The organism is Gilvirhabdus luticola, assembly GCF_040117515.1.
Classification (GTDB): Bacteria; Bacteroidota; Bacteroidia; order Flavobacteriales; family Flavobacteriaceae; genus Gilvirhabdus; species Gilvirhabdus luticola.
On record NZ_JBEEEN010000010.1, the window covers coordinates 57,672 to 105,329 of the forward strand.

Below are 47,658 nucleotides of genomic sequence, written 5' to 3' on the forward strand. Positions count from 1 at the left end.
TTGAATTAGCTAAAAAAAATAAAATAAAAATAACGCAAGAAAAACGTTTCATCGCTTGTTAGTTGATTGGTGCTGTTGTAAAGAGGCATTTTTCAAATAACCATTACACTTTACAAAACAAATCTAACTTTACCTTAACAGCTATCATGCTAACAAAAAGTTAAAAAAGAATATTTTAGTAAGTTTTTAACATTTACTTTAACTAAATATTTTCTTACATTAACAATTCTAAAATTTAAATAATATGTCAAACAGACCTTTTGAAGAATATAACATTAAAGTTAGTGATAATGCGAAAGAGCAATATAAAAGTCTTATTTCTGAATTGGGAGAAGATTCATCGCGTGAAGGACTTAAGAAAACTCCAGAACGCGCTGCCAAAGCCATGCAATTTTTAACCCAAGGCTATAAACAAGATCCAGCAGAAATACTAAAAAGTGCCATGTTTGAAGAGTCTTATGACGAGATGGTTATTGTTAAAGACATTGAATTATATTCACTTTGTGAACACCATATTTTGCCATTTTTTGGCAAAGCACATATTGCATATATACCGAATGGGCATATTGTAGGCTTGAGCAAAATTCCCAGAATTGTTGATATTTTTGCTCGTAGGCTTCAAGTGCAGGAACGATTAACGGAACAAATTTTAGATTGTATAAACGATACATTAAGACCTCAAGGTGTTGCTGTAGTGATTGAAGCTTCCCACATGTGTATGATGATGAGAGGTGTGCAAAAGCAAAATTCTGTAACTACCACTTCTGGATTTAGAGGCCAATTTGAAAAGATAGAAACGCGAAACGAGTTTCTAAAATTAATTAGCAACAAATTTTCATAATATTTTGGTACATTTCTTGTTATTATATTATAAAACAATTTATTATGAAATTTGACAATATGTCTAAAAACAAAAAACTAGCATTAAGCTTATTGTTTGATGCTATTGGTTTTGTTCCGTTTATTGATCTGGTCTGGGCACCAACATCTGCCTATATTATGACAAAAATGTACAAAGGCAACAAAGGTAAAATTGCTGGAATTATTACATTTATTGAAGAATTTTTACCAGGACTAGACTTTATTCCAACCTTTACACTTATGTGGTTGATTACCTATGTTTTTAATACTAATAATAGTGCTGTAGTCGAAGTTAACTAATTATAGCTCTTTCACAAAACACAGGCTGTTATCTACATCAATGTATGGTCCGAAATTAGGAATTAAACTATATTTATTTTTTTTGTAGAAAGAAACAGCTTCAACTTGTCTTTTACCTGTTTCAAGTACACATTTTTTGGTATTTAATTCTTTTGCCCAAAGTTCTAATTCTGTTAATATTTTTTTGGCGACTCCTTTTTCTCTAAAATCCGGAACTACATACATACGCTTAATTTCAACAGTCTCTTTATTAAACTGTTTAAAAGAACCACAACCTACGGGTAAGTCATTTGAATAGGCAACCACAACATGATTCAAAAGATCTATTTTATTATATTGCGAATAGAACGCATGATCTTCACCATCAACAATACAAAGATAAGCATCAAGCAATTTTACAAGATTTATAAAATCTGGATGTTCTGAATTTGTTCGTTTTAGTACTAACATTAATTAAACAAAGGCTTATATTTTTCTCTCTCTGAAAATAATAAAATGATATTTAAAACAGCTACAATAAGAGCAGGCCACATATCACCTAAATCGTAATTAAAAAATGTAAAAATAAGAAATGAAATAGTTAAAGGAAACAAAACAATATAAAGAAATGCTACCCATTTATTTAGTAAAAGGAAAACACCCAAGAGTATTTCAAAAATATAAAGATATGGCAATAAAAAAGCAGTTGAATCAAGAAAATCTTGTGCTCTTTCTGTCATTTGACCATAGGTAGATGGAATAAAATGAAAAAATTTGTTCAATGCGTAAACAATTAGAAATAGCCCTAAAATATATCTAACCCAGTGTAAATTTTTAGTATATGTTTTCATTGTATAAAGCGTTTGTGTTTTCACAATTTATATTGCAATGAAATTAAGGATATTGAATTTAATGGAATATGATAAAAATCATAAGAACAGCATAATTCATAAGTTTCTAGAAATATTCCAGAAACTCATTTTACGTCTAGTTATAAAACCTAAAGTTTTATACAAATTTATAGGCCCAACATTTGACTCTGCAACATGAAGTATAGGTATTTTATTCCGATTAAAAATGTGATCTACAGTATGTTTTATTAACTGTTTTGCATAACCTTTTCCTGTATGTTCTGGATGAGTAATAACAGCACTCACCTCAATATAATCATCCATTTGCATACGTTCTCCAGTAATTGCAACAAGCTTTTGGTTAATAAAAATGCCGTAATAATTGCCCATAAAAAAGGTTTTCTTTTTAAAATATTCTGGATAAACCAATTTTACTAATTGAATAACTTCATGTAAATGAGATTCATTCAACTTGCGAATAGATTCCTTGATGTTTAGTTCAATGTTTTGCTCAAGAATCATTTGTAAACCAATTAATTCACTTTTCAAAACAACGTTAGATGGTAGTTTCGGTTTATGACCAACAATTAAAAAATTCCCTAAAAGTTTTGAATATTCTGTTATGGCTTCAACATCATTTGTGTCATGCTGGAGAGCACCAAAAGGAGAATAATCTGGATGATAAAACTTTATGTTTCCAAAATCTAAAGCATACTGCTTATGAGTTTCAGAAAGGGAATTCCAAATAGGATTTTCTAGTTTTTTATGGCTTTTCATTGCCAAAACAAGATACTAAATGGATTAGAAAATTCCATGAGAAAAATTTGACTTTACAAAACCACAATTCACTTTGGATTATCGTTATTTTGATTTTTTTTATTTAAAGAAAATCCGATTCCAGCACCTATTGCAATTCCTAAAGGAAGCCACAAATCTAGTTTGTTTGTCACTACTCCAATTGCACTCCCAATGGCAACTCCAATAGCTATTCCAAAAACTAATTTGTTCTCTTTTTTCATATATTTTTTGTTTTTATTTCAATTATAAGTTCTTTATAATATGAATTCGTTACATGAATGGCTGTAACATTTTTTGAATTTGTCATCAAGATATTAAAAGAAATGAAGTTTGCAGTTATCAATTATTAAATAATGTAGTACTTTAATTTCTAAAACTTCATTGTTGCCCTAACATTGAATACACGAGGTGTTAAGTAATTGGGTATGGCATATTGGCGTTTACTATACACATCTCTTACCCAAGTATTGGTAATGGAGTTTTGTACATCAAAAACATTAAAGATCTCGAAACCCAAAGACAGATATTTAAACGGTTTTTTCCAACCACTGTTAAAATTATCTTTATCGTCTACAATAACGTATTGTAAACCTAAATCTGCCCGTTTGTAATCAGGCAATCTGTTTTGATATTCGTAAGGATCTGCATAGCTTGGAGAGCCACCAGGTAAACCTGTGTTATAAACCAAATTAAGATACATTTTCATTTTAGGAATGTTTGGTACATAATCCTGAAACAAGGCAGCAAATTTTAAGCGTTGGTCTGTTGGTCTTGGTATGTCTCCTCTGTTATCTATGTTTTCTTCGGTCTTTAAATAACCGAAACTAAACCAAGATTCTGTTCCAGGAACAAACTCACCATTTAACCGCATATCCAAACCATAAGCATAGGCTGTGGCACTATTATCGGCACGATACCGAATCCTAACATTCTCCAATGTGTATGGGTTGACATCTGTCATCTTTTTATAATAGGCTTCAGTAGTGAGCTTAAATGGTCTGTCCCACATTTTAAAACTATAGTCATTGCCTAATACAACATGAAATGATTTTTGAGCTTTGACATCAGGATTTACAGTTCCTGATGAATCTCGAAGTTCTTTGTAAAATGGAGGTTGGTAATACAAACCACCACTTATTCTAAACAACATATCTGTTAACCAAACTGGCTTGATTGCAAATTGCGCTCTAGGGCTAAAAACAGTTTGTGAAGTACTTTCTATGCCATCTCCTTGTACCTTCCAATTGTGAGCTCTTAAACCAACATTATACCAAACATCACTTGTGCCAAGTATTGAGCGTTTACTCCATTGCAAATAACCTTGAATCCTATCGATTTGAGTTTTGTTTGTAGCTCTAACATTTTGATAGGCGACCAATGGACCTTCGTAGGGTTGATAAGGTTGCTCATTGAAAAAATCCAGATTTGGTGGATTGATTGAGAATCCAGCAGAATCTATAACTTCCCATTCTACAATTCTGTCTCGAATATCTTCATGAGTATATTTTACAGACCATTCAAAATTATGGTCATCAACTATATAATTTCCTTTATGTTGTATATTGGTAATCAAAGCATCTAGGTCATTTCTTCCATGATTTAGCTGACCACCAATACCTTCGCTAAATTCTACTTCACCCAAATCTTCATCACCAATACTGGAATTGACTTCTCCAAGTCTGTATTGTGCGAGAATATCAAAATATTCTTCTTCTGTGGTATGATAAGTGGAAGCTATCAATTTTAAAGTCAGATTATCATTAGCAAAATAAGTACCATTTAAAGCGCCAAAAACAGTTTGATATTTGTCTTTCTCTTCACCTTCGTAAAACACCAATAGTGCTAAAGGATTCTCTAAAGTTCCGAAATTGGTTTGACGAGTTTGCGGTGCATAGTTGTATTTATTTACTGAAGCATTACCTAAAAAGCTTAAATGAAACTTATCTGTAAACTTATAGGTCAAGTAAGTTTGTACATCTGCAAATATTGGGTCGTAGTTGGTTTCGGTTTCTTTGGCATTTACCAATAAACTATTATCCCTATATCTTAAACCAACAATACCGGTTAGTTTAGAATCTTTGCTAATAGCATCAACAGCTACACTTGCACCAAGTAAACTCAAATCTGCATCAATACTAAATTCATAAGGAACTCTATAAGTAATATCCAAAACAGAAGATAACTTATCTCCATATTTGGCTTGAAATCCGCCTGCCGAAAACTCAACATTCTGTACTAAATCCGTATTTACAAAACTTAATCCTTCTTGCTGACCAGAACGCACCAAAAAAGGCCTATAAACTTCTATGTCGTTTACATAAACAAGGTTTTCGTCGTAATTACCACCTCGTACGGAATATTGTGTGCTTAATTCGTTGTTATTGCTCACGCCAGGAAGCGTCAACAACAAATTTTCTACACCTGCATTAGCTCCTGGGATTTTTCTTATGGTTGCAGGCTCAAGAGTTACTATGCCTTCAACATCCTTACGTTTATTGCCTGAAATAACAACTGTTGATATCTGCTCAACAGATGTATTCATAACAGGATTGAATTCTAGTTCTTCACCATTTTTAAGATTGAATGTTGCTGTAAGTTTTTTATGTGATAGATGTGTAAACTCTACAGTAACATCCTGATTTGAAGGAATTTTTAATAAATAAAAACCGTTACTATTCGTTTGTGTTCCCGAATTGTCAGCTTTGATATTAATTCCTTCAATTGGATTGTTGTTTTCATCAAGAATAACACCTTTTAAGGTTGCTGTTTGAGAATTACCTACAAATGGTAAAATGAAAAGCAATAAGGCAAGAGACAAAAATGTATTCTTCAACGTAAAAATCTATTTTCTGTAAAACACTGCTTCAAATGTAGAATTATTTCCAACATTATCAGTAACAATTATCTTTAAATTATTCTCTGTATCTGTGATGATGCCATCATTAAAGTCGTGAGTTAATGTTTTTGTTTTGTAATCGTACTCCATCAAAATCCATTTTCCGTTAACGGTTGCTCTATAATTTGAAATGCCTGAAAGCTTGTCATCAATTTTAACTTTTAAAAACCTATACTTACTTAACCATTTTTTAGTCTGAAAATTAATTGGTCTGATGGTTGGAGCAATTGTATCTAAAGTCAATGCATAAGTGCCTAAATATTTGGTCAATGTTGAAAGTTTGTCACCTTCTCTTTTCGTCTTTGAGTAAGAAGGATACTTATAATAACCCACAAGTTCTGCAATATATAGTTTGTTTTTGTCTTCTTCAGCATAATTACTAATGTCATAATTAATAGCGAAAGATTTTTTTAAAGGAATAACATCTTCACCCAATGTTAATGTGTCATTATGAACATTAAAATCTAAATAGAAGTTATCATAAAAAGTGTCTTTAAATAATTCAACTGTCACATTTTCTTCCTGTAAAGTAATAGCCTGATCATGATATATATAGTAAGGTGTTGTCAATTTTTTATATGGTTTTACATCTTGATCTTTAAGTCCTGTAATTGTCACAGTCAACCATGCATCATTATTTTTATAATCCTTTACTCTTACTTTATAAACCGTATTGGTACTATCTTCTACAGTAATAAAACCATTGTTTTCAACATTTTTGTACATCGAAAGTGGGTTATTTGCTTCTATAAACAATTTTTGTATACGTTTTTTATTCGTTTTATATTCTGCATAGTCAATTAAACGATTTAAATGTTTTGTCTCTGAAAATGAAAATACAGAAAAATCTATTTCAAAATTCTGATTACCATTATAAAACGATTGTATTTTAGAAACACCATTTTTATTAGAAGCTAAATCTTGCCGGTCATTAGTAACTATTCCAAAACCAATTTTGCCATAAGCTTCAATATTTTCTATAGAATAATCACCATTAGCTAAAGGTATTAGTCGGAGTTTTTGTTTTTGACTGGAATTATTAACATAAGAGCTATCGTTTGCAGGATAAACATAAGCAGAAGAAATAACAGGTCTAGTTGTGTCTTGAATGTCAATCCCAAACAACATAGGGTTTATTGGTCTTTCGGCCTTATCTCTTATTTCAAAATGTAGATGAGGAGCCGTAGAACCACCGGAATTCCCACTATATGCTATAACTTCTCCTTTTTCTAATAATAAATCTTGAATATTAGGAAACAATTCAATCTCGTAAGACTCTTTTTCATACTGTTGCTTTTTTACATAAGCTTCAATTTCTGGAGCAAACTTTTGTAAATGGCAATATACTGTTGTGTATCCATTTGGGTGTGTAACATAAAGTGCTTTACCATACCCAAAATGCGAAACCTTTATTCTGCTTACATAACCATCTGCACAAACATAAACATTGAGCCCAACGCGCTGTTGGGTTTTTATATCCAAACCAGAATGAAAATGATTAGGTCTTAATTCTGCAAAAGTACCAGCAAGCACTAAAGTACCATCCAAAGGGTTTTGAAAATAGTCTTGAGGGTAAACATTTTGTGCGCCTATCAAAAAAGGGGCTAAAAAAAACAGGAATAGGATTAATCGCATAAAATAGTTGTTGTTGCTAATTTATTAATTTGCTGGTAATATCCAAAAGCGTAAAAAACATAAGATTATTGTTTAACATAGTCCATGTAAATAATAAATTTATGTAAAAACAATTGTTATTTATAACAAGGTATGTTAACTTTGTAAGGAAAGTATTGAATTTCGTAAATGAGTAATATTGAAGATATTGTTGATTCTCTTGAGAATAAAATTAGTAAAGTATTACACAAACTAGAAAGCTTAAAGCAAGCTAACACTAAACTAAAAGAGGCATTACAAGAATCTGAAATGAAACTTCAAGAACAAGATAAGCAAATGGAATCTTGGGAAGAAAAATATGAAGCACTCAAAATGGCGAAGGCAATATTGGGCAGTGACGATAATAAAAGAGAAACAAAGCTTAAAATAAACACATTAATCAGAGATATAGATCATTGCATATCGCAACTTTCTGAATAATGTTACAGAGTATTCAATGTCAGAAAAGCTTAAAATAAAGCTATCAATAGCTAATAGAGTTTATCCTTTAACTATTGAAGCAAGTCAAGAAGAAGGATTAAGAAAAGCAGCTAAAAACATTGAAGCTATGATTAAACAATTTGAGCAAAGTTATTCTGTTAGAGATAAGCAAGATGTACTGGCCATGTGTGCATTACAATTTGCATCTCAAGTAGAACAAAAAACAATAGATAAGCAAAATGTTAATGAGCATGTAGAAACAAAGCTCAATGATATTAACGAATTATTACAATCTTATCTTAACTCTTAACGTTCTTTAAAATACATAAGGTACTGCCTACATTGGTTATTTTTTTTGATAAACTCAACGTTAATTCTTTAAAAAGGGTGAGTTTAAACTGTAAAAGCGAGCTGTCTAGAACAGATACTTGATCAGTTTGTTAGCCCTAAACTTGTTTTTAAGGAGTTTATACAAAATTTTATACTGGTGTAGGCTTTTTTTTATATATAAACTAACTATTAAACATGAATGACCCAATTATATTAAGCGTAGGAGGAATAATTATAGGAGTAATTATAGGATATATAATTGCCAAAGTAATTGAAAAAAATAATGCTTCTAAACTTATTAAAGCTGCAAAGAAAAATGCAGTATCAATAATAAAAGAAGCCAATATTGAAGGAGAATCTATAAAAAAAGATAAAATACTTCAAGCCAAAGAAAAGTTTATTGAGTTAAAGGCAGAACATGAAAAAGTTATCTTGGCCCGCGATAGAAAAATGGCTGAAGCCGAAAAAAGAATACGTGATAAAGAATCGCAAGTTTCTAGCGAGTTAGCTAAACATAAAAAGAATAATGACATTGCTGAAAGTAAAATCAAAGACTACAATCACAGATTAGATGTGCTTAATAAAAAGCAAGATGAACTTGATAAATTACATAAAAGTCAAGTGCAGCAGCTTGAAGTCATATCGAGTCTTTCGGCAGAGGAAGCCAAAGCACAATTGGTAGAATCTTTAAAAGGAGAAGCTAAAAATGAAGCTATGGCTTACATTCAAAGCTCACTAGAAGAGGCGAAGCTTACTGTTGAGCAAGAAGCTAAAAAAATAATCATTAACACCATTCAGCGCGTTGGTACTGAAGAAGCCATTGATAATTGTGTGTCTGTTTTCAACATAGAATCTGATGATGTTAAAGGTAGAATTATTGGTAGAGAAGGAAGAAATATCAGAGCTATAGAAGCTGCCACTGGAGTAGAAATTATTGTTGACGACACTCCTGAAGCCATTATTCTTTCCTGCTTTGATTCTGTTCGTCGCGAAATAGCAAGGCTTTCTTTACATAAATTAGTAACTGATGGTAGAATTCACCCAGCGCGTATTGAGGAAATTGTAAAGAAAACGAAAAAACAAATTGATCAAGAAATCATTGAAGTTGGTAAGCGTACCATTATTGATTTAGGTATTCATAATTTACATCCAGAACTCATAAAAATGGTTGGAAGAATGAAGTATCGTTCTTCTTATGGCCAAAATCTTTTACAACATTCGAGAGAAGTAGCTAAACTATGTGGTGTTATGGCTGCAGAATTAGGCTTGAACCCTAAATTGGCAAAGCGTGCAGGCTTACTTCATGATATAGGGAAAGTACCAGATGCCGAAACAGATATGGAAACACCGCATGCTATTTTAGGAATGCAATGGGCTGAAAAGTTTAACGAAAAAGAAGAGGTTTGTAATGCAATTGGAGCACATCATGACGAAATAGAAATGAAATTTTTATTATCTCCAATTATTCAAGTTTGTGATGCTATTTCAGGGGCAAGGCCAGGAGCAAGGCGCCAAGTATTAGATAGTTACATTCAAAGACTAAAGGATATGGAAGATATAGCATTTGGCTTTAATGGTGTTAAAAAGGCGTATGCAATTCAGGCAGGTCGTGAATTAAGAGTTATTGTAGAAAGCGAAAAAGTAGATGACCAAACCGCTGCAGATTTATCGTTTAACATTTCTCAAAAAATTCAAACAGATATGACTTATCCAGGACAGGTAAAAATTACTGTAATTAGAGAAACAAGAGCAATAAATATTGCTAAATAAGATTTAAAAACTTATAAAAATTAAGCATCCGATAAATTTTATGGGATACTTTTTTACCTTCTGGGATGAAACTTATTTACTACTTCGGTTAAATGGCTTTTGTCCATGTGTACATAAATTTCGGTTGTTGTTATGCTTTCATGTCCTAGCATCAATTGTATAGAACGTAAGTCAGCATTGTTTTGAAGTAGATGTGTGGCAAAAGAATGTCTAAAAGTATGCGGTGAAATATTCTTTTTTAAACCAACTTTTTCAGCAAGCTGTTTTATAATTGTAAAAATCATGGCTCTAGTCAATTGCTTTCCTCTTCGGTTTAAAAACAAAAAATCTTCATGTCCTTTTTGTATTGTAAGATGATGTCTAATCTGGTTTTTATAAATGTTTATAAACTTCTGAGTTGTGCCTACAATAGGAACAAAGCGTTGCTTATCGCCTTTACCTGTAACTTTAATGAAGCCTTCGTCAAAGAACAAATCTGAAATTTGTAAGTTGATTAATTCACTAACACGAAGACCACAACCATATAACGTTTCAAGTATGGCACGATTGCGTTCTCCTTCAGGTTTGCTTAAATCAATTGCTCCAATTAAATTATTAATTTCTTCTTCGCTTAATGTGTCAGGCAGCTTTCTTCCAATTTTTGGAGATTCAATGAGATCTAAAGGATTAGTATTTATATAATCCTCAAAAACTAAATAATTAAAGAAACTTTTCAACCCTGAAATAATACGGGATTGAGATCTTGTATTTACTTCTTTAGAAAGTTCATAAACGAATTGCTGAATAATTTCTGAAGTAATGGTAATTGGAGATTTTGAAATGGATTTGGACTCGAGATAATTTATAAGTTTAAATACATCCAAAGCATAATTATTAATAGTATTTTGAGATAGGCCACGCTCTATTTTTAAAAATAATTGATAGTCTTTAAGTGCTTGTTGCCATTTCATTTAAGTAAAAATATAATAAATCGTTTAAAGTTCTATAATAGTAGTGATTTTAAGGAAACCAAAAGCTTTATCCTATTAATTTTTGGTTTTTACCTTATTTAATATTACTTTTAATCTTATTAACCTACTTAATACTAATATGTTATGAGAAAAATAGTTTTATTTCTACTTCTTCTACCATTTTTCATTTTAACAAGTTGCGGTTGTCATAGTTATGGACTGAAAGCTGGATTGAATGCTTCAACAATTAGAGGTGATGATACAGATAATTTGGATCCAAGAATTGGGTTTCAGTTTGGTGGTTTTGCCGAATTCTGTTTTGATGAGGTTGTAGCGATACAACCCGAATTATTATACTCACAACAAGGTGCAAAGTATTCTGAAAGTGATGGTTACGATGGTACATTTAAACTAGACTATATTAATGTTCCTGTGATGGCAAAATTTAATTTAGGCGAAAATTTCGCTATTGAGGCTGGACCACAAGCGGGTATTTTAATCTCTGCAAAAGATGATTATGAATCTTCTGGAGACTCTGGAGTTGATGACATTAAAGATGATATTAAGAATATTGATTATGGTGCTAGTTTTGGGATAAGCTACGATTTTGATAGTGGCTATGTTTTAGGTGCCAGATATAATTTGGGCTTTGCTGATATCAACGATTTTTCTGGTTCAGAAAGTTTTAAAAACCACAATGGTGTGTTTCAGTTTTATGTTGGTTTTAAATTTTAATTATTGTTAACTATTTGGTTAATAAATAATTATATGTCTTCAAAATGAAACTTTTTAATCTATAATTTTAGATACTTTAATCAACTAAAATTATAACACATCAAAAAATTAAGCTTAATCATTGTATTATTTTTGCTTTCATTTATGACAGCTCAAGCTCAAGGCTTTAAAGTTGGAGCTAATGTAGGGTTGCCTATTGGAGACGCATCTGATGGCTATTCTTTTAATATAACTTTGGATGTTAATTTTATATGGGAAGTTTCAGAAGATTTTGGAGCTGGTATAGCAACTGGCTACTCACATAATTTTGGTGAATCTGTAAATCTTTCACCAGGAATAAGTATCGATATTGATGATGCTTCATTTATACCAATTTCAGGAGCAGCAAGATATAATGTATCAGAAAAATTTGTATTAGGTGCTGATTTGGGATATTCAATTGGTATTAGTCCCAGTGGGAATGATGGAGGTTTTTATTATGCTCCAAGAATGCAATATGCTTTGAGTGAATCTTTAGATCTTGTCGCTGCTTATCGTGGAGTTAGTCTGGATGGAGGCTCTTTGGATGTAATTACATTAGGGCTTGAGTTTGCATTGTAAAAGTTTAAATATCTAAAAAAGAGGCAATTTGCCTCTTTTTTTTATGCCTATATTTTTAATACATTTACCTTATGAAAAAACTCATCATCATTAATGGTCCAAATCTAAATTTGTTAGGCAAGCGAGAACCTGCTATTTATGGTAGTTTAACCTTTACTGAATTTTTAGATGAGATAAAAAATAAATATTCAAATGTTGATATTGATTACTATCAATCTAATATTGAGGGTGAAATTATTGATAAATTGCATGAGGTAGGTTTTTCATATGAAGGTATTATTCTTAATGCAGCTGCTTATACACATACTTCTGTAGGTATTGGTGATGCATTAAAAGCTATAGGAACACCAGTTGTTGAAGTCCATATTTCAAATACTTTTGACCGAGAAGATTTTAGGCATGTGTCTTATATCTCACCAAACGCAAAAGGTATTATAGTAGGTTTTGGTTTGCAAAGCTATGAACTCGCTATACAAAGTTTTTTGCATTAAAAAAGACGACCCATTTCTGAATCGGCTTTTACTCTTTATATTTTAAATTAAAGGTGAATTACTTCGTCATAAGCATCTGCAACTGCTTCCATAACTGCCTCACTCATAGTAGGATGAGGATGCACGGTTTTTAAAACCTCATGACCAGTTGTTTCTAACTTTCTACCTAAAACAGCTTCAGCAATCATATCAGTAACACCTGTACCAATCATATGGCATCCAAGCCATTCACCATATTTTGCATCAAAGATTACTTTTACAAATCCGTCTTTATGTCCACCAGCACTTGCCTTACCAGATGCCGAAAATGGAAATTTACCAACTTTAATATCGAAACCTTTTTCTTTAGCTTGCTTTTCAGTTAGACCAACACTAGCAATTTCTGGAGTGCAATAAGTACAACCTGGTATGTTACCATAATCAATAGGCTCAACATGCATGCCTTGAATTTTTTCAACACAAAGGATGCCTTCAGCAGATGCAACATGTGCTAAAGCCTGACCAGGCGTTACATCTCCAATAGCATAATAACCAGGAATGTTAGTTTGATAATAATCATTGACCAAAATTTTATCTCTATCTACAGCAATGCCAACATCTTCTAATCCAATATTTTCAATATTCGTTTTTATTCCAACAGCAGAAAGAATAACATCAGCTTCAAGCACCTCTTCTCCTTTAGATGTTTTTACAGTAGCCTTAACACCTTTTCCAGAAGTGTCAACACTCGTAACTTCAGAAGATGTCATAATATTAATACCACTCTTTTTAAAAGAACGCTCTAACTGTTTTGAAACTTCTTCGTCTTCAACAGGAACAACATTTGGTAAAAATTCAACAATGGTAACTTCAGTTCCAATAGAATTATAGAAATAAGCAAACTCAACACCAATGGCACCAGAACCTACAACAATCATTTTCTTAGGTTGTTCAGATAAACTCATAGCTTCTCTATAACCTATGACTTTTTTACCATCTTGAGGCAAACTCGGTAATTCACGCGATCGAGCACCTGTTGCAATGATAATGTGGTCTGCTGAATATTCTTTGCCATCAACGTCTATTTTTTTTCCAGGTTTTAGCTTTCCAAAACCTTCAATAACATCGATTTTATTTTTTTTCATTAAAAACTGAACACCTTTACTCATGCCTTCAGCAACACCACGACTTCGTTTTATTACTGCATCAAAATCTTTATCGGCTTCTTTTACAGACAAGCCGTAATCTTCTGCATGTTTCAAATATTCAAAAACTTGTGCAGACTTTAATAAAGCTTTAGTTGGAATACAACCCCAATTTAAACAAACACCACCAAGACTTTCTTTTTCTACTACAGCTGTTTTAAAACCTAATTGTGATGCTCTAATTGCTGTTACATAGCCTCCAGGACCACTTCCAAGAACAATAATATCGTATTTACTCATAGTGAATTCTTTAATCTTATTTTGAAGCTACGAATTTACGAAACCTTATTTGAAATATGTATTTTGGCAACAAAAAAATATATCTTTTAGCTACCTTTGTACTGAAAGTAATCGTTTATGAATATACCTCGATTAAGTTGTCCACGTGTTGTAATTATAGGTGGAGGGTTTGCTGGAATTTCTTTAGCAAAAAAATTATCTAAACACGATGTTCAAGTTGTTCTATTAGATAAACATAATTATCATACATTTCAACCCTTACTTTATCAAGTCTCTACTGGAGGACTTGAGCCAGACTCAATTGCCTATCCTATAAGGAAAATTTTAAAAGATTTTTCCAATTGTTCTTTTCGGTTAGCTAATGTATTGGAAATTAATACAGAAAAGCGAAAATTAATAACCAATATTGGCAAAATAAAGTATGATTATTTGGTGCTGGCAACAGGATCGGAAACTAACTTTTTTGGCAATAAGACTATTGAAGAGAATAGTATGGTTATGAAAACTATTCCCCAATCACTGAATTTAAGAAGTTTAATTCTAGAAAATTTTGAAGAAGCACTTCTAACCTCTGATTTAAATGAGCGTTTAGCCCTAATGAATTTTGTTATCGTCGGAGCAGGACCAACAGGAGTTGAGCTTGCGGGAGCATTAGCAGAAATTAAAAAAGGTATTTTGCCAAAAGATTACCCTGATCTAGATACACGTATGGCTCAAATTAATTTGGTGCAATCTGGAGATAGGGTTTTAAAAGAAATGACCATTCAGGCATCTGAAAAAGCAGAAGGATTTTTGGAGAAATTGGGTGTTAATGTGTGGAAAAATGTGTGTGTCACTGGTTATGATGGTAAAACTGCAACTACAGATAAAGAAATCACTTTCGAAACAGCTACTTTGGTTTGGGCGGCTGGAGTAAAAGGAGCAACTATAAAAGGTGTAGAAGCTAAAGAGTTCTTGGCCAAAGGAAACCGAATTATTGTAAATGAATTCTCTCAAGTTAAAGGTATAGACAATATTTTTGCCGTTGGAGATGTGGCATGTATGGAAAGCGAAGAATTCCCAAGAGGTTACCCAATGATGGCTCAACCAGCTATTCAGCAAGGACAACAGTTAGGTGATAATTTAGTTAGGTTGCTTGAAAACGAACCATTGAAGCCTTTTGAATATAAAGATAAGGGTTCAATGGCAACAATTGGTAGAAACAAGGCTGTTGTAGATTTAAAAAATATAAGATTTCAAGGTGTCTTTGCCTGGTTCGTTTGGATGTTTGTACACCTATTTTTTTTAATCGGATTTAGAAATAGAGTTGTAGTGTTTGTAAATTGGGTATATAATTATATTCGCTTTGATAGAGAAGCACGGTTAATAATTAGACCTTATAAAAAAAGGAACAAACAATTTATAAATCATCTATAAATTATTTAGTTTTTAAATTTTCCGGCATTAAATTCAGAAGATTTTCCTTTTGGAATTGAGAGAGATTTCCAACTATCACCTTTTATAAGCTTGCCAATAAAAACAATTTGACCAATATGATATGCATAATGAGCTAGTTGTCTATTAATTGCATCTATGACAGAATGTTCTTCATCTCTGATATAAACTTTACGCTCCAAATCATCTACTGTCAATGGCTTTATAGCATTAAATAAAACATTCCAGCCACTTTCCCATGAAGCCATCATTTCCTCATTTGTAGTGTAGGTGTCAATAAATTCTTGATCTCTGTGGCGCCATTCTTTTTCGCCATCTTCTGTTAAAAAGTTTGTCCAGCGACTCAACATATTACCTACAATATGCTTAACAATTATTGAAATGCTGTTTGAATCTTCATCACTCTGCCATTGCATTTCCTCGAATGTAAGTTGTTTGAATGTTTTTTCACCTAATGTTTTGTAAGTCTCAAATCTATTAATAACACTGTTAAGATAGCTATTCATCTTCTGGAATAAATTTTAGTGCAACACCATTTATACAATGTCTATTACCTGTAGTTTCTCTTGGGCCATCATTAAAAACATGGCCTAAATGTCCGCCACAGATAGCACAATGTTCTTCTATGCCAAAATATGAATTTCCGCCAGAAGAATATGCAACATTACCTTTTATTTCTTGATCAAAACTTGGCCAACCAGTACCAGAGTTAAATTTATTTTCGCTTTTAAATAAAGGAGTTTCACAAGCAGCACAGACATAAATACCCTTTTCAAAATTTTTATCCAAAGGACTGGAAAAAGCAGGTTCAGTTCCTTCTTTACGCATAACGTAGTATTGTAAATCTGTCAATTCTGCTCTCCATTCAGCATCAGTTTTTGAAATTTTATATTTATCTGAATTTTGTTTTTTTTGAGCAGAACTATTGCATCCTATAAATAAACCTAAAAGCAAAATCAAGCCGATTTTTTTCATTTTAAAAAGTAGTATTTTTTGATTTTTAAGTTGGTCGTAGAACATTTACTTTCATTACGAAATCGATTTAATGACATATTTCTACCATTAATACAAGTATTTCATTTTTATTGTAGATAAAATTATTAAATTAGAATTTTTAAAAGCTTATTTTTTCAAAAATGCAAAACCAGAAGCGAGTTGTAATTGATTATGTATCGCCACAAATTAATTGTGGTGAGTTTTTTATTAAAAGGGTAGTAGATGAGATCGTTAATATTGATGCTCATGTCTTGGTTGATGGCCATGATGTTATTGCAGCTTCAGTTTGGTACAAGCATGAAAATGAAAAGAAGTGGAATGAAACTAGAATGCATTTGGTTAATAATGATGAATGGAAAGCTTCTTTCACAGTAAAAAAGCAAGGATTTTATACCTATAAAATTGAAGGCTGGGTAGATTATGCATTGAATTGGCAACATGGTATAGAACGTAAGATTGCTGATGGGCAAAAAGTAACTTCTGAATTATTGGAAGGCGTTAGTTTTCTTAAAACAACCTCAAAAAAAGCTTCAACTTCAGAAAAGGAGTATTTAGAACATCTTCAGCACATTTTTATAGCAGATCAAGATTATGATGAGGCTATTAAAGAAGCTGGAAGTAAAAAATTACATAGCATTTTTATTAAATATCCAGAAAAAAAACTAGCAAATACTTCAAAACCATTACAAGTATATGTGGATAGGAAAAAAGCCAGATTTAGTACATGGTATGAATTTTTTCCACGCTCATCTTCAGAAACCGATGGCAAACACGGTACATTTAAAGATTGCGAACGTTTATTACCAAGAGTGGCTAAAATGGGTTTTGACACCTTATATTTCCCACCTATACATCCTATTGGAGAAGTCAACAGAAAAGGAAAAAACAATACAACAACAGCACATGAAGGTGATGTTGGTTCTACTTGGGGAATTGGTTCAAAACATGGTGGGCATAAAGGCATTCATCCGCAACTTGGTAGTCTTGAAGATTTCAAAAGCTTAATTAATAAAGCTAAAGAACTTAATGTTGAAATTGCAATGGATTACGCGTTGCAAGCTGCACCAGATCATCCTTGGGTAAAAGAACACCCAAAATGGTTTAAATGGAGACCAGATGGAACTGTTCAATACGCCGAGAACCCTCCAAAAAAATATCAAGATATATTGCCAATTTATTGGGAAAGTGAAGATTACAAAAATTTGTGGCAAGAGTGTTTAGATATACTGCTATACTGGATAGACTGTGGTATTAATGTTTTTAGAATAGATAATCCACATACAAAGCCATACTATTTCTGGAACTGGATAATTTCTGAAGTTAAGAAACAGCATCCTGATATTATTTTTTTAGCCGAGGCTTTTACAAAACCTAAAGTTATGCAGCAATTAGCAAAACAAGGTTACACTCAATCTTACACTTATTTTACTTGGCGCAATAGTAAATATGAATTCATAGAATATATGAACGAGCTCACACAGACAGAACTTCGTGAATATATGCAGCCAAATTTCTGGCCAAATACTCCAGATATTAATCCATATCATTTGCAAGGTGCTAATGAATCTACTTATCTTCAACGTTATGCATTGGCAGCGACTTTAAGCTCAAGTATTGGGATTTATGGTCCTGTATTTGAGTACATGATTAGTGATGCCCTACCTGGTAGAGAAGAGTATTTAAATTCTGAAAAATTTCAGATTTGCCATTACGATTGGACTATAGAGAATAAGATTACAACACTTATTACAAAAATCAATAACATTAGGAAAGAGCAGGAAGCGCTTCAGCAAACAAATAATATAAAATTTTGTCATATTGAAAACGATAATTTGTTAGCCTTTTATAAATGGAACAACGCTAGAACTAACGAAATTTTAGTCGTTATTAGTTTAGACGCGTATTATTCTCAAAAAGGCTCGGTTCAATTACCACTTCAAGATTTTGGTATTGTAAATGGACAACAAATTCAAGTCAAGGATTTAATAACTGAAAGCAGCTATAATTGGTCTAATGAATGGAATTATATAGAATTGCATCCAACACTGCCTTTTCATATTTTTAAGGTCGTCAAATAAAATGTCAAAAATAGAATCTAAAACATTATTGCAAACGCCATACAATTTTGAAGAAAATTGGGAACAGTTATTGGAGAATAAAAATTTCGTTAAAATATTTCTTTCAGATGTTTTAGAAGATTACATTATTAAACAGCGTTGGTATGGCGGCAAGGCTAGTAAGTTAAAATATATTGAACTTGCAGAATATTTTAGAATACAACAACATGGGGAAGTCTATTATGGCTTGCTTTTAGAAGTTAATTTTGAGGAAGCTTTTTATCAACATTATTTTTTGCCAATTGCGTTTGTCACAGATAAAAATTTTGCAAATGATGATCGAATTTTACCAATAAGTATCAAAGGTCAAGAAGGTTTTATTATTGATGCAATAAACCTTGAAGCTTTCAGAAAGTTAGTTTTTGAACGAGTTTTAACAGCCTTACCTGTTGATAAAACTAAAGTTCAATATCATAAAAGCGTAAAATTACTAGACCAAGAATATAAATCTTCAAGATTTATGGGGCTAGAGCAAAGCAATACCTCTATTGTTTATAATGAAAAATATGTATTAAAATTTTTTAGAAGAATTTATTCAGATAAAAACCCAGATTATGAAATGAGCCGGTTTTTATCTGAAAAGAAGGATTTTAAAAACACACCAGCTTATTTAGGTAGTATTAATGTTATAGATTCAGACAATGAATATATTACTATTGCATTAATGCAAGAAATGATTGATAATCAAGGAGATGCTTGGGAATATATGCTAAAAGAATTGCATTTGGTTTTTTCTAACCTGGAAACCAAAAATATTGATATAAATGCCTTGCCAGAAACAGAATTATTTAACAGATTAGCAATTAATGACGTACCACATCAAATTATTGATTGGAGTGGTTTAAGCTTATTTACAAAAATTCAAACCTTGGCAAAGCGTACTGCAGAAATGCACGTAGCATTAGGATCTGAATTTGAAGAAACTGCCTTTACACCAGCACGATTTAATGGCGACTATGAAGTTTGGTTAAAGAACCGTTTGATTTATCAATTTCAAAATAGACTTAATACAATAGAAAATAACTTACACAAATTAGATGGATTGGCATTAGAATTGGCAAATGAATTTTTAAACAAAAAGAATACCATTAGAAAACGTTTTGTAAGTTTTGATTGGACAAAATTTAAAGGGGAACGTATTAGAGTTCATGGCGATTATCATTTAGGGCAAGTATTGGTTCAAGACAACGATTTTTATATTCTTGATTTTGAAGGAGAACCAGAAAGTACAATTAGAGATAGAAAAGTGAAACAACCGCCATTAAAAGATGTAGCAGGCATGTTCAGATCTTTTCACTATGCCATTTATGCCACTATATTTAACAATGAAAGTAAATACAATCACAATCTTGAAGATTTATTTAAGGCAGGTGAATTGTTATATAAATATTTTATTGGTGTATTTTTGGAAACTTATATAATTGAAATAAAAAAGGCCAATATTAATATTGGTTATCAACAAGAGCGAATATTTTTACTTAAATATTCTTTATTGGAAAAAGCAGTTTATGAATTGGGTTACGAACTTAATTCACGCCCACGTTGGGCAGTGATTCCATTAAAAGGAATCTCTAACATTATTAATCATTAATTTATGGCACACGTAAAGGTTCACAGTCTGTTCACAGATTTCGATATCAATCTTTTTAAAGCAGGAAAACATTATAGACTCTATGAAAAGTTTGGGTCTCATGTGATGACTGTAGATGGCGAAAACGGAACATACTTTGCTGTTTGGGCTCCGAGTGCAAAAACAGTTTCTGTAATTGGAGATTTTAATTATTGGATAGAAGGTGAACACAAACTAAATGTTCGATGGGATGAAAGTGGTATTTGGGAAGGATTCATTCCTAATGTTGGTAAAGGAAGTACATATAAATATAAAATTCAAAGCCACAATAATGATATAAAGACTGAAAAGGCAGATCCTTATGCTCGCCGTTGTGAGCACCCACCAAATACTGCATCAATTGTTTGGGATGAACCTTATTCTTGGAAAGATTCTAAATGGATGAAAAATCGTAAAAAAAACAATGCTCTTAATGCTCCTTTTTCTGTTTACGAAGTTCATCTTGGTTCTTGGAAAAAACATATTGAAGAAAATCGTTTTTTATCGTATGTAGAATTGGCGGATGAATTGGTGAATTATGTAAAAGACATGAACTTTACACATGTTGAGTTAATGCCAGTAATGGAGTTTCCTTATGATCCTTCTTGGGGTTACCAACTTACAGGATATTTTGCACCTACGTCACGATTTGGCTACCCTGAAGAGTTTAAATTACTCGTTGATAAATTGCATCAAAATGATATTGGTATTATTTTAGATTGGGTGCCATCACATTTTCCTGAAGATGCGCATGGTTTAGGCTTTTTTGATGGCTCATCCTTATATGAGCATCCAGATAAGCGTAAAGGCTATCATCCAGATTGGAAAAGTTTAATTTTTAATTATGGTCGTAACGAAGTAAAATCCTTTTTAATCAGTAATGCCATTTTTTGGTTAGACCAATATCATGCAGATGGTTTGCGCGTAGATGCTGTGGCGTCTATGTTGTTTTTAGATTATTCACGCGAAGATGGAGAATGGGAACCTAATATGTTTGGAGGTAGGGAAAATTTAGATGCAATTGCATTTATGAAAGAAATGAACGAAGCTGTTTATAGTAGTTTTCCAGATGTGCAAACCATTGCAGAAGAATCTACATCGTTTCCAATGGTGTCTAAACCTACATTTTTAGGGGGTTTAGGCTTTGGTATGAAATGGATGATGGGTTGGATGCATGACACATTACAGTATTTTGCAAAAGAACCAATTTACAGAAAACACCATCAAAACGACTTGACGTTTTCTATGACCTATGCCTTTACAGAGAATTTTATGTTGCCTTTATCTCACGATGAAGTAGTATATGGAAAACAATCCATTTTGGGGAGAATGCCGGGTGATGAGTGGCAACGTTTTGCTAATTTACGCCTGTTATACAGCTATATGTTTACGCATCCTGGCACGAACTTATTGTTTCAGGGAGCAGAGTTTGGACAAAGTGAAGAGTGGAATTTTCAAGAAAGTTTAGATTGGCATTTATTGCAGTATGATGTACACAAAGGTATACAGTCATTAATAAAAGATTTAAATACTCTTTACAAAAAAGAACCTGCTTTATACGAAAAACAATTTTCAGCAGAAGGCTTTGAATGGATAGACCATAACGATGCAGAAAATTCTACTTTAGTTTACATAAGACATGGAGAAAAAAAATCTGATGATTTGATTATTGCTTGTAATATGACGCCAGTACCACGAGAAAATCATCGCATTGGGTTGCCAAAAAGTGGAAAATTAAAAGAAATTTTTAATAGCGACTTAAAAAAATACAATGGTTCAGGGAATTTTAAAAACAAAATTTTAACAGCACAAAAAAAAGATTGGCAGTTTAGAAATTACTCGGTTGAAATTACTATACCACCATTGGGTATGGTAGCCTTTAAATATCAAAATTCTAAAAAATAATTCCGTATTAAAAGGCGTGTTTTTTTGACATTTTTGTAAAAATTTGATACGAAAACGTTATCGTTAATAATTCTTATTAACTAATGTTTTTTATGTCTAAACTTATGCGTTTTTTTGTTGTTCATATTTAGAAGTTTATGATAGTAAATACAGAATTAGAATTAAAAGGAAATTTGTTTCCTACTAAAATAATTGATTACAAAAAGGATGTCGATACATTATATTTCACTACCGAAAATAATGTCGTATTAGAATTAACCATATTAAGAGATAGCGTTTTACGATTTAGATATGCTACAACAGGAAATTTTGAAAAAGATTTTTCGTATGCAATAACTAAATATGCAAGCAGAGGTTATAATTTTTTAAAAATAGAAGAAGATAAAAACCTTTATAAAGTTATTACTTCAAAACTTATTTGTGAAATTTCAAAAGAAAATTTGAGAATTTCATTATTTGATGCTAAAGATTTATCGTTAATTAATGAAGATGAGATCGGATTTCATTGGGAAGAGAGCTACGAATTTGGAGGAGATATTGTTAAAATGAGTAAAACTTCGCATGATGGAGAGAGTTATTTTGGACTTGGAGACAAACCTGTAAAGCTAAACCTCAAAGGTCAGAGATTCCAAAATTGGGTTACAGACTCTTATGCCTACGGAAAAAATACAGATCCAATTTATAAAAGCATTCCATTTTATACAGGATTAAATAATAATAAAGCCTACGGAATCTTTTTTGACAACACCTTTAGAACTTATTTTGATTTTGCACAAGAACGTCGTAATGTTACAAGCTTTTGGGCACAAGGAGGCGAGATGAATTATTATTTTATCTATGGCCCACAAATGAGTGATGTTGTTGCCAATTATACGGATTTAACAGGCAAACCACATCAGCTTCCGCCACTTTGGGCTTTAGGGTTTCACCAATGCAAATGGAGCTATTATCCAGAAAGCAAGGTAAAGGAAATTACTCAAAAGTTTAGAGAATTAAAGATACCATGTGATGCCATTTATCTGGATATAGATTATATGGATGGTTTTAGGTGTTTTACTTGGAATAAAGACTATTTTCCAGATCCTAAACGAATGGTTAGTGAATTGGAAGAAGATGGCTTTAAAACTGTGGTTATTATTGACCCTGGAATAAAAATTGACAAAGATTACAGTGTTTTTAAAGAAGCACTTGAAAAAGATTATTTCTGTAAGCGTGCAGATGGACCGTATATGAAAGGGAAAGTTTGGCCAGGAGAATGTTATTTCCCAGATTTTACAAATCCTGAAGTTAGAGATTGGTGGTCTAGTTTATTTAAAGAGCTAATTGAAGAAATAGGTGTTAAAGGAGTTTGGAATGATATGAACGAGCCGGCAGTAATGGAGGTTCCTAATAAAACATTTCCAAATGATGTAAGACATGATTATGATGGTAATCGTTGTAGTCATCGAAAAGCTCATAATATTTATGGTATGCAAATGGCAAGAGCAACATACCAAGGTTTGAAAAAATATGCTTACCCTAAAAGACCGTTTGTTATAACAAGATCGGCTTATTCTGGAACTCAACGATATACCTCTACTTGGACTGGAGATAATGTTGCAACCTGGGAACATTTGTGGATTGCTAATATACAAGCGCAACGATTAGCAATGTCTGGATATTCTTTTGCCGGAAGTGATATTGGTGGTTTTGCAGAGCAACCGCATGGAGAATTGTTTACGAGATGGATTCAACTTGGTGTATTTCACCCATTTTGTCGGGTACATTCTTCAGGAGATCATGGAAATCAGGAGCCATGGGCTTTTGATGAAGACGTTACTAATATTGTAAGAAAGTTTATAGAATTACGTTACCAGTTACTACCATATTTATACACTGCCTTTTGGCAATATGCGGACGAAGGTATTCCAATGTTAAAGTCTCTGGTATTGTTTGATCAGGATGATGTGCATACACATTACAGAACAGATGAATTTATTTATGGAGATAAAATATTAGTATGCCCAATTATAGAACCAAACGCTAAAGGAAGACGCATGTTTGTACCAAGAGGAAAATGGTTTAATTTTTGGACAGATAAAATTGTAAAAGGAGGTAAAGAAATGTGGGTAGATGCCGATATTGATAGTATCCCAGTATTTGTTAAAGAAGGAGCTATTATTCCTAAATATCCAGTACAGCAGTATGTTGATGAAAAAGAAATTGAACGAGTAACATTAGATGTTTATTATAAAGAAGGTAAAGAAAACTCTATGTTTTATGATGATGCTCATGATGGTTATGATTATATAAAAGGAAGGTATAGCTTAAGAACTTTTAAACTTACGGGTAAGCCAAAGCAACTAATAATTCAACAACATAAAGAAGGGAAATATACTGCTGCCTATGAAACCTTTTTAGTAAAACTACATGGCTTACCATTTAAAGTAACGAAAATTGAAATAGATAATGTTCTAATTCCGTTATCAGAAGTTAAAATGAATGGTGATAATAGTATGATAGTTGATAAAAATTTTACTGAACTACACATTATAGGCACAAAATAATTGTTTTATCATTTTAGAATGAATTATGTAAATCTTAGAATGAATTATGTAAATCTTAGAATGAATTATGAAATTAATAATGGAATGATTTTTGTAAATTTATAACTATTAACATTTTATGCAATGAACAATGAAATTTAAAAAACAGATATCTTTAATTGGAGTGCTTTTACTTATTTTATCCTGTGCTACAAATCCTTTTACGGGTAAACAAACGATGGCATTGGTATCTAATGATCAGTTGTTTCCTTCATCTTTTCAACAATATAATCAGGTTTTATCAGAAAGTAAAGTAGTTAAGGGAACTTCTAAAGCAGAAATGATTACGCGTGTAGGACAAAGAATTGCAGTTGCCGCTGAACGTTATTTAGATGCAAATGGATTTCAAGGCTATTTAAAAGACTATGCTTGGGAATATAATTTAATAGAATCTGAAACAGTCAATGCTTGGTGTATGCCAGGTGGAAAAATTGCATTTTATACAGGAATTTTGCCCATTGCAGAAAGTGAAACAGGAGTTGCAGTCATAATGGGTCATGAAGTTGCCCATGCTTTAGCAAATCATGGACAACAGAGGATGAGTGCAGGCCTTTTACAACAAGCCGGAGCTATTGGATTAAATGTTGCTTTACAAAATGATGAAAACCTTGAGCTATACAACCAAGCCTATGGTATTGGAACTTCGGTTGGAGGTATGCTACCATTTAGTAGAAGTCATGAAAGCGAAGCAGATGAAATTGGATTATATTTAATGGCAATAGCTGGTTATAATCCTGACGAAGCCGCTGAACTTTGGAAGCGTATGAATGCAAACAGTGGAGGACAAGCACCACCAGAAATTTTAAGTACCCATCCTGCAAATGAATCTAGAATAGCAAATCTTACTAAATTAACTCCAAAAGCTAAAGAAGAAGCTGCAAAATTTGGGATTACCTCATTTAGGCCATTAGGTAAATATTAGATTTAAAAATAAATGATTACTTTAGAAGCTACTCATTAACGAGTAGCTTTTTTTTATGCAAAAATTAGATAAAGGAAGCAAAAAACTGCTTAATGCTTGGGCATTTTTTGATTGGGCAAATTCGGCTTATACGCTTACAATTGCTTCTACTATCTTCCCACTTTTTTATGCATCACTTTTTGTGGGCTCTGTAGCTAGAATTCAAGCATTTGGGTTTGAAATGAAAAGCACAGCTTTAATTTCCTTTGTTACGGCTTTTGCTTTTTTGGTTATTGCATTTATGTCTCCTTTATTATCAGGTGTTGCAGATTATATAGGAAATAAAAAAACATTCATGAAATTTTTTTGTTATTTGGGTAGTTTTGGTTGTATTGGTCTTTACTGGTTCAGTTTGGAGCATATATACATAAGTATGTTGTTTTATTTTTTTGGACTTATTGGCTATTGGGGAAGTTTGGTGTTTTATAATTCTTATTTGCCTGATATTGCTTTTCCGGAGCAGCAGGATAAAATAAGTGCTAAAGGATTTGCGATTGGGTATTCCGGTAGTGTTCTTTTATTATTAATCAATTTAGCAATGATTATTTACCCTAATTTTTTTAATATACAAGGAGAAGAATCTGTGGCAACAATGAAAGCTATGAGATATTCATTTGTTTCTGTGGGAATATGGTGGCTATTGTTTAGTCAATATACATTTTATTATTTGCCAAAAGGCGTTTCTCAAGGACATAAAGTTACAAACTCTGTACTGTTGAACGGATATAAAGAATTAAATGGTGTTTGGAACGAACTTAAATCTAGCATTAAATTAAAAAGATTTTTAAATGCTTTTTTTGTCTATAGCATGGCAGTGCAGACCATCATGTTAATGGCTGTGTATTTTGGGGAAGAAGAAATTAATTGGGCTAATCAAAACCAAAAAACAATTGGTTTAATCATTAGTATTTTATTGATACAGATTGTCGGTATAATTGGAGCATTTGTAACCTCAAGAGCCTCTGAAAGGTTTGGGAATATTGTCACTTTAATTGCTATTAATTTTATATGGATGTTTGTTTGCTTTTATGCTTTTTTTATTGAAACACCTTTTCATTTTTACATTGTAGGAAGTATCGTTGGGTTTGTTATGGGTGGCGTACAAGCATTATCTAGATCCACTTATTCAAAGTTTTTACCCAAAACAGAAGATACTACTTCATATTTTAGCTTTTATGATGTAACTGAAAAAATAGGAATTGTTTTAGGTATGGTTATATATGGTGTTGTGGATCAGATTACAGGAACCATGAGAAATGCCATATTATTTTTATTTGTTTTCTTTTTATTTGGCATATTCCTATTATTTAAAGTTCCTCAAAATAGAATTAAAAGTTAATCAATCATGGGTAAATTAGAAAAGGGAAGTAAGAAATTAATCAATGCCTGGGCATTTTACGATTGGGCAAATTCGGTATACTCATTAGTGATTAGTACTGCTATTTTTCCAATTTACTATAGCGGAATGACCAAATTGCTTGAAAATGTTGAAGGTAAAATAGATTTTCTAGGAACCCATTGGCATTCTACAACTTTATTAAATTATACGATAGGATTTTATATGCTAATAGTGGCGTTTATTTCGCCAATTCTATCAGGCATCGCTGATTATACAGGCAATAAGCTTAAGTTTTTAAAATTCTTTTGTTTACTAGGTTCGTTGTCAGTTATGGGATTATATTTTTTTAAAGATGCAGATACATTATGGGTTGGAATTGTATTTACAATAACTGCAGGTATAGGTTTTTGGGGAAGTATTGTTTTTTATAATGCCTATTTGCCAGAAGTAGCATATCCTGAACAACAAGATAATGTAAGTGCAAAAGGCTTTATTTATGGCTATTTGGGTTCTGTCTTGTTATTGATTTTAAGTATGATTTTAATAGAAACTGAAGTTTTTGGATTATATGATAAAGCATTTGGTTCAAGGATAACGTTTGTGTTAGTTGGTGTTTGGTGGTTAGGTTTTGCGCAAATCACATATAAAAGATTACCTAATAATATTTATAATCGCAAACCAGAAAAAGATTATATATGGAAAGGTTTTAGAGAACTTAAAATTGTATCAAAAGAGTTGGTTAATTATCCTCAATTGAAAACGTTTTTGATTTCATTCTTCTTTTATAGTGTAGGCGCACAAACCATTATCTATATGGCGGGAATTTTTGGTAGCGATGAGCTTGGCTTACCAACTTTAAATTTAATTATTACCATTTTAGTTGTTCAGTTAGTCGCAGTAGTTGGAGCTTTTTTGTTTTCTAGACTATCAAATAGAATAGGTAATATAAAAACCTTAAAAGTAACCATTGCTATTTGGGCAATAGTTTGTATTACAGCGTTTTTAATAGATAAGTCTCAAGAAAATGTTGATCTTTATTTTTATTCACTTGGTGGATTATTAGGACTCGTATTGGGAGCAATTCAATCTATTTCTCGTTCAACATATTCTAAATTGCTTCCAGATACAGAAGACCATGCAACCTATTTTAGTTTTTATGATGTAACAGAAAAAATTGCAATAGTATTTGGTATGATTGTTTTTGGCTTGCTCACTTCATTTTTTAATGGTTCTATGCAATGGTCTGTTTTAAGTTTAGGCATTTTCTTTGTTATCGCATTTATTGTATTAAGCACAATTACTAAAACTAAATACGTGAAATAAAAAAAGCCACTATTTAGTGGCTTCTTTATATTAACATCTTGCATATTATGATTTACTAATGTCTCCAGAGCCAGACACTTTATTATCTTCTTTTTCTGGATTGCCTTTATATGCTATATCACCAGAGCCTGCTACTCTTGCTTTTATTGACTGATTACTTACGACTTCTGCATCTCCAGAGCCAGCAACTGCAACATCTGTGTTATTGGCTTGTAAATGAAATCCGTGAAAATCACCTGAACCAGCCACTTTAGCGATGAGATTATTAGTGCTTCCTTTCAAGGTTAGATCTCCAGAACCAGCTATTTTTCCCTCAACTTCAGAGGTTTCAATGTCTAAAGTTAAATCTCCGGAACCAGCAAGTGCAACTTCCAAATGATTTGTACTTATATTATCTTCATTCCATAAGTCTCCAGAACCAGCAAGTGCTACACTGCTTATATCTTTAAAAGGAATAGTGATTTTAATTGTTTTATTTTTACTAGGTTTTAAGTTGAAATTCTTCTTTACTTTAACTTTAAGGGTATTGTCTTTTACTTCTGCAACAATATAATCTAGTAAATTTTCTTCACCTTCAACAGTAATATTTCCTTCAGTACCATTTACAAGTATATAATCCATGGAACCAGCACAGGCTATGCCATCATAATCACCTGTTTTTATGGTTTTAGAAGAAATCTTACCATTTCCTTTTATAGTTTTATTGGATTGCGCGCTTACTGATAAAGTAAATAGAAGAATTAATGTGAAAATTGCATGTTGTATTTTGATTAATTTTTTCATGTCTGTTGTTTTTTGATTAATTTTTTGATAATGATACGCTTCCGTAATCTGAATTGATTGTAATTGTGTTGCTTGCATTTTTGTTTCCGTAGTAACCCGCATAATTCTTGGTGTTACTTTTTTCAATTTGTTTCATTATTTCAATTTCGCCTTTATTCCTTAATGACGCATATTGTAGATCAAGATTAAAATTAAAATTGTAATTAGGATCAAACCCAATGGTAATGCCAGTGTAATCAGACTCTATTGATACATTACCAGCGTTTGCTGTAATATTCTTTATTTTAATAGATCCATAATCTGCTTTTAATTGGATATTTTTATGAACATCTCCAAATACTGCAGTTAGATAATCGCCTTTGCCAATAACAGAATTTACTTTGTCAATTTTTATATTTCCATAATCGCATTTATAGTTGACGTCTTCTGCTATTTCAATATGTGAGTTTGTATAGTCTGCAATGATATCCAATTGCTTTGTTTTAGCAACTGTATAACTGCTATAATCGGCATTTATCTTTCCACTTTTTATATATTCGAAATGGCTATTATTGGTATAGTCGAAAGAAATATTGTTGTTATCAGCCATTAATTCTTTTGTGGTTACTTGACCATAATCACAGTTTATGTTAGCCTGACCTTCTAATTTATCAAGATTGATGCTTCCATAATTGTTATTGAGATTTACATTATTTGTTATTGGCATTTTTATAATGTAATTCACTTTTACGTTTACCTTATCGTTTTTGCCCCAATTCCACCACGAACCGGATTTAGAGCTATTAAATTTAGTTTTTGCAGAAACCATACTTGGAGAGGCTTCAAATTCTACAGAAATATCATCAAGCTTTTTTTGTGCTTTTTCTTCGTTATTACTATTTGTTGTAATGATAACTTCAATTTCAATAGTATTTTGATTCCAAGTAACAACATCTATATTACCATAACTGTTGTTTACTTTGAGTGTTGCATCAGAATTTACTGAATACTCTTTTTTAATCGTTTTTTCTTTTTCATGTTTAACGTTATTACTTGTTAAACTGAAAATAAAAGATGGTACTAATAAAAGTACAACAATGGCTCTAAATTGTAGCTTTGTTCTCATTTGTTATATTTTTTAATTGTTTTACAGTATCAATTTGTTCTAGTGTATTTTTTAAAAGGTCAATTCTATTTTGGAAGTTTGAAATCATGGCATAAATAACGCGATTGTCATCATCACTTATAGATAGATCTTTTTTCAATTTTTCGTAATCATTTTCTAAAATTTTCATTTGTTTTAACGCATCATCAACCAGAAGTTGGGTTACAGGAGAAGATTCGCTAGTTATTTTTTTAAGTTCAACTTCAATAGTCGTAGTAAAAAAATCTTCTGTTTCCGCCATTTCTGGCGAAACACTCGCCAAGTCACGAGTATCATCGTTTTTTTGATTTCCTATTGAGAATACAACTAATAATACTATAGTAGCTGCGATACCCAATAAAGGTTTCCAGAAAGCCGATTTATGCTTCTTTTCAGAACCCTTTTGATAAGTGTTTAACTTATCAAGAAAGCGACCTTTATGATCTGTTCTTGGCTCTTCAAGATCAAAGTCATTTTTAAATTGTTCAAAAAGATTATCTAAATTATCTTTACTCATAACTTGAGTTTTAATTAGTTTGCTGCTAAAGGCAGTAGCTTATTTCTTAAACTTTCTTTTGCTCTTGAAATAATGGTTCTGCAATTTGCATTTGATATTTCCATTATTTCACTTATTTCTTCGTAATCGTAACCTTCAATTAAATTTAAGGTTAATGCTATCCTGTAATTGTCTTTTAATTCTTTAATAGCCTTCAGTACCTGTTGTACTTTTAAGTTGGTCAAACCATTGTCACTACCAATGCTTTGGTCAGTCTCAACTTTATATAATACATTGTCAAAAGGAACGTTTTGGTATTTATTATTTTTTTTATAATGATAAATACTGTTATTAATTACAATTCGTTTTAACCAGGCACCAAAGGTTTTTAAATCTTTTAATTCACCTAGTTTTGTAAAGGCAACTAAAAAGGAGTCTTGCATGATGTCTTCGGCTTCATAAGTATCCTTTACAATCCTTAAAGAAGTGTTGTACATTGCTTTATAATATCTGTTATAAATTTCCAACTGCGCATGTTGGTTTCCAGATATACATAGCTCTGCAAGTTGCTCTATATTTAGGTTGGGTAGTGACACAAAAACAAATTGTTTATAAGAAAGATGAAGTTACTTAAACTTTGTTACAGTTATAATTAAAAAACTGCAATAAATTTATTTAAAGTTGGCATGTTAATTGACTTTTTATGGAAGAAGTTATGAGTTTAATTATTTTTAACTAATTGAAAATAAAATAAATAACTTCATTTTATAATTTAATTTTGAACAATATCCGTTCTGTTATTTAGTTAAATAATGACATAATGGCTTAAATATTTTTATGAAGAAAACCAATTTACTTAATCTTGACAGTTTGTCATTTCAGGAATTTGACGAAAATTCGGAACTAATTCCGTTAATGACACCTGAAGATGAAGCAGAGATAAATAATGAGAATTTACCTGAAGTATTACCAATACTACCGTTGAGAAATACAGTGCTTTTCCCAGGTGTTGTAATCCCAATAACTGCCGGACGGGATAAATCCATCAAGCTTATAAAAGATGCCAATAGCGGCAGTAAAGTTATAGGTGTTGTATCCCAAAAAGACGAATCTGTTGAAGATCCTTCTGCACGAGATATAAATGAAACAGGAACTGTCGCAAGAATTCTTCGTGTATTAAAAATGCCAGATGGCAATACAACAGTTATAATTCAAGGAAAAAAACGTTTTAAAGTTGCAGAGGTAATTACTGAAGAACCATATATGACTGCTACAGTAAGAGAGGTTCCAGAAGCTAGACCAGCAGATCAAAATAAAGAATTTGGAGCTATCATAGACTCTATAAAAGATTTGGCTTTACAAATTATAAGAGACAGTCCAAATATTCCAAGTGAAGCTTCTTTTGCCATAAAGAATATAGAGAGTAGTTCATTTTTAATAAACTTTGTGTCTTCAAACATGAATCTTTCTGTGAATGAGAAGCAATCATTGTTAGAGCAAAATGATTTAAAAGAAAGAGCTCTTGCCACACTTAAATATATGAATATCGAATTTCAGAAACTCGAACTTAAGAATGATATTCAATCCAAAGTACAAAGTGATTTAAATCAACAACAGCGTGAATATTTCCTTCATCAGCAAATCAAAACTATTCAAGAAGAACTTGGAGGAGTAAGCTATGAGGAGGAAATAGATGAGATGAAAGTTCGTGCTTCAGAAAAAAAATGGGACGAAGTTGTTGCTAAGCATTTTGATAGAGAGTTAGCTAAAATGCAACGTATGAATCCACAAGTGGCAGAATACTCCATTCAGAGGAATTATTTGGATTTATTTTTGGATTTACCATGGAACGAATACAGCAAAGATAAATTTGATTTAAAACGTGCTAAAAGAATTCTAGACAGAGATCATTATGGTCTAGATGATGTGAAAAGAAGAATCATTGAGTATTTGGCTGTTTTAAAATTAAGAAACGATATGAAGTCACCAATACTTTGTCTTTTAGGACCTCCAGGTGTTGGTAAGACTTCACTTGGTAAATCAATTGCTGAAGCACTCGGTAGAGAATATGTACGAATGTCTCTTGGAGGTTTGCGAGATGAGGCAGAAATTCGTGGTCATAGAAAAACATATATAGGTGCAATGCCTGGAAGAATTCTTCAAAGTTTAAAAAAGGCTGGCACATCAAACCCTGTTTTTGTTTTAGATGAAATTGATAAACTATCAAATTCTCATCAAGGAGATCCTTCTTCCGCAATGCTGGAAGTTTTAGATCCAGAACAAAATAATGAGTTTTATGACAATTTTCTTGAGATGGGCTACGATCTTTCAAAAGTTATGTTCATTGCAACATCTAATAGCTTGAATAATATACAACCTGCATTACTTGATAGAATGGAGATTATTAATGTTACAGGCTATACTATAGAAGAAAAAGTTGAAATTGCTAAACGTCATTTACTTCCAAAACAATTAAAAGAACATGGATTAACTGACAAACACTTAAAAATAGGTAAGCCACAATTGGAGAAAATCGTTGAAGGTTATACACGAGAATCTGGTGTTAGAGGCCTTGAAAAGCAAATAGCAAAAATGGTACGTCATGCTGCCAAAAATATTGCTATGGAAGAAAATTATAATGTCAAAGTAATTAATGAAGATATTATTGAAGTTCTTGGTAGCCCGAAACTAGAACGCGATAAATACGAAAACAATAATGTTGCAGGTGTGGTAACAGGTTTAGCTTGGACCAGAGTAGGAGGCGATATTCTGTTTATTGAATCTATTTTATCAAAGGGAAAAGGTACTTTGAATATTACTGGTAACCTTGGTAAAGTGATGAAAGAATCTGCAACGATTGCTATGGAATATATTAAAGCCAATGCAGATGAGTTAGGTATTGATCCAGAAGTTTTTGATAAATATAATGTTCATATTCACGTTCCTGAAGGAGCAACGCCTAAAGACGGCCCAAGCGCAGGTGTTACTATGTTAACGTCTTTGGTTTCTCTTTTCACACAAAAGAAGGTTAAGAAAAGTCTGGCTATGACAGGAGAGATTACACTTCGCGGAAAAGTACTTCCAGTTGGCGGTATCAAGGAAAAGATATTAGCTGCCAAACGTGCTAAAATAAAAGAAATCTTGCTTTGTGAAGAGAACAGACGTGATATCAATGAAATTAAAGAAGATTATTTAAAAGGTCTTAGCTTTCATTATGTAACCGATATGAGCGAAGTCATTAATTTAGCAATTACGAATCAAAAGGTAAAAAACGCAAAGAAACTTTAATATTTGAACCTCGATTATATTCGAGGTTTTTTTATGAATTAAAAATAAATCAAACCTGAAACCGTTTTAAGATAGATTTAGTTACTTTGTGCCTTTATGTTAAAGAGAATCAGCTTATTTTTTTGTTTGCTTTTAAGCAATTTTGCTTTAGCTCAATTAGGGGGTGAATCAACATATCAATTTCTTAATTTGGTGTCATCTCCTCGACAGGCTGCTCTTGGTGGTAAAGTTATTACCAATGTGGACTACGATGTAACTCAAGGGCTTTACAATCCAGCGACAATTAATATGGATATGGACAATCAATTAGCTCTAAACTATACGAGTTATTTGGGAGGTATAAGTTATGGTACGGCTGCTTATGCTTATACAATTGATAGAAGAACCCAAACATTTCATGCTGGTATTACATACATAAATTATGGTTCTTTCGATGGCTATGATGAAGAAGGTAACCAAACAGGAACATTTACTGGCAATGAAGTTGCATTATCAATGGGCTATGCTTTGCAGATTGGATATTCAGATTTTTATTTTGGTGGAAACTTAAAATTAATCACTTCAAAATTAGAACAGTACAGCTCTTTTGGCGCTGCTGTTGATTTAGGTTTGATATATATTGATGATAGGATTGATTTTAACGCTGCGTTAGTTGTAAGAAATCTAGGAAGCCAAATTACAACGTATGCCGGCCTAAACGAACCGCTTCCTTTTGAAGTAGATTTTGGACTGTCACAAACTTTAGAACATGTTCCGATACGATGGCATATAACTTTTGAGAATTTGCAAAAATGGCCAATTGCAAGACCAAACCCTGCAAGAGCTACTTCAGATTTATCTGGAAATCAAACTCAAGAGAAGATTGGTTTTTTCGGACAAGTTATTAGGCATACTATTTTAGGAGCCGAGCTGTTCCCTGAAGGAGGTTTCAATATTAGATTAGCTTATAATTTCAGAAGAGCTGAAGAATTACGTATTGTGGATCAAAGAAATTTTTCAGGATTATCTGCAGGATTCTCAATTAAAATTAATAAAATGCGCTTTAGTTATACGCATGCCAAATATACAAGTGCCGCAAATTCTAACTTTTTCGGCTTACAATTAGACTTACAATAATGAGCAAAATAATAATAGCTATCGACGGCTTTTCTTCAACAGGCAAAAGTACTGTAGCTAAACAGTTGGCAAAGCATTTGGGCTATATTTATGTTGATTCTGGAGCCATGTATAGAGCAGTAACGCTTTTTGCAATGCAAAATAATTTTGTTGATGATTCTCATTTTGATATAGAAGGATTGGTAACTGCACTGCACAATGTTTCTATAAGGTTTAAATTCAATGAAAGTTTAGATTTTTCTGAAGTTTATTTAAATGATAAAAATGTTGAAAAGGAAATAAGAACATTAGAAGTATCAAATTTTGTAAGTCAGGTTTCAACAATCCCAGAAGTTCGATATCAGTTGGTTAAACAACAACAGTTAATGGGTAAATATAAAGGGATTGTTATGGATGGCAGAGATATTGGAACAGTGGTTTTTCCAGATGCCGAATTAAAAATTTTCATGACAGCTTCAGCCGAAACCAAAGCCAAGCGTCGCTACCAAGAGCTTGTTGAAAGAGGAGATGAAGTAGAGTACGATGAAGTACTAAAAAATGTTCAAGAACGTGATTATATAGATTCACATAGGGAAGATTCTCCTTTGGTAAAAGCTAAAGATGCCATAGAGATTGATAATTCAAACATGACCATTCAAGAACAATTTGATAAAATTCTACAACTCGTAAATAAGACACTCGTTGATTTAGAGTAAAACTTTAATTTTTAAGCAAATAGTTTAGGTGAATTTATTTTAAAGTACTATTTTTGCACTCCTTTTAGCAAATGACGGAAAGATAAAAGGAACGATAAAAATAAATTTTAACGCTTCTGTGTGTTATTGCTTTTAAATCTTCCGAAACATACAGAATACAAATTTAATCAGCACATGGCTGAAAAAGCAAAAAAAGCTAAAGTTGTAGCAACGGAAACTCCAGAAGTTGCAGAAACTGAAGTTCAAACAGCTGAAGCTCCAGTAGTATCTGAAGCTCAAGCAAATCCAGAAAAATTTTTAAAAGACTTTAATTGGCACAACTATCAAGAGGGAATTGATGAAGTTGATGACAAGCAACTTAAAGAATTTGAAAAATTAGTAGCAGAAAATTTCGTTGACACTTTAGACGAAGAAGTTGTAGAAGGTGAAGTAATTCACATTACAGATCGTGATGCCATTATAGATATCAATGCAAAATCTGAAGGCGTTATTTCTTTAAACGAATTTCGCTACAATCCAAACTTAAAAGTAGGAGATAAAGTAGAGGTATTAATTGATGTGCGTGAAGATGCAACTGGTCAATTAGTATTATCTCACAGAAAAGCTAGAGTAATTAAAGCATGGGATCGCGTAAATGCAGCTCATGATTCTGGCGAAATCGTAAATGGTTTTGTGAAATGCAGAACTAAAGGTGGTATGATAGTAGATGTTTTTGGTATCGAAGCGTTCTTGCCTGGTTCTCAAATTGATGTAAAACCAATTAGAGATTACGATCAATATGTAAATAAAACTATGGAATTTAAAGTTGTAAAAATCAACCACGAATTCAAAAACGTAGTAGTTTCACATAAAGCTTTAATTGAAGCTGATATTGAAGAGCAAAAGAAAGAAATTATTGGTCAATTAGAAAAAGGTCAAGTATTGGAAGGTGTTGTAAAAAACATCACATCTTACGGAGTCTTTATTGATCTTGGTGGTGTTGATGGATTAATACATATTACAGATCTTTCTTGGTCAAGAATCAATCATCCAAACGAAATAGTTGAGTTGGATGAAAAATTAAATGTGGTAATCCTTGACTTTGATGAAGATAAATCTAGAATTCAATTAGGATTAAAGCAATTAAGCAAGCATCCTTGGGAAGCTTTAGGAGAAGAGGTAAAAGTTGGAGATAAAGTAAAAGGTAAAGTTGTAGTAATTGCAGATTATGGAGCATTTATTGAAGTTGCTGATGGTGTAGAAGGCTTAATTCACGTTTCTGAAATGTCTTGGTCTACACATTTGCGTTCTGCACAAGATTTCGTTTCTGTTGGAGACGAAATTGAAGCAGTTATTTTAACATTAGATAGAGAAGATCGTAAAATGTCTTTAGGTATTAAGCAATTAACTCCAGATCCTTGGACTGATATTACAGGAAAATATCCTGTAGGCTCTAAACATACAGGAATTGTTAGAAACTTTACAAACTTTGGTGTTTTTGTAGAATTGGAAGAAGGTATTGATGGATTAATTTATATTTCAGATTTGTCTTGGACTAAAAAGATAAAACATCCTAGTGAGTTTTGTTCTGTTGGGGATAAACTTGACGTTATCGTTCTTGAATTAGATGTTGAAGGTCGTAAATTAAGTTTAGGGCACAAACAAACAACAGATAATCCTTGGGATAAATACGAAACAGAATTTGCTTTAAATACAGTACACAAAGCAGAAATTTCTGAAATTGTAGATAAAGGTGCAACTGTTGAATTTAATGATGATATTGTTGCTTTTGTTCCTTCTCGTCATTTAGAAAAAGAAGATGGTAAAAAACTTAAAAAAGGGGAAGAGGCAGAATTTAAGATTATCGAATTCAATAAAGAGTTTAAAAGAGTAGTTGCATCTCATACAGCTGTTTTTAAAGAAGAAGAAGCTAAGATTGTGAAAGCAGCGGCTAAAAAGGCTGAAGCTGCAGCTGCAGAAGCAAAACCGACACTTGGTGATGCTAATGAAGTTTTACAAGACTTAAAAGATAAAATGACAGGAAAAAAGAAATAATTTTTTCCATGTTAAGAATAAAAAAGGCCTTTCATTAATTTGAAAGGCTTTTTTTGTTTGCAATGAAGATGAAATTATGATTTTTAATATTAATCTTAATTTTTAAATTTTTGCATTACCTTTGTACTCCAAATACGTTTGGGTTGAATATGAGTCAAAAAGTGTTACTTAATGCAAAAGAGGTAAACATCATTCTACATCGATTGGCTTGTCAACTCATTGAAAAACATACAGATTTTACTGATACAGTTTTAATTGGAATCCAACCTAGAGGAAAATTTCTAGCAAATAGACTAGTTAAAATTCTTTCAGAAGCATATAAAATCAAAAATATTCAATTAGGTTATTTAGATATAACTTTCTATCGTGATGATTTTCGACGTGGAGATAAGCCTTTAGAAGCCAATACTACAGAAGTTGATGTAATTATAGAAAACAAAAAGGTAGTATTTATAGATGATGTACTTTATACAGGTAGGAGTATTAGGGCAGCATTAACTGCCATTCAATCTTTTGGAAGGCCTAAAGAGATTGAACTCCTGACTCTTATAGATAGACGATTTAGCAGACATTTACCAATTCAGCCAGATTACAAAGGTAGACAAGTAGATACCATTAATGAAGAAAAAGTTGTGGTGAATTGGCAAGAGAATAATGGTGAAGACAAAATTTATTTAATTAATAACGAATAGTAAATGAGCGAATTAAGTGTAAACCACTTACTTGGAATAAAATATCTTAACAAGCAGGATATTCAATTAATTTTTGAAACTGCAGATCACTTTAAAGAAGTCATCAACAGACCAATTAAGAAAGTTCCTTCACTTCGTGATATTACAATTGCTAATTTATTCTTTGAAAATTCTACAAGAACCAAGTTGTCTTTTGAGTTGGCTGAAAAAAGACTTTCTGCAGATGTAATAAATTTCTCCGCTTCTCAATCCTCTGTAAAAAAAGGAGAAACTTTAATTGATACTGTAAATAACATTTTATCAATGAAAGTGGATATGGTTGTTATGAGACATCCAAATCCAGGAGCTGGTGTATTTTTATCTAAACATGTCAATGCAAGTATTATTAATGCTGGTGATGGAGCTCATGAACATCCAACACAAGCACTTTTAGATTCGTATTCTATTCGAGAACGCCTTGGATATGTTAAAGGGAAAAAAGTGGTCATTGTTGGAGATATTCTTCATAGTAGAGTGGCACTATCTAATATTTTCGCATTACAACTTCAAGGAGCAGAAGTAATGGTTTGTGGGCCAAAGACTTTAATTCCTAAATACATTGATAAACTAGGAGTTAAAGTAGAATATAATCTTTTAAATGCTTTAAACTGGTGTGATGTAGCTAATATGTTACGTGTACAAAATGAGAGAATGGAAATAAGTTATTTTCCTTCTACAAGGGAATACACACAGCAATACGGGATTAATAAAAAATTATTGGATTCCTTGGATAAGGAAATTACCATTATGCATCCAGGACCTATAAATCGTGGTGTTGAAATTACAAGCGATGTAGCAGATTCTAAACAAGCCATAATCTTGAATCAGGTTCAAAATGGAGTAGCAATAAGAATGGCAGTTATATATTTATTGGCATCCAAAATAAAACAATAAGTTATGATTATTGATAATAATAATAATATTACACTTGTAACTCAAGAGAAAGCATCAATTGTTGAACTTGTTAAAAAACTTCAGATCATTTATCAAAGATATAAAAATGATAATATTATTGTTAACCTTACCAGTTTAAAAACTTTGTCAACTTCAGATGTTATTGAGTTTTTAGAGATTTCTAATCAACATAGAAAATCAAAACATTCATTTGTTATTGTAACAGATCAAATTGAAGAAGATAAAATTCCAGATGAACTTATTATTGTTCCTACGCTTCAAGAAGCTTATGATATTATTGAAATGGAAGAAATAGAAAGGGATTTAGGATTTTAATATGAATTACCATTTAGCACAAGTAAACATTGCTAAAATGCTGGCACCATTGGATGACCCAATAATAGAAGGTTTTGTTAATAATTTAGACAGGATAAATGAACTCGCTGATCAAAGTAGCGGCTTTATTTGGAGGTTAAAAGGAGAAGAGGATAATGCAACTGCTATTAAAGTTTTTGAAGATACCTCCTTAATAATTAATATGTCAGTATGGAAAGATTTAGAATCGCTATTCAATTTCACCTATAATTCAAATCACATAGAAGTATTTAAGCGTCGTAAAGATTGGTTTAGTAAAATTAAAATGTTACACATGGCATTCTGGTTTGTTCCGGTTGGGTATATACCATCACCAGTAGAAGCAAAAGAAAGATTAAATTATATTAATAAATTTGGAGAAACACCTTTTGCTTTTACATTTAAAAGCAAGTTTACAGTGAGTGATTTTTTAGATTATAAAAAAAATGCTTCATGAATTTAACAATTTTAGGCTGCTACAGTGCAACTCCAAGAACCAATACAAACCCTACTTCGCAGGTTTTAGAAATTAAAAACCATATGTTTCTTATTGATTGCGGAGAAGGAACACAGGTAGAGTTAAGACGTAATAAGATAAAGTTTTCCAGAATTAAACATATTTTTATTTCTCATCTTCATGGCGATCATTATTTTGGTTTGGTTGGTCTAATTTCAACATTTAGGTTATTAACTAGAGAAGCAGACTTACATATTTACGCACCTAAAGGACTAAAAGAAGTCATCACATTACAAATGAAATTAGCAGATTCATGGACTAATTATAAGCTTATTTTTCATGAATTGAGTTCTAAAGCGTCAGAACTCATTTTTGAAGATGATAAAGTACAAGTTTATACAATTCCTTTGAAACATCGCGTCTATACCAACGGATTTTTATTTAAAGAAAAAGAAGGGGATAGAAAATTAGATATAGAAGCAGTTGAACAAGCCAATATTAATATTGCATACTACAGGAAACTAAAACAAGGATTTGATGTAGAAAATGAAGATGGAGAAATAATTAAAAATGAAACAATTACTTTAAAACCTAAAAAGCCTAAAAGCTATGCATTTTGTAGTGATACTGTATTTAATGAAGAAATTGTTGCATTAATAAGAGAAGTAGATGTTTTGTATCATGAATCTACTTTTCTTGAAAAGCATAAAAAGTATGCAGACCCAACCAAACATAGTACTGCTAAACAAGCTGCACTAATTGCCAAACAGGCCAATGCTGGTAAGTTAATTTTAGGGCATTATTCTACACGTTATGATAATATTGAAGATTTTAAAATTGAAGCGAAAGAAATCTTCAACAATGTTGAACTAGCAAAAGACGGTAAAACATTTAAACTTTAGTTTTTTCTTGTAAATTGCATTGGCAATGGAAAAAGATTTAAGCAATTACAGAAAGTCTTATGAAAAGGATGAACTTCTTTTAGAAAACGTCCCAGAAAACCCAATGGAATTATTTCAAAAATGGTTTTTTAAAGTGGATAAGTTTTTTCCAGAAAATGAAACCAATGCCATGACGTTATCAACCATTGGTTTGGATGGAATTCCAAAGAGTAGAGTAGTGCTACTTAAAAAATTCACCTACGAAGGTTTTATTTTTTATACTAATTATAATAGTGAAAAAGGTAATGCCATCAACGCTAACCCAAATGTGTGTTTGTCTTTTTTTTGGTCAGGAGCAGAACAACAAATAATAATTAAAGGGAAAGCGGAAAAAATCTCCGAAAATTTAAGTGATGGTTATTTTGAATCTCGACCAAGAGGTAGTCAATTGGGAGCACTTGTTTCTCACCAAAGTGAAATTGTAGAAAACAGAGATGTGCTTGATAATAAGCTTAAAGAACTTGAAAAAGAGTATGAAGGAAAGGAAATTTCTAGACCTAACTATTGGGGCGGCTATATTGTTAAACCATTTGAGTTAGAGTTTTGGCAAGGAAGACCCAATAGACTTCATGATAGAATTAGGTATTCTTTAAAAAAAGATTATAGCTGGGCTATACATCGATTATCTCCATAAAAAATCAGACGAAATACACATATTTTAACTCCTGATATGCTGTTCATCGATTAGAAGTAATTAATTTCGATGAACGACACGTTTTTCATCGATTTTAACATTTCATTAACATTTACTTCAGGTTGGTCTACTAAATTTACAAGTCCAAATCTAAATTTACTTAACCATGAAGTTATTAACCAAACTACCTACATTGGTATTATTAGCTTTTTTAACCTACTCTTGTTCAACAGATAATGTTGATGAAAATGTTGAAAAGCTTGCGTCAAAAGACTTGATTGTACCAGCGCCAAAAACTATTGAAATTGAAATTTTAGAACTTATTAATGACCATAGATTAAGTGTTGGTTTAAATCCACTTAAAAATATGGATATTATTAAATCACAGGCTTATAATCATACAGATTACATGATAGAGCAAAACCAAGTGTCTCATGACAACTTTTATGAGAGAAAATCCTTTTTGACTGCAAATACAGGTGCTAAAGCCGTATCTGAAAATGTAGCCTATGGTTTTACTTCGGCCCAGTCTGTTGTAAATGCTTGGTTAAATAGTGAAGGACATAAACAGAATATTGAAGGTAATTTTTCAGATTTTGATATTTCAGCTGAAAAGAATGCCGATGGAAAATGGTATTATACTAACATTTTCATAAAAAAATAATTAAGTTTTATATGATTAAAACTTTAAACGATATAGAGTATTTTTATAGATAAAGAATACTTTATGCAATAGCAGTAATGTTATTTAAATTTAATTTTGGGTAAAACAGCCACTTTTTTAAAGTGGCTTTTTTTTGATCCTTAAATGTGAACTCTGTCAATTTAATATAACTCCATCAGCATTACTTTAACTTCTTGTTTAACCATAAATCAATTGTAAATTTAGAATACAATTCGTTTCTAAAGCTTTTTAAAGGATAATAAAGAACTTTTTAAGTTATTATGCACTAATGCTTATACTAAATAAAAAAGCCGCTTATTTAGCGGCTTTTTTATTTAATAGCACAATCTATTTTTAATTATTGCATTTGAATAATTATAAATTCGGTACGTCTGTTTAATTGGTGTTTGTTCTCTTCACAGTTTACACTGCCATCACATCCATTGGTCAATCTGCGTTCACCAAATCCTTCATGAGCCGTAATTCTAGCTGGATCAACGCCTTGAGAAATTAAATATTCGTAGGTAGAATTCGCTCTATCTATTGATAGTTTGTCATTATATGTTAATGTACCTCTAGAATCTGTATGAGATTCAATACGAATCACCATTCCTGGATAATCTTCGTTCATCAGCTTAACAATCTTATCCAACTCTAATGCTGCGTCAGGACGAATATTGTGTTTGTCGAAGTCAAAATATATGATTCCTAAATCGGCCAAAGTAACAACATCTTCAACTGGGCTTAAAACCAAATCTGCAGTAATTGTAGTTACACTGGTTTCAATATTTTTGGATGTAAATACCTTGGAATCGTCATGGTATTTTTTCTGACTTCCAACTATTTTATAATCAGAATCTCGATCTATATTGATTTCATAGTAACCATTTTCGTCAGTTTCCATGTATGCAATCTGTTTGTCATCACCATCATATAAAGTGATAATAGCATTAGGAATAGGCTTATTGTTTATAACATCACTAACAACACCTTCAACATTTAATAAAGGTACTCGGTTAAATGCATAAACATCATCATCACCAACACCACCTGCTCTGTTAGACGCAAAATATCCTGTTAGTCCATCTTCTTTCATAAAGAATGAAAAATCGTCTTTACTTGAGTTGATCGGAACTCCAAGATTAATAACATCAACAATATTACCATCAGCATCTTTGATTGATCCAAATACATCCAGTAGACCTAAACCTAAATGACCATCGGAAGAAAAGAAAAGAGATTCTTCATTATTTAGGTTAGGAAAAACTTCATTGCCTTTGGTATTAACTACATCACCAAGATTTTGTGGTTCGCCAAAAGAACCATCAGCATTTATATCTACATAGTAAATATCTGAACCTCCAAAACCTTCAGGTCTGTCTGATGCAAAATATAATTTGTTTCCATCACTATTTAATGCAGGATGTCCTGTAGAAAAATCATCACTATTAAAAGGAAGCTCTTCCACATCTATCCAAGTACTATCAGCAAAAGTGGCTTTATAGATTTTAAGATTGGTAATACCTTTACCATCTTTTCCTTCAACATTATTGTTAAAATTATTTCTAGAAAAATACATGGTTTTACCATCATTGGTGATTACCAATGGACCATCATGATAAATAGAATTAACATCTCCTTTTATTTTATCCTTGAAAGTAACGTCTTCTTCACCATTAGCTTCTTTTACTGTTTTGTCAAAAACATATACATCAAGGAAAGGTTGTTCATTCCATCCGTAAAGACGTTTTATTGAAACACCTTCGTCTCTTGAAGAAGTAAAGTATACTTTATTGTCTTTTTCGTAAGCTCCAAAGTCACTAAATTCTGAATTGAAATCTACTTTTGATAAAAAGTATTGTTGTTTAGCACTAAAAATACTTGAAATGAAATCCCCATCTTTAGAGAATTTATTTGTAGGTATGACGCCTCCAGAATCTTTAAATCTTCTTACCCATTCACGAGATTCTTTGTAATCTTCAACACCTCGTAATGCTTGGGCATAATTATAGTAATATTCAATTGGAACATTTTCCTGTTCTACAGCTTTTTTATAATACTTAACTGCATTTTTAGGATCTCTTAAATAAGCATAACAATCTGCCAGTCTTCGAGTAGCGTAGTCTGCGTTATAATTATTTTCTATAAGTTCTTTGTAAACTTCAGAAGCTTTTACAAAAGAAAATTTATTAAATAGCGTGTCTGCTTTTTTTTGCTTTCCATATTGGGCAAATACTGTAAAATTCACCGTCAATAAGATACAAACTAATATGTAATTTTTTAATTTCATGAGTAACGGTTTTAATTAGAAATATCGAGGTGATTTTAGTTTTGATTTAAGGAATTTAAACTCATAGATCAAAAGAACTTCATGGGTTCCATTGGTATAATCTGAAATATCTGATATAGAATGCTCATAAGCATATCCCAATCTTAATTGACGAGAGATTTGAAAATCAACAAATCCTCCAAGTGCTCCTGTAGATTGGTTAATTCTATATGATCCACCTAACCAGAATTTTTCATTAAACAAGAAACAAGCTGTAAGATCATAAGATAATGGAGCACCATTTGTGGCTTTTACCAAGAATGTAGGCTTAAATTTAACATTCTTGCTTAAATCAAATACATAACCACCAATTAAGTAATAACTTAATCTTTCTAGAGGCTCATATCCACTATCGTCACTATTTTTCTCTTTTAATATTCTAGGAGTCGATAACCCTAAATACCATCTATTTGAATGCCAGTAAATACCAGCACCAATATTTGGATTCCATCTATCTTCTATACCATAAATATATGGATCATCACTTTCTGCAAAGCGGAATTGTGAATCTAGACTATATCCCGTAAAACCAGCTTTTAATCCAAATGCTAATTTAGTATCTGCACCGGTTTGTATGGAATAAGAGAAATCTGCATATAGATATGAGAAATTTTCATAACCAAGCTCATCATTAATAAACGACAGACCTAAACCTATCTTATCATTTCTTAGAGGAGTATGTATTGAAAGCGTTTGCGTAATTGGACCACCTTTAAAGCCAACCCATTGACTTCTGTGTAGACCAACTATACTCAATGCTTCTCTACTACCAGCATAGGCTGGGTTGACAGATATGGTATTGTACATGTACTGCGTAAATTGAGGCAATTGTTGCGCAATACCAACCGTACAACTTAATAGTGCAAAAGCAACTATATAATGTTTAAAACGTTTCATAGGTTAAAGTTTTATTTGGTTCCTAGGTAGATTGGTCCAGTAAATGGATTCAGTCCACTATTTTTTAAATTAACAATATAATAATATGTACCAGCTGGGACTTTATCTGCATTACCGAATGACGAACTGTGAGCAGTTCCATTCCAATCATTTTGGTAATTGTGAGATTCATAAATTAAAGCGCCCCAACGATTGAATATTTTTATATCAATTTCAAATCCACATAATTCTATTCCTGTGATTTCAAAATATTCATTCCATTGATCACCATTCGGTGTTACTGCTTTAGAAATGACAACATCTTCTTGTCCACAAGGTAATACAACACATTCGTCATTTATATTCATAGTAATCTCTGTAGTACTTATACATGCATTCTCAATTACAGAATAGCTAAATATGTAATCTCCTAATTCTCCATTTGCAGGATCGAACATGCCATCGCTACTTACAGTTGCATCTCCAGAAACTACGGTCCATTCGCCTGAATCTGTATCACCACTTACATAAGCTGTTAGATCAATAACACCATCATCAATACATCTACTATCACTTACTTGAGTCACTATGGCATCCATGGTTACAAATAAGGTTTGTGTAAATACAGATGTATTGCCACACTCATCTGTTACAGACCATTCTCTAATAATCTCATAATCGTTCTCTGTTCCATCAAAAGTGCTTATTTCATTAAAGACTACAGTAACATTTTCAGAACAGTTGTCTGCAAATCCTGGAGTTGGTGGTTCTGGAATATCAGCACAACTTACATTTAGCTCTGTTTGTAAAGATGTTATTAATTCAGGAGCAGTTGTATCCTGAACGGTAAGATTTTGAGTATGTACAGTTGTATTATTACATTCATCAGTAGCTGTCCAGGTTCTTGCTAGTACATAGCTAGAAGGACAAGATCCATCAGTTCTAACTTCATTGAATGTCACATTAGCATTACCACAGTTATCAGATGCAGTTAATGTTTCAGCATCAGGTACAATATCACATTCAACAGTTATATCAGCAGGCAACGCTTCAACAAATGTAGGAGCAGTTGTATCCTGAACGGTAACATTTTGAGTATGTACAGTTGTGTTATTACATTCATCAGTAGCTGTCCAGGTTCTTGCTAGTACATAGCTAGAAGGACAAGATCCATCAGTTCTAACTTCATTGAATGTCACATTAGCATTACCACAGTTATCAGATGCAGTTAATGTTTCAGCATCAGGTACAATATCACATTCAACAGTTATATCAGCAGGCAACGCTTCAACAAATGTAGGAGCAGTTGTATCCTGAACGGTAACATTTTGAGTATGTACAGTTGTGTTATTACATTCATCAGTAGCTGTCCAGGTTCTTGCTAGTACATAGCTAGAAGGACAAGATCCATCAGTTCTTACTTCATTGAATGTCACATTAGCATTACCACAGTTATCAGATGCAGTTAATGTTTCAGCATCAGGTACAACATCACATTCAACAGTTATATCAGCAGGCAACGCTTCAACAAATGTAGGAGCAGTTGTATCCTGAACGGTAACATTTTGAGTATGTACAGTTGTGTTATTACATTCATCAGTAGCTGTCCAGGTTCTTGCTAGTACATAGCTAGAAGGACAAGATCCATCAGTTCTTACTTCATTGAATGTCACATTAGCATTACCACAGTTATCAGATGCAGTTAATGTTTCAGCATCAGGCACAACATCACATTCAACAGTTATGTCAGCAGGCAACGCTTCAACGAATGAAGGAGCAGTTGTATCCTGAATAGTAAATGTAGCTGAAGTTGTCGATGTATTTCCACATTCATCAGTAGCAGTGAATATTACTGTAGCAGCACCCGTGTTGCCACAGTCATCGCTTAAGCCAGT

At 32.1% G+C, this 47,658-nt stretch carries 45 protein-coding genes and 1 other RNA gene (1 of these 46 cut by a window edge); 28 read left to right on the forward strand and 18 right to left on the reverse strand.

What is annotated here, in order from left to right:
- Positions 1 to 52, reverse strand: partial view of a DUF5916 domain-containing protein gene (locus AAFP94_RS14120; protein WP_316663479.1) — the start only. It extends 2,390 nt beyond the left edge of the window; the window shows 52 of its 2,442 coding nt (coding positions 1–52); its start codon is at positions 50 to 52; the stop codon falls past the left edge of the window.
- Between the two features lie 192 nt (positions 53 to 244).
- On the opposite strand from AAFP94_RS14120, the gene folE reads away from it, so the two are divergent.
- Together folE and AAFP94_RS14130 are read left to right on the forward strand one after the other, a co-directional pair.
- Positions 245 to 841, forward strand: coding sequence for a GTP cyclohydrolase I FolE (gene folE / locus AAFP94_RS14125; RefSeq protein WP_316663477.1), 597 nt, complete (start codon positions 245 to 247; stop codon positions 839 to 841).
- 44 nt (positions 842 to 885) lie between these two features.
- On the forward strand, positions 886 to 1,161 hold the full coding sequence (locus AAFP94_RS14130) for a hypothetical protein (RefSeq protein ID WP_316663474.1): 276 nt from the start codon (positions 886 to 888) through the stop codon (positions 1,159 to 1,161).
- Here the strand turns inward: AAFP94_RS14130 and AAFP94_RS14135 are convergent, their stop codons facing one another.
- The 6 genes from AAFP94_RS14135 to AAFP94_RS14160 form a co-directional block, all read right to left on the reverse strand.
- A complete protein-coding gene (locus AAFP94_RS14135) occupies positions 1,162 to 1,611 on the reverse strand; it encodes a GNAT family N-acetyltransferase (protein ID WP_316663471.1) in 450 nt (149 codons plus the stop codon).
- Positions 1,611 to 1,991 carry a DoxX family membrane protein gene (locus AAFP94_RS14140; protein WP_316663468.1) on the reverse strand — a complete coding sequence of 127 codons (381 nt, stop codon included), beginning with the start codon at positions 1,989 to 1,991 and terminating at the stop codon, positions 1,611 to 1,613. The genes AAFP94_RS14135 and AAFP94_RS14140 overlap by 1 nt, the downstream gene beginning before the upstream one ends.
- Before the next feature lie 96 nt (positions 1,992 to 2,087).
- On the reverse strand, positions 2,088 to 2,768 hold the full coding sequence (locus AAFP94_RS14145; protein WP_316663466.1) for a GNAT family N-acetyltransferase: 681 nt from the start codon (positions 2,766 to 2,768) through the stop codon (positions 2,088 to 2,090).
- Positions 2,769 to 2,836: 68 nt separating this feature from the next.
- Complete coding sequence (locus AAFP94_RS14150; protein WP_316663463.1) at positions 2,837 to 3,010, reverse strand: hypothetical protein; 174 nt, start codon at positions 3,008 to 3,010, stop codon at positions 2,837 to 2,839.
- 149 nt (positions 3,011 to 3,159) lie between these two features.
- Positions 3,160 to 5,622: a carboxypeptidase-like regulatory domain-containing protein gene (locus tag AAFP94_RS14155; protein ID WP_316663461.1), complete on the reverse strand. Its 2,463-nt coding sequence runs from the start codon at positions 5,620 to 5,622 to the stop codon at positions 3,160 to 3,162.
- A 9-nt stretch (positions 5,623 to 5,631) separates the two neighbouring features.
- Positions 5,632 to 7,320 (reverse strand): M23 family metallopeptidase, encoded by a 1,689-nt coding sequence (locus AAFP94_RS14160; RefSeq protein ID WP_316663459.1) that lies wholly within the window; start codon positions 7,318 to 7,320, stop codon positions 5,632 to 5,634.
- 168 nt (positions 7,321 to 7,488) lie between these two features.
- Here AAFP94_RS14160 and AAFP94_RS14165 point away from each other — a divergent pair, with 168 nt between their 5' ends.
- From AAFP94_RS14165 to rny, 4 genes are all read left to right on the forward strand, one after another.
- On the forward strand, positions 7,489 to 7,779 hold the full coding sequence (locus AAFP94_RS14165) for a hypothetical protein (RefSeq protein WP_316663457.1): 291 nt from the start codon (positions 7,489 to 7,491) through the stop codon (positions 7,777 to 7,779).
- Positions 7,780 to 7,795: 16 nt separating this feature from the next.
- Positions 7,796 to 8,089, forward strand: a complete 294-nt coding sequence (locus tag AAFP94_RS14170) for a cell division protein ZapA (RefSeq protein WP_316663455.1) — start codon at positions 7,796 to 7,798, stop codon at positions 8,087 to 8,089.
- A 52-nt stretch (positions 8,090 to 8,141) separates the two neighbouring features.
- A non-coding RNA gene (gene ssrS, locus AAFP94_RS14175) (6S RNA) lies at positions 8,142 to 8,248 on the forward strand.
- Between the two features lie 56 nt (positions 8,249 to 8,304).
- Complete coding sequence (gene rny, locus AAFP94_RS14180) at positions 8,305 to 9,879, forward strand: ribonuclease Y (protein ID WP_316663453.1); 1,575 nt, start codon at positions 8,305 to 8,307, stop codon at positions 9,877 to 9,879.
- 53 nt (positions 9,880 to 9,932) lie between these two features.
- Here rny and xerD read toward each other — a convergent pair whose 3' ends face one another.
- Positions 9,933 to 10,829 (reverse strand): site-specific tyrosine recombinase XerD, encoded by an 897-nt coding sequence (xerD, locus tag AAFP94_RS14185; protein WP_316663451.1) that lies wholly within the window; start codon positions 10,827 to 10,829, stop codon positions 9,933 to 9,935.
- 144 nt (positions 10,830 to 10,973) lie between these two features.
- Between xerD and AAFP94_RS14190 the strand changes: the two genes are divergently transcribed.
- From AAFP94_RS14190 to aroQ, 3 genes are all read left to right on the forward strand, one after another.
- On the forward strand, positions 10,974 to 11,564 hold the full coding sequence (locus AAFP94_RS14190; RefSeq protein ID WP_316663449.1) for a porin family protein: 591 nt from the start codon (positions 10,974 to 10,976) through the stop codon (positions 11,562 to 11,564).
- 132 nt (positions 11,565 to 11,696) lie between these two features.
- A complete protein-coding gene (locus AAFP94_RS14195) occupies positions 11,697 to 12,164 on the forward strand; it encodes an outer membrane beta-barrel protein (protein WP_316663447.1) in 468 nt (155 codons plus the stop codon).
- A 71-nt stretch (positions 12,165 to 12,235) separates the two neighbouring features.
- On the forward strand, positions 12,236 to 12,655 hold the full coding sequence (gene aroQ, locus AAFP94_RS14200) for a type II 3-dehydroquinate dehydratase (protein WP_316663444.1): 420 nt from the start codon (positions 12,236 to 12,238) through the stop codon (positions 12,653 to 12,655).
- A gap of 47 nt (positions 12,656 to 12,702) precedes the next feature.
- Here aroQ and lpdA read toward each other — a convergent pair whose 3' ends face one another.
- On the reverse strand, positions 12,703 to 14,079 hold the full coding sequence (lpdA, locus tag AAFP94_RS14205) for a dihydrolipoyl dehydrogenase (RefSeq protein ID WP_316663441.1): 1,377 nt from the start codon (positions 14,077 to 14,079) through the stop codon (positions 12,703 to 12,705).
- 117 nt (positions 14,080 to 14,196) lie between these two features.
- Between lpdA and AAFP94_RS14210 the strand changes: the two genes are divergently transcribed.
- Positions 14,197 to 15,495 (forward strand): NAD(P)/FAD-dependent oxidoreductase, encoded by a 1,299-nt coding sequence (locus AAFP94_RS14210; RefSeq protein ID WP_316663439.1) that lies wholly within the window; start codon positions 14,197 to 14,199, stop codon positions 15,493 to 15,495.
- 5 nt (positions 15,496 to 15,500) lie between these two features.
- On the opposite strand, the gene AAFP94_RS14215 is transcribed toward AAFP94_RS14210, so the two are convergent.
- Both AAFP94_RS14215 and msrB read right to left on the reverse strand, forming a co-directional pair.
- Complete coding sequence (locus AAFP94_RS14215; protein WP_316663437.1) at positions 15,501 to 16,019, reverse strand: DUF1572 family protein; 519 nt, start codon at positions 16,017 to 16,019, stop codon at positions 15,501 to 15,503.
- The gene (gene msrB / locus AAFP94_RS14220) at positions 16,012 to 16,488 is read right to left on the reverse strand and encodes a peptide-methionine (R)-S-oxide reductase MsrB (protein ID WP_316663435.1); all 477 of its coding nucleotides are present in this window, start codon (positions 16,486 to 16,488) and stop codon (positions 16,012 to 16,014) included. Before msrB ends, AAFP94_RS14215 begins: the two co-directional genes overlap by 8 nt.
- 161 nt (positions 16,489 to 16,649) lie before the next feature.
- On the opposite strand from msrB, the gene AAFP94_RS14225 reads away from it, so the two are divergent.
- The 7 genes from AAFP94_RS14225 (at position 16,650) to AAFP94_RS14255 (ending at position 28,348) form a co-directional block, all read left to right on the forward strand.
- On the forward strand, positions 16,650 to 18,587 hold the full coding sequence (locus AAFP94_RS14225) for an alpha-1,4-glucan--maltose-1-phosphate maltosyltransferase (protein ID WP_316663433.1): 1,938 nt from the start codon (positions 16,650 to 16,652) through the stop codon (positions 18,585 to 18,587).
- Position 18,588: 1 nt separating this feature from the next.
- A complete protein-coding gene (locus AAFP94_RS14230; protein WP_316663430.1) occupies positions 18,589 to 20,217 on the forward strand; it encodes a maltokinase N-terminal cap-like domain-containing protein in 1,629 nt (542 codons plus the stop codon).
- A 3-nt stretch (positions 20,218 to 20,220) separates the two neighbouring features.
- Complete coding sequence (gene glgB, locus AAFP94_RS14235; RefSeq protein ID WP_316663428.1) at positions 20,221 to 22,140, forward strand: 1,4-alpha-glucan branching protein GlgB; 1,920 nt, start codon at positions 20,221 to 20,223, stop codon at positions 22,138 to 22,140.
- 137 nt (positions 22,141 to 22,277) lie between these two features.
- Entirely contained in the window at positions 22,278 to 24,686 is a 2,409-nt protein-coding gene (locus AAFP94_RS14240) for a glycoside hydrolase family 31 protein (protein ID WP_316663426.1), read from the forward strand.
- Positions 24,687 to 24,816: 130 nt separating this feature from the next.
- Positions 24,817 to 25,647, forward strand: a complete 831-nt coding sequence (locus tag AAFP94_RS14245) for a M48 family metallopeptidase (RefSeq protein WP_316663424.1) — start codon at positions 24,817 to 24,819, stop codon at positions 25,645 to 25,647.
- 55 nt (positions 25,648 to 25,702) lie between these two features.
- Positions 25,703 to 27,025 carry an MFS transporter gene (locus tag AAFP94_RS14250; RefSeq protein WP_316663421.1) on the forward strand — a complete coding sequence of 441 codons (1,323 nt, stop codon included), beginning with the start codon at positions 25,703 to 25,705 and terminating at the stop codon, positions 27,023 to 27,025.
- 6 nt (positions 27,026 to 27,031) lie between these two features.
- On the forward strand, positions 27,032 to 28,348 hold the full coding sequence (locus AAFP94_RS14255) for an MFS transporter (protein ID WP_316663420.1): 1,317 nt from the start codon (positions 27,032 to 27,034) through the stop codon (positions 28,346 to 28,348).
- Positions 28,349 to 28,393: 45 nt separating this feature from the next.
- Here the strand turns inward: AAFP94_RS14255 and AAFP94_RS14260 are convergent, their stop codons facing one another.
- The 4 genes from AAFP94_RS14260 to AAFP94_RS14275 are packed head-to-tail and all read right to left on the reverse strand — an operon-like array spanning position 28,394 to position 31,346.
- Complete coding sequence (locus AAFP94_RS14260) at positions 28,394 to 29,131, reverse strand: head GIN domain-containing protein (RefSeq protein WP_316663416.1); 738 nt, start codon at positions 29,129 to 29,131, stop codon at positions 28,394 to 28,396.
- Between the two features lie 16 nt (positions 29,132 to 29,147).
- Entirely contained in the window at positions 29,148 to 30,236 is a 1,089-nt protein-coding gene (locus AAFP94_RS14265; protein ID WP_316663414.1) for a DUF4097 family beta strand repeat-containing protein, read from the reverse strand.
- On the reverse strand, positions 30,214 to 30,771 hold the full coding sequence (locus AAFP94_RS14270) for a hypothetical protein (RefSeq protein WP_316663412.1): 558 nt from the start codon (positions 30,769 to 30,771) through the stop codon (positions 30,214 to 30,216). Before AAFP94_RS14270 ends, AAFP94_RS14265 begins: the two co-directional genes overlap by 23 nt.
- A 14-nt stretch (positions 30,772 to 30,785) precedes the next feature.
- Entirely contained in the window at positions 30,786 to 31,346 is a 561-nt protein-coding gene (locus AAFP94_RS14275) for an RNA polymerase sigma factor (protein ID WP_316663409.1), read from the reverse strand.
- Positions 31,347 to 31,587: 241 nt separating this feature from the next.
- Between AAFP94_RS14275 and lon the strand changes: the two genes are divergently transcribed.
- The 11 genes from lon to AAFP94_RS14330 all read left to right on the forward strand — a co-directional run bounded on the left by lon (position 31,588) and on the right by AAFP94_RS14330 (position 42,558).
- Positions 31,588 to 34,038, forward strand: a complete 2,451-nt coding sequence (gene lon, locus AAFP94_RS14280) for an endopeptidase La (RefSeq protein WP_316663408.1) — start codon at positions 31,588 to 31,590, stop codon at positions 34,036 to 34,038.
- Between the two features lie 96 nt (positions 34,039 to 34,134).
- Positions 34,135 to 35,154: a type IX secretion system protein PorQ gene (gene porQ / locus AAFP94_RS14285; RefSeq protein ID WP_316663407.1), complete on the forward strand. Its 1,020-nt coding sequence runs from the start codon at positions 34,135 to 34,137 to the stop codon at positions 35,152 to 35,154.
- Positions 35,154 to 35,849 (forward strand): (d)CMP kinase, encoded by a 696-nt coding sequence (gene cmk, locus AAFP94_RS14290; protein ID WP_316663406.1) that lies wholly within the window; start codon positions 35,154 to 35,156, stop codon positions 35,847 to 35,849. The genes porQ and cmk overlap by 1 nt, the downstream gene beginning before the upstream one ends.
- A 174-nt stretch (positions 35,850 to 36,023) precedes the next feature.
- On the forward strand, positions 36,024 to 37,883 hold the full coding sequence (gene rpsA, locus AAFP94_RS14295; RefSeq protein ID WP_316663405.1) for a 30S ribosomal protein S1: 1,860 nt from the start codon (positions 36,024 to 36,026) through the stop codon (positions 37,881 to 37,883).
- Between the two features lie 149 nt (positions 37,884 to 38,032).
- Entirely contained in the window at positions 38,033 to 38,575 is a 543-nt protein-coding gene (pyrR, locus tag AAFP94_RS14300; RefSeq protein WP_316663403.1) for a bifunctional pyr operon transcriptional regulator/uracil phosphoribosyltransferase PyrR, read from the forward strand.
- 3 nt (positions 38,576 to 38,578) lie between these two features.
- The gene (locus AAFP94_RS14305; RefSeq protein ID WP_316663401.1) at positions 38,579 to 39,508 is read left to right on the forward strand and encodes an aspartate carbamoyltransferase catalytic subunit; all 930 of its coding nucleotides are present in this window, start codon (positions 38,579 to 38,581) and stop codon (positions 39,506 to 39,508) included.
- 3 nt (positions 39,509 to 39,511) lie between these two features.
- Entirely contained in the window at positions 39,512 to 39,844 is a 333-nt protein-coding gene (locus tag AAFP94_RS14310; RefSeq protein ID WP_316663398.1) for a ribonuclease Z, read from the forward strand.
- A 1-nt stretch (position 39,845) separates the two neighbouring features.
- Complete coding sequence (locus tag AAFP94_RS14315; protein ID WP_316663396.1) at positions 39,846 to 40,319, forward strand: DUF3291 domain-containing protein; 474 nt, start codon at positions 39,846 to 39,848, stop codon at positions 40,317 to 40,319.
- On the forward strand, positions 40,316 to 41,221 hold the full coding sequence (locus tag AAFP94_RS14320) for a ribonuclease Z (protein ID WP_316663394.1): 906 nt from the start codon (positions 40,316 to 40,318) through the stop codon (positions 41,219 to 41,221). Before AAFP94_RS14315 ends, AAFP94_RS14320 begins: the two co-directional genes overlap by 4 nt.
- Positions 41,222 to 41,246: 25 nt before the next feature.
- The gene (pdxH, locus tag AAFP94_RS14325) at positions 41,247 to 41,894 is read left to right on the forward strand and encodes a pyridoxamine 5'-phosphate oxidase (RefSeq protein ID WP_316663392.1); all 648 of its coding nucleotides are present in this window, start codon (positions 41,247 to 41,249) and stop codon (positions 41,892 to 41,894) included.
- 166 nt (positions 41,895 to 42,060) lie between these two features.
- Complete coding sequence (locus AAFP94_RS14330; RefSeq protein WP_316663390.1) at positions 42,061 to 42,558, forward strand: CAP domain-containing protein; 498 nt, start codon at positions 42,061 to 42,063, stop codon at positions 42,556 to 42,558.
- A 358-nt stretch (positions 42,559 to 42,916) separates the two neighbouring features.
- Here AAFP94_RS14330 and AAFP94_RS14335 read toward each other — a convergent pair whose 3' ends face one another.
- From AAFP94_RS14335 to AAFP94_RS14345, 3 genes are all read right to left on the reverse strand, one after another.
- On the reverse strand, positions 42,917 to 44,848 hold the full coding sequence (locus tag AAFP94_RS14335) for an OmpA family protein (RefSeq protein ID WP_316663387.1): 1,932 nt from the start codon (positions 44,846 to 44,848) through the stop codon (positions 42,917 to 42,919).
- Between the two features lie 15 nt (positions 44,849 to 44,863).
- The gene (locus AAFP94_RS14340) at positions 44,864 to 45,784 is read right to left on the reverse strand and encodes a PorP/SprF family type IX secretion system membrane protein (RefSeq protein WP_316663385.1); all 921 of its coding nucleotides are present in this window, start codon (positions 45,782 to 45,784) and stop codon (positions 44,864 to 44,866) included.
- Between the two features lie 11 nt (positions 45,785 to 45,795).
- A partial coding sequence (locus AAFP94_RS14345; protein WP_409628923.1) for an HYR-like domain-containing protein occupies positions 45,796 to 47,658 on the reverse strand: 1,863 nt, incomplete at its 5' end.

Coding starts and splice junctions, on each gene's coding strand:
- AAFP94_RS14270 (WP_316663412.1), bottom strand. CDS start 30,771: ATGAGTAAAGATAATTTAGATAATCTTTTTGAACAATTTAAAAATGAC.
- glgB (WP_316663428.1), top strand. CDS start 20,221: ATGGCACACGTAAAGGTTCACAGTCTGTTCACAGATTTCGATATCAAT.
- lon (WP_316663408.1), top strand. CDS start 31,588: ATGAAGAAAACCAATTTACTTAATCTTGACAGTTTGTCATTTCAGGAA.
- pdxH (WP_316663392.1), top strand. CDS start 41,247: ATGGAAAAAGATTTAAGCAATTACAGAAAGTCTTATGAAAAGGATGAA.
- AAFP94_RS14260 (WP_316663416.1), bottom strand. CDS start 29,131: ATGAAAAAATTAATCAAAATACAACATGCAATTTTCACATTAATTCTT.
- AAFP94_RS14145 (WP_316663466.1), bottom strand. CDS start 2,768: ATGAAAAGCCATAAAAAACTAGAAAATCCTATTTGGAATTCCCTTTCT.
- AAFP94_RS14340 (WP_316663385.1), bottom strand. CDS start 45,784: ATGAAACGTTTTAAACATTATATAGTTGCTTTTGCACTATTAAGTTGT.
- lpdA (WP_316663441.1), bottom strand. CDS start 14,079: ATGAGTAAATACGATATTATTGTTCTTGGAAGTGGTCCTGGAGGCTAT.
- AAFP94_RS14245 (WP_316663424.1), top strand. CDS start 24,817: ATGAAATTTAAAAAACAGATATCTTTAATTGGAGTGCTTTTACTTATT.
- AAFP94_RS14225 (WP_316663433.1), top strand. CDS start 16,650: ATGCAAAACCAGAAGCGAGTTGTAATTGATTATGTATCGCCACAAATT.
- AAFP94_RS14255 (WP_316663420.1), top strand. CDS start 27,032: ATGGGTAAATTAGAAAAGGGAAGTAAGAAATTAATCAATGCCTGGGCA.
- folE (WP_316663477.1), top strand. CDS start 245: ATGTCAAACAGACCTTTTGAAGAATATAACATTAAAGTTAGTGATAAT.
- AAFP94_RS14150 (WP_316663463.1), bottom strand. CDS start 3,010: ATGAAAAAAGAGAACAAATTAGTTTTTGGAATAGCTATTGGAGTTGCC.
- AAFP94_RS14165 (WP_316663457.1), top strand. CDS start 7,489: ATGAGTAATATTGAAGATATTGTTGATTCTCTTGAGAATAAAATTAGT.
- porQ (WP_316663407.1), top strand. CDS start 34,135: ATGTTAAAGAGAATCAGCTTATTTTTTTGTTTGCTTTTAAGCAATTTT.
- AAFP94_RS14160 (WP_316663459.1), bottom strand. CDS start 7,320: ATGCGATTAATCCTATTCCTGTTTTTTTTAGCCCCTTTTTTGATAGGC.
- AAFP94_RS14310 (WP_316663398.1), top strand. CDS start 39,512: ATGATTATTGATAATAATAATAATATTACACTTGTAACTCAAGAGAAA.
- AAFP94_RS14305 (WP_316663401.1), top strand. CDS start 38,579: ATGAGCGAATTAAGTGTAAACCACTTACTTGGAATAAAATATCTTAAC.
- xerD (WP_316663451.1), bottom strand. CDS start 10,829: ATGAAATGGCAACAAGCACTTAAAGACTATCAATTATTTTTAAAAATA.
- AAFP94_RS14330 (WP_316663390.1), top strand. CDS start 42,061: ATGAAGTTATTAACCAAACTACCTACATTGGTATTATTAGCTTTTTTA.
- rny (WP_316663453.1), top strand. CDS start 8,305: ATGAATGACCCAATTATATTAAGCGTAGGAGGAATAATTATAGGAGTA.
- AAFP94_RS14320 (WP_316663394.1), top strand. CDS start 40,316: ATGAATTTAACAATTTTAGGCTGCTACAGTGCAACTCCAAGAACCAAT.
- AAFP94_RS14135 (WP_316663471.1), bottom strand. CDS start 1,611: ATGTTAGTACTAAAACGAACAAATTCAGAACATCCAGATTTTATAAAT.
- AAFP94_RS14210 (WP_316663439.1), top strand. CDS start 14,197: ATGAATATACCTCGATTAAGTTGTCCACGTGTTGTAATTATAGGTGGA.
- AAFP94_RS14250 (WP_316663421.1), top strand. CDS start 25,703: ATGCAAAAATTAGATAAAGGAAGCAAAAAACTGCTTAATGCTTGGGCA.
- AAFP94_RS14130 (WP_316663474.1), top strand. CDS start 886: ATGAAATTTGACAATATGTCTAAAAACAAAAAACTAGCATTAAGCTTA.
- AAFP94_RS14140 (WP_316663468.1), bottom strand. CDS start 1,991: ATGAAAACATATACTAAAAATTTACACTGGGTTAGATATATTTTAGGG.
- AAFP94_RS14215 (WP_316663437.1), bottom strand. CDS start 16,019: ATGAATAGCTATCTTAACAGTGTTATTAATAGATTTGAGACTTACAAA.
- msrB (WP_316663435.1), bottom strand. CDS start 16,488: ATGAAAAAAATCGGCTTGATTTTGCTTTTAGGTTTATTTATAGGATGC.
- AAFP94_RS14190 (WP_316663449.1), top strand. CDS start 10,974: ATGAGAAAAATAGTTTTATTTCTACTTCTTCTACCATTTTTCATTTTA.
- aroQ (WP_316663444.1), top strand. CDS start 12,236: ATGAAAAAACTCATCATCATTAATGGTCCAAATCTAAATTTGTTAGGC.
- AAFP94_RS14170 (WP_316663455.1), top strand. CDS start 7,796: ATGTCAGAAAAGCTTAAAATAAAGCTATCAATAGCTAATAGAGTTTAT.
- AAFP94_RS14265 (WP_316663414.1), bottom strand. CDS start 30,236: ATGAGAACAAAGCTACAATTTAGAGCCATTGTTGTACTTTTATTAGTA.
- AAFP94_RS14315 (WP_316663396.1), top strand. CDS start 39,846: ATGAATTACCATTTAGCACAAGTAAACATTGCTAAAATGCTGGCACCA.
- cmk (WP_316663406.1), top strand. CDS start 35,154: ATGAGCAAAATAATAATAGCTATCGACGGCTTTTCTTCAACAGGCAAA.
- rpsA (WP_316663405.1), top strand. CDS start 36,024: ATGGCTGAAAAAGCAAAAAAAGCTAAAGTTGTAGCAACGGAAACTCCA.
- AAFP94_RS14335 (WP_316663387.1), bottom strand. CDS start 44,848: ATGAAATTAAAAAATTACATATTAGTTTGTATCTTATTGACGGTGAAT.
- AAFP94_RS14230 (WP_316663430.1), top strand. CDS start 18,589: ATGTCAAAAATAGAATCTAAAACATTATTGCAAACGCCATACAATTTT.
- AAFP94_RS14240 (WP_316663426.1), top strand. CDS start 22,278: ATGATAGTAAATACAGAATTAGAATTAAAAGGAAATTTGTTTCCTACT.
- pyrR (WP_316663403.1), top strand. CDS start 38,033: ATGAGTCAAAAAGTGTTACTTAATGCAAAAGAGGTAAACATCATTCTA.